This window comes from Streptomyces sp. MJM8645 (assembly GCF_001625365.1).
Classification (GTDB): domain Bacteria; phylum Actinomycetota; class Actinomycetes; order Streptomycetales; family Streptomycetaceae; genus Kitasatospora.
The window spans coordinates 1,368,636-1,424,179 of sequence record NZ_LJJF01000001.1; the positions used below are offsets into that span (position 1 = coordinate 1,368,636).

Genomic DNA, 55,544 nt, shown 5'->3' on the forward strand with positions numbered 1-55,544 from the left:
CGCGGCGTCGCCGCACTGCGCGACCGTCACCACCTCCGCCGCCCCGCCCGCCACCTGCAACGGCGCGCAGCCGGCGTCCGCGTCGCCGCGCCAGGAAGCGCGCCCGTCGGCCAGGTGCACCGCGCGCCAGCCGGTCCGCTCCTGGAGGACGGCCTCGTCCCCGGCGACGGCGAGCAGATCGGGCGCCGCCGTGTCCCCGACGCGGCCGGGCGCGTCCGCCGCGGCGGTCCAGGCGGCCGTGCCGTTGGCGAGGTTGAGCGCAGTCACCGCCGCGCACGGCCGGTCGTGCGGGGAGTGGCCGAGCAGTCCGAGGCCGTGGCCCGTCCCGCGGCTCATGGCGCAGACGGAGTCCTCGCCCGGCGGCGTCCACCGCCACGCGACCTGCCCGGTGGCGCCGCGGTAGGCCACCACCTGGTCGGGCCGGACCCGCACCACCACGTCCCCGCTGGTCCAGCTGCCGACGGCGCGGATCGACGACGGCCGGTCCAGCGGCGCCTCCCAGGCGTCGTTGAGGCCGGTCCCGGCGAAGGAGACGAACACGGCGAGCCCGAACAGGATCCCGACGGCGACCGCGGGGAAGCCGCGCCGGGGGTGGAGCAGCGCCCACAGCAGGCCGGCCCCGCAGGGCATCAGGCCGAGGATGCTGACGATGCCCATGAAGTCGAGGCTCTCGCCGCCGTACCCCTGGGACGGCCCGATCAGCACGGCCAGGCCCATGCTCGCGAACATGGCCCCCAGCACCCCGCCGGAGACCACCATCCAGGCCTCCTTGTCCATCGCGAACCCGCCCCTGGCGAGGCGGACGGACCTGCGGGCCCACCCGGCCCCGGCGGCACTGTCCACGGGCCCCTCGGCCATGTCGGTCACTCCCCCGTCAAGCGCCGCCCACCGCATGAGCGACGATCATCGGATGATCGCAGAGCCTCGCTGGATCCTGAACAAAGACAACGGAAAACTCCCGGCCCCACCGACGGACGGTAGGTTGGCCCGGGGGCCGGGGCGCGGCACCGGGGCACGAAAGGGGCGGGGATGCAGCCGGGCGACGTACTCGACGGGCGGTACGAGCTGGTCGAGCAGATCGGCGAGGGCGCCTTCGGCGCGGTCTGGAAGGCCCGCGACGCGCGGATCCAACGGCTCGTCGCCGTCAAGGTGATGCTCCCGGGCAGCAACAACACCCCCAAGGACGCGGCCCGGTTCGTCCGCGAGGTGGCCACCGCCGGCGCGCTCAACCACCCGTCCATCGTCACCGTGCACGACTTCGGCCAACACGACGAGGCCGGCCGGCCGTTCTACTTCCTGGTCATGGAACTGCTCGACGGCGCCCCGCTCAGCCGCCACCTCGGCGACGGGCCGCTGCCCCTGCGCCAGGCCCTCACCTGGGCCGTCCAGATCTCCCAGGCCCTCGCCACCGCCCACCGGGCCGGCGTCGTCCACCGGGACGTCAAACCCGCCAACGTGATGATCCAGTCCTCCGGCGAGGTCAAGGTCGTCGACTTCGGCATCGCCCGGGTCGGCACCGCCGACGACGGCATCACCAGCACCAACGTCATCGTCGGCACCCCCGCCTACATGGCCCCCGAACGCTTCGACAGCCGCGGCCTCGACGCCCGCTCCGACCTCTACGCCTTCGGCTGCCTCCTGTACGAACTCCTCACCGGCCGCACGCCGTTCCGCGGCACCCTCTACGAACTCATCCGCCAGCACGGCGAGGTCCACCCCGCCGCCCCCGGCACCCTGCGACCCGGCCTGCCCGCCGACGTCGACACCCTCGTCCTCGAACTGCTCGCCAAGGACCCCGACCGGCGGCCGCCACACGCCGACCAGGTCGCCCAACGCCTGCTCCACCTCGCCGAGCAGGCCGAACAGCCCCCGGCCGGCTACCACGCCACCGTCCGGGACGTCCCCGCCGCCGAGGAGGACCCGTACGTCCTCGCCCGCCGACGGGAGGCGGACGCGCTGTTCCAGCACACCCGCGACCAGGCCGCCCAGGTCGCGCTGCAGTTCGAGACCAGCATCGCCCAGCGGCGCCGCCAGCTCGACCAGGACCTCGCCGACCAGCGGGCCCACGCCGAGGCCCGGGCGCAACAGATCGTCACCGACGCCCAGCAACGCGGCGAGGAGCTCGAACGGGAGGCCGCCGCCCGGGCGGCCGCCAGCCTCAAGCAGCTCACCGAGGCCGAACAGCGCACCGACCTGCTGCGCCGGCAGACCGACAAGCTGCGCAACGACGCCGAGAGCCTGCGCCGCACGGTCGACAACGCCCGCCGCCAGGCCTCCGACTTCCTCGCCGACGCGGCCGCCAAGGCCGGCCTCGGCCCGGCCACCGAACCCCGCCGCTCGATCGCCCCACCGGCCGGCACGCAAACCGGCTCCCAGAGCGGCGCGCAAACCGGCTCGCAGCGCCGGAAGCTCCCGAGCATGCAGGACCTGCTCTCCGGCCGGAGCCGCTCCACCGGCGGCGGAGACCAGCCGGGCCGCCCCTCCTGACCTCGCCCCGACGCCCCGCCCCAACGCCCCGCCCCAACGCCTCGTACCCGGAGGCGAGTCGGCCCGCCAGGCCCAGTCCACGCGGGCCCCGCCCCCGCGCCACCGGCTGGGCCCTGCGGCCCCTGCTCACGCACCGCGACCCGCCCACGGAACCGTAGAATCCGCAGGTAGACACCAGGGAAGGATTTCGCGTGTTCCAGGCGCAGCGGCCGCGCACCGCACAACTGACCCCACGACTCGGCGACGACGGGACGGGGCGGGTCGAAGCCGTCGCCCTGCTGCTGCCCGGCGGGTTCCTGCGCAGCCGGCGCGGACCGCTGAAGGTCGCCGAACTGGGCCTGCGCCGCCTCACCGCCGAACTCGCCGACCGCGGCCGCCCGCACGGCCTCGCCGTCCACCTGCTGCGCTACCGCTACAGCGGCTGGAACGGCACCGACGCCGACACCGCCGTCGACACCCGCTGGGCCCTCGACGAACTCGCCCGCCGCTACGGCGACGTACCCGTCGTCCTCATCGGCAACTCCCTCGGCGGGCGCGCCGCCTTCTGGTGCGCCGGGCACGCGAACGTCGTCGGCGTCGCCGGCATCGCGCCCTGGCTGCCCAGCGGCGACCCCGTCGACCACCTCGCCGGCCGGCGCGTCCTGATCGTCCACGGCACCGGCGACCACAGCGCCGCCAACGCCAACCAGTCCCTCGAATACGCCCTGCGGGCCCGCCCGGTCGTCCCCGACCTCGCCCGCTACGAAGCCCCCGGCGCCAACCACTACCTCATCCGGCAGACCGCCGACATCAGCGCCCTCACCACGGACTTCACCCTCGACACCCTCAAGGCCGAACCGGCCCCGCTCGCCTCCGGCACCGTCTGCACCCGCCTGCCCACCCGGCGCGCCTAGGCGAAACCCCGGAACCCGCGGTCGACCAGCGGGACCCGGCCACCGGGATCCGACCAGCGGCACGAAATCGGGTTGGCGGTCGACCGCCCGCCTTGCCTATGGTCGGGGGATGACCACTCGAACCTTCCGCATCATGGTGCGCGGCGTCTTCGACGGCCTGAGCGCCGAGCAGCACGCCGAACTCCTCGCCCGCGCGCCCGAACACGACGTGCTGCGCGCGGCCTTCACCCGCGAGGGACACCTCAGCTACGACCTCGGCGCGCGGGCCGCCTTCACCTTCCGCTTCCTCGACTCGGGCGAGGCGGAGGAGGACATCCTGGCGGCGGCCGAGCGGGCCGAGCAGGCGGCGCGGGCCTGGCTGGCCGAGCGCGGCTACGGCTACAAGAACCTGCGCTCCCAGGCCGAGGACCTCTCGCAGGCACCGCTCGGCAAGCGGCAGCGCCGCGCCGCCAACGCCGGCTAGCCCCCTCCCCCTCCCGCTACCTCCTTGACGGCTCGCCGCACCGGTATGCTTGAGTAGTCAAGGAGGTAGCAATGACAGACTCGCACGCCAACCCGCACACGAACCCACCGGCCGACCCGCAGGCCAACCCTCAGACCGACCCGCACCCGGGCACCCGGCCCGACCCGCTGGACACCGCCCTGCGGCTGGTCCGCGCCCAGGCCGCCGTGGCCAAGCGCTTCGACGCGGGCCTCAGCCGCCTGCACGGCGTGAGCCTGTCCGACTTCACCCTGCTGCTCCACCTCGGCCACGCCCCCGGCGGCCGGATGCGCCGGGTCGACCTCGCCGAGGCCCTCGGCGTCACCGCCTCGGGCGTCACCCGCGGACTGGCGCCACTGGAGCGGATCGGTCTGGTGAGCCGGGAGGCGGCGGCCCGCGACGCCCGGGTCGCCTACGCGGCCCTGACGCCGACCGGCCGCGAACGACTCGCCGAGATGCTGTACACGGCCCGGAAGGTCGCGGCCGAGCTCTTCGCCGCCGACCAGTGGAGCCCCGACGACCTCGACCGCCTCGCCGTCCTGCTCACCCGCCTCGGCGGTACCGCCCCCGACCAGCAGCCGGGGGCGGCCACAGCCCGCGACTAGCGGACTGTTGAACCGTCGGACTGTCGAACCGTCCGACTACGAAACTGCTAGATCCCGAACGGCGCCGCGTACCGCACCGTCCCGGACGGCAACGGGTGCCGCTCCGGGTCCAGGGCGAGAGCCATCAACGCCTCGTCCGGCACCTCGATGGTCAGCCCGATCCCGTACCCGGAGGCCCGGCCGAAGCCGAACCGCGGGTAGTAGTCCGGGTGTCCGAGGACGACGACGAAGCGCTCGCCCAGCCGCCGCGCCGCCTCCAGGGCGGCGCGGGTGGCGGCGGAGCCGGCACCGGTCCGCTGGTACTCGGGCAGGACGGCGACGGGTGCCAGGCAGAGTGCCGGGGTGCCACCGATGTGGCAGCGCGTCAGCAGGGCATGGCCGACCGGGCGGCCGTCCTCGGCGAGGGCGAGCTGCGACAGTTCGTCGATCCAGGCCTCGTCCGCGCGCAGGGCGTCGACGAGGTCGGCCTCCCCCGGGGTGTCGAAGGCGGCCAGCACGATCTCCCGGACGGCTGCGACGTCCGCGGCGGTCTCGACGCGGGTGGTCCACGGGGAGTGCGAGGGGGTGTGCGAGGTCACGTTGAACGTGGTCATGATGAACGAGGATCCGTTCCGGAGTGGTGTGTTCGTCCGAGGGCGTCAATGCGTCCTCGGCCCCGCGAGCTCACGCTCCCAGCGGGGACAGGGGATTGGGGGGAAGGTCAGGCCGACGCCCGGGACGTGAGGGTGGTCCGGGCGCTGCACACGGCGACGGCCTTGGGCGCGGTCATCAACCCCACCTCCTCGTTTCCCTTGATCCTGGTCGAACACGAACTCCCCCACCGTAACACCGCCCCCTCACGGCCGTCACCCGGATTTCCGAACCCTCCCAACGCCCCGCCCGGGCCCACCTCCTAGGCTGAACCCGGCACCCCTGCACCCCGACACCCCCACACCCCGGCACCGCCGCACCACCGCGAAGGGCAGCAACCCCATGACCCACACCCCCGGGCAGCAGCCCGGCCAGGAGCCCGCCCCCGACCTGACCGTCGACGGCACCGGCCTGCTCTGCGTCCAGCTGCTGCTGCGCCTGCGCGCCCGGATCGCCGACCTGCCGGCCGGCGCGGTGGTGCACATCCACACCACCGACCCCGCCGCCCCCCTCGACCTGCCCGCCTGGTGCCACCTGACCGGCCACGACTACCTCGGCCCCGTCCCGCACCCGGCCACCGACCGCGAGGTGTACGCCCTGCGCCTCACCGCCGCAGCCCGCCCGACCCGCGCCGACCGCCCCTGGCACCCCGCGCCGGACCCGGCCACCGACTGACCACCCCGGCCTGAAATCCCCACGCGCCCCCGCCGGCCGCCCCGCCCGGCTCCCTTCGGCGGTCCGGTGTGCCACGATGGGGAGAGCCGAACGGCCAAGCCTCACAAGGAGGTTGACCACCATGGATCCGATCCTCAGCTGCCACTGGCACGACCAGGACGGCGAGTGGGCACTGTCCGTCAGCCGCAACGGCGGCGGCTGGGAGCTGCTCGCCGCCGCGCCCCGCTGGTCCGAGTCGCTCCCGTTCGCCGGGCCGGAGGACGTCCGCCGGCTCGCCCAGGCGCTGCTGGACCTGCCGTCCGATCCGGAGCCGTACGAGTTCGAATGGCAGCTCTCCCGGACGGAGTTCGAGCGCACCGAGAACGAGCGCACCCACTTCGCGACGCTCGCCGTCGGGCTGGACCCCACCGACGGCCACCGCCCCTACCTCGCCTACCAGTCGTACTACCACCGGGGGCAGGCGAGCGGGCTCGGCCTGGAGGTGATCTGCGAGGACCCCCCGGTCGACCGCCTCCGCGCCCAGGCCCACGCCCTCCTCACCGACCTCCCCGGCCCCCCGCCCGCCCGGCCGCAGCCCCCCTCACCCGGCTGAGCGCACCGCCCTCCCCAGTCCCCCCACCGGGTCACGGGATCACGGGATCACGGGATCAGCGGATCACGCCGTCCGCCGCAGCAGCGCCAGGTACATCGCGTCCGTCCCGTGCAGGTGCGGCCAGAGCTGCACGTCCGGCCCGTCCCCGAGCGCGGGGACGCCGGGCAGCAGCGGGCGCGCGTCGATCCACTCGACCCGGCCGCCCTCGGCCCGCAGCACGTCGTCCACGACGGCCCGGGTCTCCGCGAGGTGCGGCGAGCAGGTCGCGTACCCGACGACCCCGCCGACCCGGGTGGCGTCGATCGCCGAGCGCAGCAGGTCCCGCTGGAGCGGGCCGAAGGCCGCGACGTCGGCGGGGCGGCGGCGCCAGCGCGCCTCGGGGCGGCGGCGCAGGGCGCCCAGGCCGGAGCACGGCACGTCGACCAGCACCCGGTCGAAGCCGCCGGAGCGCCAGGCCGGGCGGGTGCCGTCCGCGGTGATCACCGTGTACGGGCCGGGGTTGCCCTCCAGCGCCCGGGCGACCAGCCGCGCGCGGTGCGGCTGCTTCTCGCTCGCGACCAGCCCGGCGCCGCGTTCGGCGGCCAGCGCCGCGAGCAGCGCGGCCTTGCCGCCGGGGCCGGCGCAGCCGTCCAGCCAGAGCCGGTCCGGGCCGTCCAGCGGGGCGTTGGCCAGGGCGAGGGCGACCAGCTGGCTGCCTTCGTCCTGGACGCCCGCCCGGTTGTCCCGGACGGCCTCCAGCGAGCCCGGGTCGCCGCCTTCGGCGAGCCGCAGCGCGAACGGGGACCAGCGGCCGGGCTCGGCCTCGGGCAGCACGTCGGCGAGTTCGCCGATGTCGACCCGGCCGGGGCGGGCGACGAGGGTCACCTCGGGCCGGGCGTTGTCGGCGCGCAGCAGGTCCTCCAGGGCGCTGCGCCCGGAGGCGTCGGGCTGCCAGCGGCCGAGCGAGTCCCAGAGCGCGGAGACGACCCAGCGCGGGTGCGAGTGGACGACGGCGAGGTGGTCCTCGGCGTCCTTCTCGTACGGCGGGGCGACCTTCTCGATCCAGGCGTCCAGGTCGTGGGCGCTGATCCGGCGCAGGACGGCGTTGACGAACTTGGCCTTGCCGTCGCCGAGCACCACCCGGGCCAGCTCGACGGTGGCCGAGACCGCCGCGTGGCTGGGGATGCGGGTGGTGAGCAGCTGGTGGGCGCCGAGCGAGAGCACGTCCAGGACCGGCGGGTCGACCTTGCTGAGCGGCCGGTCGATGCAGGCGGCGATGATCGCGTCGTAGGTGCCCTGCAGGCGCAGGGTGCCGTAGACGAGTTCGGTGGCGAGGGCGGCGTCGCGCCGGTCCATGCCCTTCTGCTCGGCTTCGCGGAGCAGCGACGGCAGGATCAGGTTGGCGTACGCGTCGCGCTCGTCGACGGCGCGCAGCGCGCGGAACGCGACGATCCGGGCCGGGTCCTTCTTCGGGCGGCGGTGCGGGCGGGGGGCGCGCTGGGCGCTGGGGGTGGTCACAGGGTGCCTCAAGGTGCTGCGGTGGTTATCGGTGGCTATCAGACGATTATCAGTGGTTATCAGACGAACAGTAACGCTAAACCTGAGCCTCAGCCCTCGGAGCCGAAGCGCTCCCCGGACTCCAGCCGCGCCCCGCGCGCCCAGTCCGCCGCCCGCATCTCCTTCTTCCCCTGCGGGCGGACCTCGCCGAGTTCGACCTCGTGGCTGCCCGTCCCGACCCGCACGCTGTTCTTGCCGACCACGGCCAGCTCCCCGGGCGCCAGGGCGGACGAGTCGGTCAGCAGCTTCACCGGCCCGGTGATCTTCAGCCGCTCGCCGCGGAACTCCGTCCAGGCGCCGGGCGCCGGGGCGCAGCCGCGCACCACACGGTCGATCCGCAGGGCGGGGTGGCTCCACTCGATGCGCGCGTCCTCGACGGTGATCTTCGGGGCGAGCGTGACGCCCTCGGCCGGCTGCGGGAGGGCGTGCAGGGAGCCGTCCTCGATGCCGTCCATGGTGGCGGTGAGCAGTCGCGCGCCGGACACCGAGAGGCGGGTGAGCAGTTCGCCGCTGGTGTCGGTCGGGCGGATCTCCTCGGTGATCACGCCGTAGACCGGACCGGAGTCCAGGCCCTGCTCGATCAGGAAGGTGGCCGCGCCGGTGACCTCGTCGCCGGCCAGCACCGCGTGCTGGACGGGGGCCGCGCCGCGCCAGGCGGGCAGCAGCGAGAAGTGCAGGTTGACCCAGCCGTGCTTGGGGATCTCCAGCGTGCCGGGGCGCAGCAGCGCGCCGTAGGCGACCACCGGGCAGCAGTCGGGGGCGAGTTCGGTGAGCCGGGCGACGAACTCCGGGTCGCTGGGCTTCGCCGGCTTGAGGACCTCGATCCCGGCCTCCTCGGCGCGCTGGGCGACGGGGCTGGCGACCAGCTTGCGCCCTCGCCCGGCGGGGGCGTCGGGGCGGGTGACCACCGCGACGACCTCGTGCCGGTCGGAGGCGAGCAGGGCGTCCAGGGCGGGAACGGCGACCTCGGGGGTGCCGGCGAAGACGAGACGCATCAAGTGCCTTTCTGCAAGAAGACGTTGGAGATCAGAGGGTTCAGCGCCAGAGGGTTCGGCGCCAGAGGGTTCAGCGCGCGGCGCCGAACGTGCTGTGCGGGGAGACCTTGACGACCGGCGCGGGCGCGCCGCCCCAGTCGGTGTCGCGGATCGCCTTCAGCGCGGCCTTGCGCTGCTCGCGGTCGAGCCGGTCGATGAAGATGATGCCGTCGAGGTGGTCGGTCTCGTGCTGGATGCAACGGGCGAGCAGCTGGGTGCCCTCCAGGGTGACCGGATCGCCGTACATGGTGAAGCCCTTGGCGACCACGCCGTAGGCGCGCTTGGTGTCGTAGCGCAGGCCGGGCAGCGAGAGGCAGCCCTCGGGGCCGTCCTGCTCCTCCTCGGTCAGCGACAGGTCCGGGTTGATCAGGTGCCCGGTGACACCGTCCACGTGATAGGTGAACACCCGTAGGGAGACGCCGAGTTGGGGCGCGGCGAGGCCTGCACCAGGGGCGTTGAGCATGGTTTCGGTGAGGTCGCCGACCAGGGTGCGCAGTTCCTTGTCGAACGTGGTCACCGGCTGGGCGGTGGCCCGCAGGACGGGGTCTCCGAAGAGCCGGATCGGCTGGATCGCCATGGGGTACGGGCTCCTGTCCGTCGAGGGTGCGGGGTTGCGGGCAACTACGGGTTCCCGGCAAGTCTATGCAACGCACCCGGCCCGCCGCCCATGCCCTCACACCGCCCCTCACACCGCCCCTCGCACCACCCTTCGCGCGGCCCCGAACGCCCCTCCCCCACCCCGGCACCGGCTTCTGGCATATCCCGAGTCTGCCCGGCGGCGTTACCCCGGCCCCCGCTTCGGCGTTGGTCAAGTGAGATTGACCGGGGCCGGGCGCACGGGACACCGCGCCCCGGCCGAGCTGAACCGTACGGAAGGTGGCACGTAGGCCATGGCCGAGCAGATCAACCACGACGCCCGGGCGCGGGCAAGCCTGCACCTGCTGGTGCGGGACATCGAGCGGGTGAGGCGGCAGGTCGACGCGCTGCGGACGCTCACCGCCCAGTTGGGCAACGTCTACCGTCCGCGCCGGCCCAGCACGTCGGCCGGCTTCGTGGTGTACGGACGGGCGCCCGCGCCGACCGTGCGCCTGGCGCAGGAGCTGAGGGAGAGCGTGGAGACCCTGGTCGCGGCGGCGGTCGAGTTCGACCGGGCGCTGGGCTTCTCCTGGGACTCGGTGGGCTCGGCCCTCGGGGTCACCAAGCAGGCCGTGCACCGCCGGTACGGGATGCGCCGCCCGACCAGCGAACTCCTCGCCGCCAGCGGTGCCGTCCCGGGCCAGGGCCGCCCGGACCGCTCGGAGGAGCTGCCCGCCGTGCCGTCCGGCGGCCTGGCGGCGACCGTCCCGGCGGCCCGCCAGGGCGGCCTGGACCGCAGCAGCCTCGACCGCAACGCCCTGGAGCGCAACACCCTCGACCGCAGCAACCTCGACCGCACCGCACCGGAGCGCGGCAACCTCGACCGCCCCCCGGTCGACCGCACCACCCCCGAGCGCACCCCGATCGACCGCACCCCGATCGACCGCACCGGCATCCCGCTGCGCGGCTGACGCCGCCGTCCGACCAGCGCCATCCGGGGCGGGGTGGCCACTCACCCCGCCCCCGCCGGCCTCACCCGATGTCGGTCGGATCCACCCGCACCCGTACCGCCTCCGGCGTCCGCAGCGCGATCCGCGCGATCTGCGCCGCCTTGAGGGCCGCCGCCAGCGCCGCCCCCTGCCCGGGCGGCACCCGCAGCAGCGCGCGCTCCTGTTCCTCCCCGCGCAGGGCCGGGGCCGGTACCGGCCCGAGCACGTCCGCCTCCGAGGGCAGCCGGATCAGCCCCAGCAGGTCGGCCACGGCCGCCGGGCTGCCGCTGACCGACGCCATCCGCGACACCGGCGGGAAGTGCAGCTGCGCCCGCTCGTCGCGTTCCAGCCCGGCGTGGCCCAGCGGGTCCCAGCGGACCAGGGCCTGCACCGGCCGCGCCGACGGCTCGGCGACCACGACCACCGAGCCGCCCTCCTCGGCGGACCGGACCAGCGCGGCGGCCGCCAGCCAGAGCCGCAGCGTCTCCTCCCCGGCCCGCAGGTCGGGCCGGCCGAGCAGCGCCCAGCCGTCCAGCAGCAGCGCGGCCCCGTACCCGGTGCCGCCGTCCACCACCGGCTCCGCACCGGGCGTGGAGATCACCAGCGACGGCTCGTCCGGGACGGTGGCCAGCACCGCGTCCCGTCCGGAGGTGCGCACCGGGATCCGCGGGAACGCCTTGCCCAGTTCCTCCGCCGTGCGCCGGGCGCCGACCACCTGGGCGCGCAGCCGGAACGAGCCGCACTCGGGGCAGTGCCAGTCCGTCTCCGCCTCCCCGCACCAGCCGCAGTTCAGCGCGGCGTCGGCCGCGGGCGCCTCCAGCGGGCCCTCGCACCGCCGGCACCGGGCGGGGGTGCGGCAGCGCGCGCAGGACAGCCGGGGCACGTAGCCGCGCCGGGGCACCTGGATGAGCACCGGGTGCCCGGCGGCCAGCGACTCCCGGGCGGCCTCCCAGGCCACCGAGGGCAGCCGGGCGGACTGGGCGGCGCTGTCGCGGTGCTGGTCCTGGTCGGTGACGGTCCGCACCCGCGGCGCGATCCGGCGCACGGTCTCCCGGTCGGCGGTCAGCGGTCGGGCCCACCCGGTGCTGACCAGCTGCGCGCCCTCCACCGTGACGGCGTGGCCGCCGAGCAGCACGGCCGCGCCCTCTTCGGCGGCGCGCAGCAGCGCGACCTCGCGCACGTGCGGGTGCGGGGCGCGCGGGTCGCTGTGGCTGTTGTCGCCGTCGGACCAGACGACGACCAGCCCGAGGTCGCGCACCGGCGCGAACATGGTGGCGCGGGTGCCGATCACGGCGTGCACCGAGCCGCGGCTCACCGCCAGCCAGCGCCGGTAGCGCTCGCGCGGGCCGAGGTCGGCCTCCAGGGCCACGTGCCGGCCCGCGCCGAGCAATTCGGTGAGCGCCTGGTCGACCCGGGCGACCGACCGCCCCTCGGGCAGCACGACGAGCGCGCCGCGCCCGCCCGCCAGCGTGGCGGCGACGGCGCGCGCGATCTCGTACGGCCAGCCGGGGCCGGGCAGCGCCGCCCAGACGGCGCGCGGCGCGCCGCCGTCGGCCAGCGCGGCGAGGAAGTCGGGCCCGGCCGGGTAGCGCTGCCAGCCCCCGGGGGCGGGGGCCGGGGGGCGCGGGAGCGCCGGCGGCGAGGGCTCGGCCTCGGCCTTGGCGTGCCGGGGCGGGACGGCCAGTTGGAGGACGTCGGCGAGGGTGCCGGCGTAGCGGTCGGCGACGGTCCGGCAGAGCCGGAGCAGTTGGGGGGTGAGCACGGGCTCGGGTGAGAGCACCTGGGCGAGCGGGGCGAGCGGGCCGGGGAAGTCGCTCTTCTCCAGCCTGGCGACGATGAATCCGTCGTGCAGTTCCCCGCCCTCGCGCTGGCCCTTCACCACGCGCGCGCCGAAGCGCACCCGCACCCGGGCGCCCGGGCGGGCCTCCTCGGCCATCGCGGCCGGCACCTCGTAGTCGAAGAACTTGTCGATGGTGAGCACGCCCTTGTCCACCACGACCCGGGCCACCGGCAGGTGCTCGGCCCGCTTGGCGCCGCGCCACGTCCGGGGCTTGGCCCGCTTGACCGTCTCCCGGATGAACGCCAGCTGCTCCGGCTCGGCCCCGTTCTCCGTGTTCTCCGTCTCCCCTGTGCTGCTCATCGCTCCCAGTACTACCAGGTCACACCGACAGAACGCACAGAAGCGGCGCCCACCCCGCCCGGGGGTAGGCGCCGCTTCCGGACGATCAGGCCGTTCAGTCCTTCACGGCCGCCTTCAGCTGCTCCACGCGGTCGGTGCGCTCCCAGGTGAAGTCGGGCAGCTCACGGCCGAAGTGGCCGTACGCCGCGGTCTGGGAGTAGATCGGGCGCAGCAGGTCCAGGTCGCGGATGATCGCGGCCGGGCGCAGGTCGAAGACGTCGGTGACGGCCTTCTGGATGGACAGCACCGGCACGGTCTCGGTGCCGAAGGTCTCGACGAACAGGCCCACGGGCTCGGCCTTGCCGATCGCGTACGCGACCTGCACCTCGGCGCGGCGGGCGAGGCCGGCGGCGACGATGTTCTTCGCCACCCAGCGCATCGCGTACGCGGCCGAGCGGTCGACCTTGGACGGGTCCTTGCCGGAGAAGGCGCCGCCACCGTGGCGGGCCATGCCGCCGTAGGTGTCGATGATGATCTTGCGGCCGGTGAGGCCGGCGTCGCCCATCGGGCCGCCGATCTCGAAGCGGCCGGTCGGGTTCACCAGCAGGCGGTAGCCCTCGGTGACCAGCTTGATGCCCTGGTCGGCGAGCGCCTTCAGCTCGGGCTCGACCACGAACTCGCGGATGTCGGGGGTGAGCAGCGACTCCAGGTCGATGTCACTGGCGTGCTGGGTGGAGACCACCACGGTGTCGAGGCGGACGGCCTTGTCGCCGTCGTACTCGATGGTGACCTGGGTCTTGCCGTCGGGGCGCAGGTACGGGATGGTCCCGTTCTTGCGGACCTCGGTCAGGCGGCGCGAGAGGCGGTGCGCGATGGTGATCGGCAGCGGCATCAGCTCGGGCGTCTCGTCGGACGCGTAGCCGAACATCAGGCCCTGGTCGCCGGCGCCCTGCTTGTCCAGGTCGTCCTCGTCGCCCTCGACCCGAGCCTCGTACGCGGTGTCGACGCCCTGAGCGATGTCGGGCGACTGCGCGCCGATGGACACCGACACGCCGCAGGAGGCGCCGTCGAAGCCCTTCTTGGAGCTGTCGTAGCCGATCTCCAGGATCTTGTCCCGGACGAGCTGGGCGATCGGCGCGTACGCCTTGGTGGTCACCTCGCCGGCCACGTGCACCTGGCCGGTGGTGATGAGCGTCTCCACGGCGACCCGGGAGGTCGGGTCCTCTCGCAGGAGAGCGTCAAGGATGGTGTCGCTGATCTGGTCAGCGATCTTGTCGGGGTGTCCCTCGGTGACGGACTCCGAGGTGAACAGGCGGCGAGACACAGCGCTCCCTGGGGTTGCAGCGGCTGCTGACTGAAGGCCCCCGGCGAACCGAGGACATCCGGAAAGACTTGATTCCTGGAGTCTAACGGGATGCCTCCGCCGAACGTCACCCGCTTCCGGAAATCTCGACCGATCTCCAGCAGGGCTTGATCAGTCGCCGACCGTTTCCAGCCGCTTGACGACCAGGTCCCAGACCACGTCCGCCAACGCCTCCTTCGGACCCACCGGAACGGCCGTCTCACTGCCGTCCGAGCCCAGCACCACGGCCTCGTTGACGTCCGTCCCGAAGGCCTTGCCGTTGCCCACCTCGTTGACGACCAGCAGGTCGCAGCCCTTGCGGGCGAGCTTGGCGCGGCCGTTGGCGAGCACGTCGTCGGTCTCCGCCGCGAAACCCACCACGAGTTGGCCCGAACGGGCGCGGTGCGCCGCCAGCTCGGCCAGGACGTCGGGGTTGCGGACGAGGGCGACCGGCGCCGGCTCGACGCCCTCGACCTTCTTGATCTTGCCGCTGGCGTACTCGGCGGGCCGGAAGTCCGCCACGGCCGCGGCCATGACCACGGCGTCGGCCGACGCGGCCGCCTTCAGGGCCGCCTCGCGCAGCTCCAGCGCGGTAGAGACGTGCACCACGTCGACCCCGGCCGGGTCGGCGAGCTCCGCGTTGGCCGAGACCAACGTCACGCGCGCCCCACGGGCCGCGGCCGTCACGGCCAGCGCGTAGCCCTGCTTGCCGGAGGAGCGGTTGCCCAGGAACCGCACCGGGTCCAGCGGCTCGCGGGTGCCGCCGGCCGAGACCACCACGTGCCGGCCCGCCAGGTCGGTCGGGGCGGCCCCGCCCCGGCGCAGCACGGCCCGGCAGGCGTCGAAGATCGCGGACGGCTCGGGCAGCCGCCCCTTGCCGGTGTCCTTGCCGGTGAGCCGCCCGACGGCCGGCTCCAGCACGATCACGCCGCGGCGGCGCAGCGTGGCGACGTTGTCCCGGGTGGCGGGGTGCTCCCACATCTCGGTGTGCATGGCGGGCGCCAGGACGACCGGACAGCGGGCGGTGAGCAGGGTGTTGGTGAGCAGGTCGTCGGCGAGGCCGTGGGCGGCCTTGGCGATCAGGTCGGCGGTGGCGGGGGCGACCACGACCAGGTCGGCCTGCTGGCCGATCCGCACGTGCGGCACCTCGTGCACGCGCTCCCAGGTCTCGGTGGCGGCCGGGCGGCCGGAGAGCGCGGCCCAGGTGGCCTCGCCGACGAAGTGCAGCGCGGCCTCGGTGGGCACCACGGTGACCTGGTGGCCGGACTCGGTGAACCGGCGGAGCAGCTCGCACGCCTTGTAGGCGGCGATGCCGCCGCTGACGCCGAGGGCGACGCGCGGCGCGTCCGCCGACCCGCTCCGGTCCGAAGTCGCGCTCATACTCCCGCTCTCCTCCACTCCTGGGACGTGCACACCCTACGGCCCCTCAGCCGCCGCGCGCACCGTGGTCGATCCCACAGCCCCCGGGAATGCCGAAGGGCCCGGCGGAAACGATTCCGCCGGGCCCTTCCACAAGAAACTTCGGAGCACCGCCTCAGGCGGCTTCGATCGCCTCGGCGGTCAGCATGCCCGCGTTGATCTCGCGCAGCGCGATCGACAGCGGCTTCTCGTGCACGTGGGTGTCGACCAGCGGGCCGACGTACTCGAGCAGGCCCTCACCGAGCTGGGAGTAGTACGCGTTGATCTGACGCGCGCGCTTGGCGGCGTAGATCACGAGGCTGTACTTGGAGTCGGTGGCCTCAAGCAGCTCGTCGATCGGCGGGTTGATGATGCCCTCGGGCGCGGTCATGGAAGAGGACACGCGAAAACCTTCCGAAAGGGTGGAAAAGACAGACAGGTCAGGCTACACCGAGCAAGGCTAGCAGTTCGCCCGCTACCTGCTCGACGGAGGTGTTGACAAGGGTCGTGTCGAACTCGGTCTCGGCCGCGAGCTCGACCTTGGCCGCCTCCAGCCGCTTCGCGATCACGTCCTGCGACTCCGTGCCCCGACCGGTCAGCCGACGGACCAGCTCGTCCCAGCTCGGCGGGGCCAGGAAGACCAGCTGCGCCTCGGGCATCGACTCGCGCACCTGGCGGGCGCCCTGGAGGTCGATCTCCAGCAGGACGGGCTCGCCGCGCTCCAGCTTCTCCAGCACCGCCGAGCGCGGGGTGCCGTAGCGGTTGCCGGCGAAGACGGCCCACTCCAGCAGCTCGCCGTTGGCGATCAGCTTGTCGAACTCGTCGTTGTCGACGAAGTGGTACTGGACCCCGTTCTGCTCGCCCGGCCTCGGGTGCCGGGTCGTCGCCGACACCGAGAGCCAGACCTCGGGGTGCTGCTTCCTCATATGAGCGACGACCGTGCTCTTGCCGACCCCCGAAGGGCCGGAGAGCACGGTCAGCCGCGGACGCTCACTCATGCACCGATTATCCCGGATCGCGGACGGTCCCGGGACCACGGGGCACGGTCAGGCGGCACCGCCGCCGAACTCCCGCTCCAGGGAGGCGATCTGGTTCGTACCGAGGCCGCGGACGCGCCGGCTCTCGCTGATGCCGAGGCGTTCCATGATCTGCTTGGCACGGACCTTGCCGACGCCGGGAAGGGACTCCAGCAGTGCGGAGACCTTCATCTTGCCGATGACGTCGTTCTCGGCCTTTCCGGCCTTGATCACCTCGTGCAGGGAGGCGCCGGAGTGCTTGAGCCGGTTCTTGACCTCGGCGCGCTCCCGGCGAGCCTCGGCGGCCTTGGCGAGCGCGGCGGTGCGCTGTTCAGGGGTAAGGGGCGGAAGAGCCACGCCGTTCACCTCAGGGTGTGGAAGGAAGGGATTGAGCTATGACTGGTTTGGATCCCAGGACACCGTCCGCAAGGGGAACCACAGGGCCCTTGACCTGCGGGAGCTACGGGTTTCGCGGCTCGCCGATGACCTATCGCCGGACACTACCCGGATTGCGGCGCCACGTCAGGAAAAGAACACGAAAAGTCCTGGTCAGCCAAGGCCGACCAGGACTTTCCAGGGCAAAATGACCGCGATTGCGAAACTTTGACACCGCCAATGTGACGGCGCTCACGTCAACTTCGGTGGGGTCCGGGGACCCTCGCCGGGCTGCGCACACTGCGCAGGGTCATCGCCCCGCTACGCCGCTCGCGCCCGCGATCGCCGCTACTTCACCGCGTCCGCTACTTCACCGCGTCCGCGTACTCGCCGACGAACCGCTCGGCCGCCGAGCGCAGGGCCGCCACCGACGGACCGTGCTTGAGCACGTCCCGGCTGACGCTCGGCACCACGTTGATCACCGCGGCGCCGAACACCCGCGGCAGGTCGGCCATCGTCGCGCCCTGGGCCCCGATCCCGGGGGCCAGCAGCGGGCCGTTGATGGCCAGTTCCACGCCCGCGTCGGCGAGCGTCGCGCCGACGACCGCGCCGAAGGAGCCCAGCGGGGCGGCGTCGGCGTTCTCCGCCGCCAGCTGCCGCAGCACCGAGGCCGCGACCGACTCGCCGTCCGCGCCGACCGCCCGCTGCACCTCGTGGCCCTCCGGGTTGGAGGTGAGCGCCAGCGCGAACACGCCGCAGCCCTGCGCGCGGGCCAGGTCGAGGGCCGGGCGCAGCGAGCCGAAGCCCAGGTACGGGCTGACCGTGACGGCGTCCGAGAACAGCGGGCTGCCGGGCGACAGGAAGGCCTCCGCGTAGGCGGCCATGGTGGAGCCGATGTCGCCGCGCTTGGCGTCCATCAGGACCAGCGCGCCGGCCGCCCTGGCTTCCTCGACGGACTTCTCCAGCACCGCGACGCCCTTGCTGCCGAAGCGCTCGAAGAAGGCGGCCTGCGGCTTGAGCACGGCCACCCGGTCGGCCAGCGCCTCGACGACGGTGCGGCTGAAGGTCTCCAGGCCGGCGAGGTCGTCGCCGAGCCCCCAGGCGGCGAGCAGGGAGGCGTGCGGGTCGATGCCGACGCAGAGCTGGCCGCGGGTGTCGAGGGCCTGGCGCAGCCGGGCGCCGAACGGGGCGAGGGTCATGTCGTCCTTCCGGAAGGTCGTGGGGAGGCCGCACGGAGGCCGTGCGCGGGTCCTACACGGCTCGCACGGGGCGTCGTACGGAGCCGTGGCGTACGGAGGTTCAGGAGGCGGCCTTGGCGCCGTCGACGGCGCTGCCGACGGCGGCGGCCAGGTCGCGGAAGCCCGCGGCCCGGATCCGGGCGGAGAGGCCCCGGTGGATCCGGCGGCACCAGAACGGGCCCTCGTAGATGAAGGCGCTGTAGCCCTGGACGAGGTCCGCGCCGTGGACGATCCGCTGCCAGACGTCCTCGGCGGTCTCGACGCCGCCGACCGAGACCAGCGTCAGCCGGCCCCCGGTCCGGGCGCGCAGGCGCTGGAGCACCTCCAGGGCGCGGGCCTTGAGCGGGGCGCCGGACAGGCCGCCCATGCCGATCTGCTCGACCCGGGCGGCGTCGGTGCGCAGGCCTTCGCGGCCGATCGTGGTGTTGGTGGCGATGATGCCGTCCAGGCCCAGTTCCAGGGCGAGGTCGGCGACCGCGTCGACGTCCTCGTCGGCCAGGTCGGGGGCGATCTTGACCAGCAGCGGGACGTGGTGCGCGGTGGTGCGGTCGGCGGCCTCGCGGACGGCGGCGAGCAGCGGGCGCAGGTGGTCCACGGCCTGGAGGTTGCGCAGCCCGGGGGTGTTCGGCGAACTGACGTTGACGACCAGGTAGTCGGCGTACTTGGCCAGCCGCTCGGTGGACTTGACGTAGTCGGCGACGGCGTCGGCCTCCTCGACCACCTTGGTCTTGCCGATGTTGACGCCGATCACCGGGGTGGAGCTGGTGTGCGGGCGGGCGGCGAGGCGCGCGGCGACCCGGGCCGAGCCCTGGTTGTTGAAGCCCATCCGGTTGATCAGCGCGCGGTCCTCGACCAGGCGGAACAGCCGGGGCGTCGGGTTGCCCGGCTGGGGCTCGCCGGTGATGGTGCCGATCTCGACGTAGTCGAAGCCGAGCATCGCCAGGCCGTCGATGCCGACGCCGTTCTTGTCGAAGCCGGCCGCCAGGCCGAACGGGCCCGGCAGGTCGAGGCCGAGGGCGGTGGTGTGCAGCGCCCGGTCGCGCGGGGCGAGCACCAGCCGCGCCAGCGTGCGCAGGCCGGGCACCGAGGAGGCGAGCCGGATCCAGAAGAAGGCGAGGTGGTGGGCCTTCTCGGGGTCCATCTTCTTGAAGACGAGGTCGAACAGCAGCTTGTACAAAAACCCAACTCCCGGATCAGGGCCCGGATCTGAGCGTGAGCACCCGGATCAGGGCATGGAAGTGGGGGGCACCCGGCTGGCCTCGGTGCCCCCCACTGCGGTGGTGCTACTTGCGGCCGGCGTTGATCAGCGCGGCGTGCTCCTGGAGCGACATCACCCCGACCTCGTCGCGCAGCAGCGCGTCCATGCCCTGGACGGCCGCGCCCATCGCCTGGACCGTGGTCAGGCAGGGCACGCCGCGGGACACGGCGGCGGTGCGGATCTCGTAGCCGTCGAGGCGCCCGCCGGTGCCGTACGGCGTGTTGATGATGAGGTCGACCTCACCGTCGTGGATCAGCTGGACGATGGTCCGCTCGCCGTTGGGGCCCTCGCCCTCGCTGTGCTTGCGCACCAGCGTGGACGGGATGCCGCCGCGGTGCAGCACCTCGGCGGTGCCGGCGGTGGCGAGCACCTCGAAGCCGAGGCCGACCAGCGCGCGGGCCGGGAAGACCAGGTTGCGCTTGTCGCGGTTGGCGACCGAGACGAAGACCTTGCCCTTGGTCGGCAGCGCGCCGTAGGCGCCGGCCTGGGCCTTGGCGTAGGCCGTGCCGAAGACCTTGTCGATGCCCATGACCTCGCCGGTCGAGCGCATCTCCGGGCCGAGCACGGTGTCCACGCCGCGGCCGTGGATGTCGCGGAAGCGGCTCCACGGCATCACGGCCTCCTTGACCGCGATCGGCGCGTCGGCCGGCAGCGTGCCGCCGTCGCCCTCGGCCGGGAGCAGGCCCTCGGCGCGCAGTTCGGCGATGGTGGCGCCGAGCGAGATCCGGGCGGCGGCCTTGGCCAGCGGCACGGCGGTCGCCTTGGAGGTGAACGGCACGGTGCGGGAGGCGCGCGGGTTGGCCTCCAGCACGTACAGGATGTCCCCGGCCAGCGCGAACTGGATGTTGATCAGGCCGCGGACGCCGACGCCGCGCGCGATGGCCTCGGTGGAGGTGCGCAGGCGCTTGATGTCGTAGCCGCCGAGGGTGATCGGGGGCAGCGCGCAGGCGGAGTCGCCGGAGTGGATGCCGGCCTCCTCGATGTGCTCCATGACGCCGCCGAGGTAGAGCTCGGTGCCGTCGTACAGCGCGTCGACGTCGATCTCCACCGCGTCGTCGAGGAAGCGGTCGATGAGCACCGGGTGCTCGGAGATCAGGCCGGCGTGGCGCTCCAGGTAGGAGGCGAGCGAGGCCTCGTCGTAGACGATCTCCATGCCGCGGCCGCCGAGCACGTACGACGGGCGGGCGAGCACCGGGTAGCCGATCTCGTCGGCGATGGCCTTGGCCTCGGCGAAGGAGAAGGCGGTGCCGTGCTTGGGGGCGGGCAGGCCGGCGTCGCGCAGCACGCGGCCGAAGGCGCCGCGCTCCTCGGCGAGGTCGATCGCCTCGGGCTGGGTGCCGACGATCGGCACGCCGTTGTCCTTGAGCGCCTGGGCCAGGCCGAGCGGGGTCTGGCCGCCGAGCTGGACGATCACGCCGGCCAGCGGGCCGGCCTGCTGCTCGGCGTGGACGATCTCCAGCACGTCCTCCAGGGTGAGCGGCTCGAAGTAGAGCCGGTCGGAGGTGTCGTAGTCGGTGGAGACGGTCTCCGGGTTGCAGTTGACCATCACGGTCTCGTACCCGGCGTCGGCCAGCGCGAAGGAGGCGTGCACGCAGGAGTAGTCGAACTCGATGCCCTGGCCGATGCGGTTCGGGCCGGAGCCGAGGATGATCACGGCCGGCTTGGTGCGCGGGGCGACCTCGTTCTCCTCGTCGTAGGACGAGTAGAAGTACGGGGTCTTGGCGGCGAACTCGGCGGCGCAGGTGTCGACGGTCTTGAACACCGGGCGGATGCCGAGCGCGTGCCGGACCTCGCGGACGACGTCCGGCTTCAGGCCGCGGATCTCGCCGATCTGCTGGTCGGAGAAGCCGTGCCGCTTGGCGTGGCGCAGCAGCTCGGGGGTGAGCTTCGCGGCCTCGGTCAGCTCGGCGGCGATCTCGTCGAGCAGGAAGAGCTGGTCGACGAACCACGGGTCGATCTTGGTGGCCTCGAACACCTCCTCCGGGGTGGCACCGGCCCGGATGGCCTGCATCACGGTGTTGATCCGGCCGTCGGTCGGCACGACCGCCTTGGCCAGCAGCTCGGCCTTGTCGCCGACCGGGCCGGTCCAGGAGAACTGGGAGCCCTTCTTCTCCAGCGAGCGCAGCGCCTTCTGCAGCGCCTCGGGGAAGTTGCGGCCCATGGCCATGGCCTCGCCGACCGACTTCATGGTGGTGGTCAGCGTGGCGTCGGCGCTCGGGAACTTCTCGAACGCGAACCGGGGGACCTTCACCACGACGTAGTCGAGGGCCGGCTCGAAGGAGGCCGGGGTCTGCTCGGTGATGTCGTTGGGGATCTCGTCGAGCGTGTAGCCGACGGCCAGCTTGGCGGCGATCTTGGCGATCGGGAAGCCGGTCGCCTTCGAGGCCAGCGCGGAGGAGCGCGACACCCGCGGGTTCATCTCGATGACGATGACCCGGCCGCTGTCGGGGTTGACGGCGAACTGGATGTTGCAGCCGCCGGTGTCGACGCCGACCTCGCGGATCACGGCGATGCCGATGTCGCGCAGGATCTGGTACTCACGGTCGGTGAGGGTCATCGCCGGGGCGACGGTGATCGAGTCACCGGTGTGCACGCCCATCGGGTCGAAGTTCTCGATGGAGCAGACGACCACGACGTTGTCGTTCTTGTCGCGCATCAGCTCCAGCTCGTACTCCTTCCAGCCGAGGATGGACTCCTCCAGGAGCACCTCGGTGGTCGGCGAGAGGGCCAGGCCCTGGCCGGCGATGCGGCGCAGGTCCTCCTCGTCGTGGGCGAAGCCGGAGCCGGCGCCGCCCATGGTGAAGGAGGGGCGCACGACGACGGGGTAGCCGCCGAGCGTGTCGACGCCGGCCAGCACGTCGTCCATCGAGTGGCAGATGACCGAGCGGGCCGACTCGCCGTGGCCGATCTTGGCGTTGACCGCCTCGACGACGCCCTTGAACAGCTGGCGGTCCTCGCCCTTGTTGATCGCCACCACGTCGGCGCCGATCAGCTCGACGCCGTACTTCTCCAGCGTGCCGGCCGAGTGCAGGGAGATCGCGGTGTTGAGCGCGGTCTGCCCGCCGAGGGTCGGCAGCAGCGCGTCGGGGCGCTCCTTGGCGATGATCCGCTCGACGAACTCCGGGGTGATCGGCTCGACGTAGGTGGCGTCGGCGATCTCCGGGTCGGTCATGATCGTGGCCGGGTTGGAGTTGACCAGCACGACCCGCAGGCCCTCGGCCTTGAGGACGCGGCAGGCCTGCGTGCCCGAGTAGTCGAACTCGGCGGCCTGGCCGATCACGATCGGGCCGGACCCGATCACCAGGACGGACTTGATGTCAGTGCGCTTAGGCACGCTGGCCCTCCATGAGCTTCGCGCTGTGCTTGTCGTCGCCGCGCATGAGCTCGACGAACCGGTCGAAGAGGTAGGCCGCGTCGTGCGGGCCGGCCGCCGCTTCGGGGTGGTACTGCACGCTGAAGGCGGGGACGTCGAGCGCCTGGAGGCCCTCGACCACGTCGTCGTTGAGGCAGACGTGGGAGACCTCGACCCGCCCGAAGGGGGTGTCGCTCACCCGGTCCAGCGGTGCGTTCACGGCGAAGCCGTGGTTGTGCGCGGTCACCTCGACCTTGCCGGTGGTGCGGTCCTGCACCGGCTGGTTGATGCCGCGGTGGCCGTACTTGAGCTTGTAGGTGCCGAAGCCCAGTGCGCGGCCGAGGATCTGGTTGCCGAAGCAGATCCCGAAGAACGGGGTCCCGCGCTCCAGCACGCCCTGCGCGACGGCGACCTGGTGGTCGGCGGTGGCCGGGTCGCCCGGGCCGTTGGAGAAGAACACGCCGTCCGGCTGGACCGCGTAGAGGTCCTCCAGGGTGGAGTTGGCCGGCAGCACGTGCACCTCGATGCCGCGCTCGGCCATCCGCTGCGGGGTCATCCCCTTGATGCCGAGGTCCAGCGCGGCGACGGTGAACTTCTTCTCACCGATCGCGGGCACGACGTACGCCTCGGTGGTGGCCACCTCGGCGCACAGGTCGGCGCCCTTCATCTCGGGCGACTGCTGCACCCGGGCGAGCAGTTCGGCCTGGTCGGTCAGCGCCTCGCCGGAGAAGATGCCGCAGCGCATCGCGCCGCGCTCGCGCAGGTGGCGGGTGAGCGCCCGGGTGTCGATGCCGCTGATGCCGACGACGCCCTGGCGGACGAGCTCCTCGTCCAGCGAGCGGGTGGAGCGCCAGTTGGACGCCACCCGGGCGGGGTCGCGCACGACGTATCCGGCGACCCAGATCCGCTTGGACTCGTCGTCCTCGTCGTTCCAGCCGGTGTTGCCGATCTGCGGGGCGGTCATCACGACCACCTGGCGGTGGTACGACGGGTCGGTGAGGGTCTCCTGGTAGCCGGACATGCCGGTGTTGAAGACTGCCTCGCCGAAGGTCTCGCCGGTCGCGCCGTAGGCCTCGCCGCGGAAGGTCCGGCCGTCCTCCAGGACGAGCACGGCGGGGGTGCGCTCCCGCCGTCGGCGCTGCGTGGTGGGGGCAGGTGCGGTCATTGAGCGGCCTCTTCCGTCTTCGTCTTCGTACGTGTTGCGAGTTGGGCGATCGCCTCGACCCAGGCGGCGTGCTCGTCGGGGTGGTCGGCCCGGAAGCCCGAGTCCAGCTCGGTGCCCTCGTGCGTCCAGCTGACGACGAGCAGCCCGGCCGGGACGACCTTGCCGGCGATCCCGGAGTCCGTGCGGGCACCGGTCAGGTGCCCGGCCGGGATCCAGAGGTCGACGTCACCGGGGCGCCGCACCAGCAGGCCGTTCTCGCCGAGGGTGAGGTCGGCGCGGCTGCGGGTGCCCAGGCCGTGCGCGACGACCCGGTCGAGCCAGTTCCCGGCGGTGGTGGAGCCGTGGTACCGCCCGCTGGTCTCCAGGATGGTCCGCCCGGCGCCGGCCGGCACGGCGGGCAGCGGCGGGATGCCGGACTGGAGGGTGCGCCGCCAGTTCCAGCCCTGCCGCATCAGCCAGTAGACGAGCCCGATGACGATCAGCAGGCCGACGGCCCAGCCGATGTACCCGGGCCAGTTGGTGACCTTGGCCTGCTCCTGGGCGAGCGCGGCCGGGCCGGTCACGCCGCCCCGCCCTGCTCGGCCAGCTCGCCGGCCAGCACGGTGGCGCGCCCGCGCAGGAAGGTGGCGTGCACCCGTCCGGGCAGGTCAAGGCCCTTGTAGGGGGTGTTGCGGCTGCGGGTGGCGAAGCTGTCCGGGTTCACGGCACCACGGTACGCGGGATCGAACAGCACCAGGTTGGCCGGCTCACCGACCGAGACGGGACGGCCCTGTCCGGCGAGACGGCCGATCCGGGCCGGGCGGTGCGACATCCGGTCGGCGACGCCCTCCCAGTTCAGCAGGCCGGTGTCCACCATGGTCTGCTGCACGACCGACAGCGCGGTCTCCAGGCCGACCATGCCCATCGCGGCGACGGCCCACTCGCAGTCCTTGTCCTCGTCCGGGTGCGGCGCGTGGTCGGTGGCGACGGCGTCGATGGTGCCGTCCGCGAGCGCCTTGCGCAGTGCCTGGACGTCCTCGGCGGTGCGCAGCGGCGGGTTGACCTTGTAGACCGGGTCGTAGGAGCGGACCAGCTCGTCGGTGAGCAGCAGGTGGTGCGGGGTGACCTCGGCGGTGACGTCCCAGCCCTTGGCCTTGGCCCAGCGGATGATCTCGACCGAGCCGGCGGTGGAGACGTGGCAGACGTGCAGCCGGGAGCCGACGTGCGCGGCGAGCAGCACGTCCCGCGCGATGATCGACTCCTCGGCGACGGCCGGCCAGCCGCCGAGCCCGAGCTCGCCGGAGACCTGGCCCTCGTTCATCTGGGCGCCCTCGGTGAGCCGCGGCTCCTGGGCGTGCTGGGCGACGACGCCGTCGAAGGCCTTGACGTACTCCAGGGCGCGGCGCATCAGCACCGCGTCGTCCACGCACTTGCCGTCGTCGGAGAAGACCCGCACGTTCGCGGCGGACTCGTGCATCGCGCCCAGCTCGGCGAGCTTGTTGCCCTCCAGGCCGACGGTGACGGCGCCGACCGGCTGCACGTCGCAGTAGCCGGCCTCCTGGCCGAGTCGCCAGACCTGCTCGACCACGCCGGCGGTGTCGGCCACCGGGGTGGTGTTGGCCATCGCGTGCACGGCGGTGAAGCCGCCCATCGCGGCGGCCCGGGTGCCGGTGAGCACGGTCTCGGCGTCCTCGCGGCCGGGCTCGCGCAGGTGGGTGTGCAGGTCGACGAGACCGGGCAGCACGATCAGGCCGCCGGCGTCGATCTCGATGTCCGCCTCGACCGCCAGGTCGGTGCCGATCTCCTTGATCACACCGTCGGCGAGGTGGAGGTCCTGCGGGGCACCGCCGAGGATCTGGGCGTTGCGGATCAGGTAGGTGGTCACTGAGCGGTCTCCACGGAGTCGGTGCGGGCGTCGTTGAGGGTGGCTCCCCCGAGCAGCAGGTACAGGACGGCCATCCGGACCGACACGCCGTTGGCGACCTGCTCGACCACGGTGCAGCGCGGCGAGTCGGCGACCTCGGCGGTGATCTCCATGCCGCGCACCATCGGGCCGGGGTGCATCACGATGGCGTGCTCGGGCAGCTGGGACATCCGGGTGCCGTTCAGGCCGTAGCGGCGGCTGTACTCGCGCTCGGTCGGGAAGAACGCGGCGTTCATCCGCTCGCGCTGCACCCGCAGCATCATCACCGCGTCCGTCTTGGGGAGCACGCGGTCCAGGTCGTAGCTGACCTCGCAGGGCCAGTTCTGAATGCCGATCGGCAGCAGCGTCGGCGGGGCGACGAAGGTGACCTGGGCACCGAGGGTGGTCAGCAGGTGCACGTTGGACCGGGCGACCCGGCTGTGCAGGATGTCGCCGACGATGGTCACCCGGCGCCCGGCGAGGTCGTTGCCCAGCCCGGCGTTGAGGTGGCGGCGCATGGTGAAGGCGTCGAGCAGCGCCTGGGTGGGGTGCTCGTGGGTGCCGTCACCGGCGTTGATCACGCTGCCGTGCAGCCAGTCGGACTGGGCGAGGCGGGCCGGCGCGCCCGAGGCGTGGTGCCGGACGACGACCGCGTCGGCGCCCATCGCCTGGAGGGTGAGCGCGGTGTCCTTGAGGCTCTCGCCCTTGGAGACCGAGGAGCCCTTGGCGGAGAAGTTGATGACGTCGGCGGAGAGCCGCTTCTCGGCGACCTCGAAGGAGGTCTTGGTGCGGGTCGAGTCCTCGAAGAAGAGGTTGACGACGGTCCGGCCGCGCAGCGTGGGCAGCTTCTTGACGGCCCGTCCGGAGAGCTGGGCCAGCTCCTCGGCGGTGTCCAGGATCAGCAGCGCGTCGTCGCGGGTGAGGTCGGCGGCGGAGACGAGGTGGCGCTTCACGCGGGCTACTCCGGGAGGTGCGGTTCGGACGGCTGGGAGGCCAGGGCCTGCGAACCCTGTTCATCGCGCGCGGAGCGCGACGCATCGGTGTAGGCGCGGTCGCCGACCAGCACGGCGTCCACGCCGTCGCTGTCGGACAGGCGCACCTGCACGGCCTCGCGCAGCGAGGTGGGGAGGTTCTTGCCCACGTAGTCGGCCCGGATCGGCAGCTCGCGGTGGCCGCGGTCGACCAGGACGGCGAGCTGGACGGCGCGCGGGCGGCCGATGTCGTTCAGCGCGTCGAGCGCGGCCCGGATGGTGCGGCCGGAGAAGAGCACGTCGTCGACGAGGATGACGAGCTTGCCGTCGATGCCGCCGGACGGGATCTCGGTGTGCTCCAGGGCGCGGGCGGGCTTGAGCCGCAGGTCGTCCCGGTACATGGTGATGTCCAGGGCACCCAGCGGGATCTCGCGCCCGGTGATCTGGGCCAGCCGGCCGTGCAGGCGGCGGGCGAGGTGGACGCCCCTGGTGTGGATGCCGAGCAGCACGACGTCCTCGGCGCCCTTGGCGCGCTCGACGATCTCGTGCGCTATCCGGGTGACGACCCGGGCGATGTCCGTGCCGTCCAGCACCTGGTGCGGCGGTCGCGGCGTCGAATCTTGGTGTGTGGTCATGCCGAAGCGGACCTCCTTCCCCGCCTCACTGGACGGGCCTTAAAGGATGTCTGGGACTGCCCCCGCCGACCTGGCGCGGGCTTCGAGCCATCCTAGCAGCGGGCCGGGAGGCAACCGGACACGCACCATTCCGCTTCGCCGGGTTCACGCCCCGGACGCGCCGCGGATGCGGGCCATTCGCACGACTGCCCCATTCGGCTTGACGCAGCTACCTTACTCTACGTAACCTCACAGTGAGTTACGAGACGGACGTCGAACCCACCGGTAACGGCGTCGACCATCGTCCGTGACCCACCACTGAACGCGAAGCAATCTCGTCCGGGGAGATCAATGTCCAGCGACTACGCGAAGCAACTCGGGGGCAAGCTCCGAGCGATCCGCACTCAGCAGGGTCTCTCCCTGCACGGTGTCGAGGAGAAGTCCCAGGGGCGCTGGAAGGCAGTCGTCGTCGGCTCGTACGAGCGCGGCGACCGTGCGGTCACCGTGCAGCGGCTGGCCGAGCTGGCGGAGTTCTACGGCGTCCCGGTGCAGGAGCTGCTGCCCGGCGGCACCCCCGGCGGCGCGGCCGAGCCGCCGCCGCGCCTGGTGCTCGACCTGGAGAGACTGACCCAGGTCCCGTCCGAGAAGGCCGGCCCGCTGCAGCGCTACGCGGCGACGATCCAGAGCCAGCGCGGCGACTACAACGGCAAGGTGCTGTCGATCCGCCAGGACGACCTGCGCACCCTGGCGGTCATCTACGACCAGTCGCCGTCGATCCTCACCGAGCAGTTGATCTCCTGGGGCGTGCTGAACCCCGACGCGCGCCGTGCGGTGCGCGAGGAGGAGGCGAGCTGACGCTCGCCGCACCGGCTCCCGTCGGCTCGGTCCGCGGTCCGGGCCACGCCCCGGGCCTTGCAGAAACGTCACGGCGCGGCACCCCGCATCCCGGGGGCCGCGCCGTCGCGCGTCCACGGCCGGCTCAGCAGACCGTCCCCAGGCTGTAGCCGGGCTGCGCCGCCACGCCGTCCAGCCGCACCGGCCCGGCAGCCGGCGCCCAGTCCTGCCCGCCGCTCGACCAGGCCCAGGAGGCCGGCAGGAAGTGCTCGTCAGCGGCTGCGCCACGGGCGCCGCCCGCCGCCACCGAGCCCTGCGAGCCGTGCAGCACCGCCACCCCCGGCAGCTCCAGCGCCAATCCGGCGCACAGCACCGCGCAGACCAGCTCCAGGTCCTCGTCGTTGATCCGGACCACGCCGTCCTCCCACTGCAGCACCCGGGCCGCCGCGGTCAGCCGCCCGCCCGGCGCGTCCACCCGCAACCGCAGCTCGTACACCCCGGCGCCCGCGCCGACCAGCATCCGGCGGAACACCTCGGCGCCGCGCTGACGGGCGGCGCGCACCCAGCGGGCGTGCTCCTCGTCGACCTCGCCCGCGGCCCCGGACAGGCCGCCGTCCAGCAGCAGGTCGGCGTGGCAGAGCGTCAGCCCGTTCTCCCGGGCCCGGACCAGGCGCGGCACGAAGTCCCCGGCCAGTTCCTCGCCCTGATAGGCCAGCAGCTGGGTCTGCAACGGCGGATTGACCAGGTAGCGGTCGCGGGCGAGCGGCTCGGCCGGGTCCAGCCCGTGCAGCACGCAGAACTCCGCGAAGTCCTGCGGGTGGAACATCCGGGCCCGCACGGTGTCGAAGCGCTCCAGGGCGTCGGCCAGCAGCTCGGCGGTCTCGGCCAGGTAGTGCTCGTGGTCGGCGGCGTTCGACAGCCCCCAGGCGCGGGCCCGGGCGAAGTCGGCCGCGCTGGTCAGGACCCCGATGACGAACGCCTGCTCGGCCCCCTCGACCCGCCGCCGCTGGTGCGGCGCCCGCACCGTGGGTCGCGGGCCGCCGGCGGTGCAGTCGGAGTTGCGGCGGGCGCGGCCACTGTGGCTCATCGATGGCTCCTGGCGTCGGCGGGTGACGGTCAGCGGCCGGCTCGCCGCTGACCGTCTATCTCCCCATCCGCGCGCGCCGCACACGTACGGCGTGTCACAGGAATGTAACCGACGGTAAGACGATGTGATTCACGCCTTCCGCGGCACCCGGGCCAGCTGGCGGGACTGCGCGACCAGGCGGCCGGACTCGTCCCAGACCTCGGCGTCCTCCTCGAAGTACCCGCCGGCCACGTTGCGGGTGGCGTGGGTGACCCGCAGCCAGCCCGGGACCGGCCTGGCCCGCAGGTGGACGGTCAGTTCGACGGTCGGGGCCCAGCCGGGCATGCCCAGGTCGAAGGTCACCGGCGGCAGCGCGTCGGCGACCAGCAGGAGCAGCAGCGGGTCGGGGTCGCGGCCGTCGGCGAGCCGGAACCAGCCCTGGATCCGCCCGTTGCCAGACGGCTGCCCGAGCGCCCAGCCGATGGTGGCCGGGTCCAGCCGCAGGTCGAAGCGCTCCAGCAGTTCGGCCTGGGCGATTAGCTCCCGGGGCGCGTGCTCGACGCCGATGCACTGGTCCGGCGGCGGCAGCTGCGGCGGCTGGGCGCTGGTACGCACCTCGCCGTCGGCGGTGGAGAGGTCGCCGTGGCTGGCGACCACCCGCAGCCGCTCCACGCCGTCCTGACTGAGCGAGGCGGTGCCGGTGGAGAGCCCGCGGCCGGTGCGCAGCACCTCCGTGCGGACGGTGGCCGGGCCGGGTGTGGAGGCGGACAGGTAGTAACCACTGATCGACACCGGATCGGGGTGGTCGCCGTGCTCCAGCGACAGCGCGTGTCCGGCGACGGCGAGCAGCAGCCCGCCGTTGACCCCGCCGCCGATCTGCCAGCCGGCACCGAGTTCGGCCTCGTAGCGGCCGGGCTCGTCAGGGTGCCGGGTCAGGGCGATGCCCTGGTCGAACTCGCTGCGGGTCGCGGTGGTCATGGGGGGTGGCCTGCCCTTCACTGCGGTTTCCGAACGCCAAGTTACTGGCGAGTAGGGCACCACCTTACGCCGCCCGGGTGAAACGCGCGACGGCCGCCGGACCCGGAATCCGGGTCCAGCGGCCGTTCTGCGGGTTTCACCGCCACCGGTGGTCGGGGCCTAGGGCGCACGACCTACCGGCGGATGCTCGGCTTCAGCTCCAGGAAGCGGGCGAGCAGACCGTTGACGAAGGCCGGGGAGTCGTCCGTGGAGAACTCCTTGGCGATCTCCACGGCCTCGTCCAGGACGACCGCGTCCGGGACGCCGTCCTCCCAGATCAGCTCGTAGGCGCCGAGCCGCAGGACGTTGCGGTCCACGATCGGCATCCGGTCGAGGGTCCAGCCCACCGCGTACTGCGAGATCAGGTCGTCGATCCGGCGAGCGTGCTGGACGTACCCCTCGATCAACTCCATGGTGTACTCGCCGACCTGCGGGGTGCCCTCGTCGGGCTTCGGCTCGCGGGCGCGGGCCACCCAGTCCGCGAGGACCCGCTGCGGGTCGACCCCGCGGTGGTCGGCCTCGAAGAGGATCTGGAAGGCCCGGGTACGGGCCTTGCTACGTGCGGCCGACACGGACTTACTTCACCCGGCCGAGGTAGCCGCCGTCGCGGGTGTCGACCTTGATCTTCTCGCCGGTGACGATGAAGAGCGGCACGGCGATCTCGGCGCCGGTCTCCAGCGTGGCCGGCTTGGAGCCGCCGGTGGAGCGGTCGCCCTGGACGCCCGGCTCGGTGTGGGAGATCAGCAGCTCGACGGAGGCCGGGAGCTCGATGTACAGGGGGGCACCCTCGTACATGGCGACCAGGGCCTCGAAGCCCTCCAGCAGGTACTTGGAGGCGTCGCCGACGACGGCCGGCTCGACCACGATCTGGTCGTAGGTGTCCGTGTCCATGAACACGAAGTTCTCGCCGTCCTTGTACGAGAACTGCATGCCGCGCTTGTCGACGTTGGCGGTCTCGACCTTGGTGCCGGCGTTGAAGGTCTTGTCGACGACCTTGCCGGTCAGGACCTCCTTGAGCTTCGTGCGCACGAAGGCCGGGCCCTTGCCGGGCTTGACGTGCTGGAACTCGACGACGGACCAGAGCTTGCCGCCCTCCAGCTTGAGGACCATGCCGTTCTTGAGATCGTTCGTGGAAGCCACGGGCGCACTTACTCCTGGATATAGCTGTCAAGGAACCAAGGCTTGCGTCCTGCCGCCGACGGCCGACGGGCGGCCGCGGTCACAGGGCGAGGAGCTCCTTGGTGGTGATGGTGAGCAGCTCGGGCCCGCCCTCCTCTGGGGGGCGCACCACGAGCGTGTCCTCGATCCGGACACCGCCCTTGCCCGGGAGGTGGACCCCTGGGCCGACGGTGACCGGCACGCGGCTGTCCAGTTTACCCATGTCCGACGGACCGAGGCGCGGCGCCTCCCGGATCTCCAGCCCGATGCCGTGCCCCACCGGGTGCGGGGAGGTCTCGGTGTGGCCGGCCGCCTCCAGGATCTGCCGCGCGGCCCGGTCGGGCACGTACTGCTCCACGCCCGGTCCGAGCGCCTCCCGGCCGGCCCGCTGGGCCCGGAACACCAGCCGGTGCAGCTCCACCTGCCAGGGCGCGGGGGCGGCGCCGATCACGAAGGTCCGGGCGGTGGAGACGCCGTAGCCCCGGTACTGGGCGCCCATCACCACGGTGAGGAAGTCGCCCTCCTCCACCCGGCGGTCGGTCGGCTGGTGGGCGGGCCGGCCGGAGTGGCTGCCGGTGCCGACGGACACCGGGTAGGCCGCCCGGTCCGCGCCGTGGTCGATCATCCGGCGTTCCAGCTCCATCGCCAGGTGCCGTTCGGTGCGGCCGACCAGGATCGACTCCAGCAGTTCGCCGAGCGCCTGGTCGGCGATCTCGGCGGCGATCCGCAGGTCGGCGATCTCGTGCTCGTCCTTGACCACCCGCAGCCGCTCGACCACCTGCGCCAGGTCGGCCAGCCGGGCCCCCTCCGCCAGGCTCGCCACCGCGCGGTGGCGGCTGACGGTCAGGTCGTGCTCCTCCACCGCGAGGTCCGCCACGCCCAGTCGCGCGGCGGCGGCGGCCGCCGCCAGGGCGGTGTCCGCCGCGGCCGCCACCGGCACCTGGGTGACGTCCGGCGCGATCAGGTGCTCCCCGGTGTCGTCCGGCGGCAGATCGTCCGGCACTGCCAGCAGCACCCGCTCCCGGGTCAGCAGCAGCGTCGCCCCGCAGGGCGCGCAGCCCGTCAGATACCGCACGTTCGCCGCCCGGGTGATCAGCGCCGCATCGGCCCCGGCCGCACTGCAGTGCTCCCTCACCCGCTCCCGCCGACCCGCGTACGCATCAGACATGCGTCGAGCCTACGAACCCCCACCCCGATCCGCCCGCCGAGCACCCCCGACAGGGCGCGCTCCCGCCCCCGCACGCCCCCTTCGTGGTCGCTACGCCCCCTCCGGATCGATCAGGCCGCGGCGGTAGGCGGGGACCAGGTTCTGGGGGACGAGCAGTTCGCGGCCGTTGAGGGTGATCGGGACGAGCTTCGGGGCCTTGCCCTTCCACTGGGCCCGGCGGTGCCGGGTGTTGCTGCGGGACGTCTTGCGCTTGGGGACGGCCATCGGGGGCTCCTTGTCGGGTGATAGTGACGGTGGTGACGGCAGCGACGGCTACCGGGTGGTGCCGGCGGCGTACGGGAGGAGGGCCATCTCGCGGGCGTTCTTGACGGCCCTGGCCACGGCGCGCTGCTGCTGGACGGTGAGCCGGGTGACGCGGCGGCTCCGGATCTTGCCGCGGTCGGAGACGAAGCGCCGCAGCAGGTCGGTGTCCTTGTAGTCGATGTACTCGATGCCGGCCGCGAACAGCGGGTTCGGCCGGTCCTTGGGCGGGTTCGGTCGCTTACGCACAGTGACGGCTCCTCAGTGAACGGGGTCGAGCAGGTCCCGGAAGGCGTCCGGCAGGGCCTTCCAGCCGGGTTCGCCGGCGGCGAGTTCGGCGTCGGTGAGCAGACAGGAGTCGAGCAGCCCGGTGACACCGTCGACGTCCAGGCCCTCGGCGGTGAAGCTGAGCTGCTGCACCCGGTCGCCGTGCAGCGGGTGCCAGTCGAGGGCGGCGGCGGCCCGGCGGGCTGGCGGGTACAGCTCCCAGGCGGCGTCGGGCAGGGAGGTGAGCCAGGGCCCGCACTCCTCGACCGCGAGGTTGGCCCCGGCGGCGTCCCAGGCGAGCATCAGGTCGGGCCGGTTGGCCAGCCAGAAGCGGCCGCGGCTGCGCTGGGCGGCGGGGACAAGCAGCTCCAGCGCCCGGTGCAGCCGCTCGGGGTGCAGCGGGCGGCGGCGCTCCCAGACCAGCGTGGTGACGCCGGCCTCGTCGCTCTCCTGCGGGAGCAGCGCGATCGCCGGGTTGACCCGGTCGCGGGCGGCGGCGACGTCGAAGCCGCCGAGGGCGGCCCGGGTGAGCGCGCCGGTGCCGAGCCGGACGACCCGGGCGGTGGGGTGGAGCTGGCGGAGCAGCGCGAGCCCGGGCGTGTGCGCCGTCGCGCGCGGGACGGCGAGGGTGGTGGCGTACTCGACCTGGTGGGCGAGCGCCTCCGCGCGGGTCCGCTGGTCCTGGCGGGCGGTGTGCTCGCCGTGGTCCACCAGGTCGTCGGAGACGGAGAGTTCGCCGATCAGCCGGTCCGGGTCGACGGCCGTGACCACGCCCGCGAGTTCGACGGCGTCCTCCAGATGGCGGCCGTCCGCCTCTCCCCCGGCGATCACCTCGACGGCCGGGTGCGGGTCGCTGCCGCCCCACAGTTCGACGATCGCGAGTCCGTACCGGCCTTCGTCGGCGATCCGCAGCAGTCGCGGCAGCAGGTCCTCGCGCAGGGCGCAGCAGGGGCAGTCGTTCACCAGCGGGACGTCGGCGGCGTCGAACCCGCCTCCCGCGTCGCGCAGTTCGCGGTGGACGACGCCCTGCGAGGCCTCCCGCAGGTCATGGTGGAGGACCACCGCGTCCACCGCGGCCGCGGCCAACTCCCGGACGGCGGCGCGGCGTTCGGCGGCATGCAGTCCTGCGACGACCACCACGGGCAGCTTGATCCCGTCCACGCCGCTCACCAGCTGGCCTTGCGGACGCCGGGCAGGTGGCCGGCGTGGGCGTGGACGCGGAGGTTGACCCGGGAGAGGCCGAAGGCCCGCAGGTAGCCGCGGGGGCGGCCGTCGACGGCGTCGCGGTTGCGGATCCGGGTGGCGCTGGCGTCGCGGGGCTGGCGGGCGAGTTCGGCCTGGGCGGCGGCGCGTTCGGCGGGGGCGGTGCCGGGGTGGGCGATGATCCGCTTGAGCTCGGCGCGGCGCTCGGCGTACCGGGCCACGACGGCGCGGCGCTGCTCGTTCTTGGCGATCTTGCTCTGCTTGGCCATCAGACCTTCCCCCCTCGGGCGCGGATGCGGGCGACGGCGGCCTCGATTCCGATCGTGTCGATGGTGCGGATGCCCTTGGCGCTGAGGGTGAGCCGAACGTACCGGCCCTCGCCGGGCAGCCAGTAGCGCTTGTGCTGGATGTTGGGGTCGAAGCGGCGGCGGGTGCGGCGGTGCGAGTGCGAGATCGCGTTGCCGAATCCGGGCTTGCGGCCGGTGAGTTGGCAGTGGGCGGACATGGGTGCTCCCTGACGTCCGGGAATGGGCAGGACGGAGCTCACGTTACACCAGATGAAAATGACTTCCATTTCGATGTACGGTTTCGCTCCGGCCCCGAACACCCCGCCAACCCGCCAACCCGCCAACCCGGGAGGACACCCATGGCCCGTAGTGAACTGCGCCCCGTCATCAAGCTCCGCTCCACCGCCGGCACCGGCTACACGTACGTGACCCGCAAGAACCGCCGCAACGACCCGGACCGGATGGTCCTGCGCAAGTACGACCCGGTCACGCGCCGGCACGTCGACTTCCGCGAAGAGCGCTGAACCCCGCCCGCCCGAACTGAACCCCGCACCGACGGAACGCCGACCCGCAGCGACCCGTACCGCCCCGCAGCGACGAAACGGCGCCTCCCCCGAGGGATCCCGGGGGAGGCGCCGTCGCTGCTCGCAGCCGTCGCCGCTCGCAACCGTCACTACTCGGCGGCCACCCAGCGCTTCTCCACCCGGGCCAGCTTCCAGTAGGCGATCGCCGCGGCCCAGACCACCACGAACAGCCCGGCGATCGCGTAGCCGACGTTGTCCAGCGAGATGCCCGCGATCCAGCCGGTGACCGGGTCGGTCAGATCGAGCTTCTCGTGCAGCACGCCGACCAGCTCGATGGTGCCGATGACGAAGGCCACCGCGATCGACAGCCCGGTGATCGTCAGGTTGTAGTAGACCTTCCGGACCGGGTTGGCGAAGGCCCACTGGTACGCGAAGTTCATGAACGTCCCGTCCAGGGTGTCGAACAGGCTCATCCCGGCCGCGAACAGCAGCGGCAGGCAGACGATCGCGTACCAGGGCAGCCCGGCCGCCGCGCCCGACCCGGCCATCACCATCAGGGTGACCTCGGTCGCGGTGTCGAAGCCCAGCCCCAGCACCATGCCCACCGGGAACATCTGCCCGGGCCGGGTGATCGAGCGGGTCGCCCGGTTCAGCACCCGGGCCATGAAGCCGCGCGAGTTGAGGTGCTCCTCCAGCTGCGCCTCGTCGTACGACCCGGCCCGCATCGCCCGGAACACCTTGAGGATGCCGAGCAGCGCGGCCAGGTTGAGCGCGCCGATCAGGTAGAGGAACGCGCCGGAGGCCGTCGTGCCGACCATCCCGAGCCACTTGTGGGTGGTCGAGTCGTCGTCCATCAGCGTGCTGGCCAGCTGCGCGCCGCCCGCCACCAGGGCGGCCATCAGCACCACCATCGAGGAGTGCCCGAGGGCGAACCAGAAGCCGACCGAGACCGGCCGCTTGCCGTCCGCCATCAGCTTGCGGGTGGTGTTGTCGATCACCGCGATGTGGTCGGCGTCGAAGGCGTGCCGCATGCCGAGGGTGTACGCGGTGATCCCCAGGCCCACCCCGAAGACCTGGGTGCCGACCGCGTAGTTGTGGGGCGCGACCAGGAAGATGAGCGTCCCGAACGCCACCACGTGCATGGCCAGGATCACCCCCATCAGCCCGGCCGTGCGAACGGTGTCCTCGCGCTTCCAGCGGAACGTGGGCAGCACGGACGGTGTCGCCGGCGCCTCGGCGGCGGCGGTTTCGGGCAGGGTCATTCGGGTCACGCTCCAGCACCTCGTGGAAACACTTCGTGAGATGCCGTGGCCGGTCTCCTGGCTTACGGGGGTCCCGTACCCGCCTTCCCAGGTGCGCGAGGCTCCCAGTGGCGTCGTGGGTACGGACGTCTCTCCATCGTCGACGATCACGATGGCCCGATCACAGTGGCGAGGGCCGCTCCGGACTGGGACCCCTGAGGATCCGTCACCGGTCTTCCCGAGCACCACGGCGGGGAACACCGTAGGGGCCAGGACCCACCCTTGCAAGGCTGCGCACCTGCGCAGGTGTCCAGGATCACAGGCCCCCTCCTGCAACAATGTGCGCATGCATCTCGTACCGGCCGACCGCGCGGGCCACCGCACCATCGACGGACACCGGGTCTGCGAGGCCATCGCCGCGATCGGCGACCCCGCGCACGTCCGCACCTGGGCCGAGCGGTTCTCCCTGCTCGCCGACCCCGGGCGGCTCGCCCTCCTGCTCGCCCTCCACCGGGCCGGCCCGCTCGCCGTCTCCGACCTCGCCGTCGCCACCGGCATGCGCGACCCCGCCGTGTCCCAGGCCCTGCGACTGCTCCGCACCGCGGGCGTGGTCACCGGGGACAAGGACGGGCGGGTCGTGCGCTACCGGCTCGTGGACGAGGCCATGCGCCCCCTCCTCGACGCGTGCGCCGCCGCCGAACACCACGAGCCCACCGCGGCCGTCGGCTGACCGGCCCCCCGGAGGACACGCCGGGGGGCCGGCCGGAGCAACCGCGGACCCGGTCAGGCCGCCTGGCAGGTGGGGCACCAGAAGAGGTTGCGCGCGGCGTGCTGCTCCGCCCGGACGTCGGTGCCGCAGACCAGGCAGGGCATCGCGGCCCGCCGGTAGACGTACACCTCGCCGCCGTGGTCGTCGACGCGCGGCGGGCGGCCCATCGCCTCGGGGGTGTGCTCGGGCCGGACGGTGTCGATCCGGCCCGCGCCGACGCCCTCGTGCATCAGGGCGACCAGGTCGGCCCAGATCGCGTCCCACTCGCCCCGGGTGAGGTCGCGGCCGGCGCGGTGCGGGTTGATCCCGTGGCGGAACAGCACCTCGGCCCGGTAGACGTTGCCCACCCCGGCCAGCACCTTCTGGTCCATCAGCAGCGCGGCGACGGTCGTCCGGCTCGCCGATATCCGGCGCCAGGCGGCCTGCGGATCGGCGTCGGCGCGCAGCGGGTCGGGGCCCAGCCGGGCGGCGACGGCGGCCTTCTCCGCGCCGGTGACCAGCGCGCAGGTGTTGGGGCCGCGCAGGTCGGCGTAGCCGTCGTCGTTGGCCAGCCGCAGCCGGACCAGGCCGACCGGCTCGGGCGCGGGCCCGGTGCCGAAGGCGAAGCCGCCGTAGAGGCCGAGGTGGACGTGCACCCAGCCGCCCTCCTCGAAGCCGAGGAACAGGTGCTTGCCGACGGCTTCGGCCGCGGTGAGCAGCTGCCCGTCGATGGCCTTGGCCTCGTCGGCGAACCGGCCCTGCGGGCTGGACACCTCGACCGGGCGGCCGCCGAAGGCCTTCCGGTTCTCGGCGGCGAGGCGGTGGATGATGTGGCCTTCCGGCACGGGCGTCAGCTCCCCCGGGGTGGTTCGACAGGACCCGCACATCATCGCAGTCGGCACCGACAGCGCCGGATCGTCGCAGGTCAGCGGACCGGCATGCCCATCAGCCGGGCCAGGATGACGCGGTCCAGCTCGGCGGCGGTGCCGGCCACGTCCAGGTACGAGTTGTCGATGATCGGCAGCCCGGAGTTGTACCAGCCGGCCATCCGGCCGTGGATCCGCGCCACCTCCTCGTCACCGAGCCGCCGGGTGCCGCCGCGCCGGGCGTTGCGGTGCAGCACGGAGTCCAGGCTGGGCAGCAGCACGACCGGGATCATGCCGGGGCCGATGTGCCGCTTCCAGCCGCCGAGGCCGATGGCCGGGCGGTCCGGGAAGACGGCGTCGTCGATGATGCAGGAGATGCCGTTGGCGAGGTAGTTGCGGCAGGCGAAGCCGCAGGTGCGGCGGGCCAGCCGGTACTGCGCCTCGGAGGCGTTGTTCCAGCCGGACTGCGGGTTGGCGAAGCCGGACTGCACCCACTCGCGGACGTCGTCCAGGCTGATGTGCGCGGTCGGGCTGGGCCGGCGCTCGGCCCAGTACCGGGCGACGGTGGTCTTGCCCGCCCCGGCCGGGCCGATCAGCAGGACGGCGATCGGACTGGCGGGCGCGTGCCGCTGCGGCGGGTGGGCGGGGAGTTGCACGGGCGCGCCGGAAGGCAGCACGAAGTGCCCGGTGGCCCCGACGGGGACCGGCGCACTGGGCGCGGGCGCGGGTGCGGCCGGAGCGGGCGCGGAGACAGGAGCCGGAGCGGGCGGCACGGGAGCAGGCGGCACCGGAACGAGCGGCACCGGAGCGGCCGGAGCCGGCGGCGCAGCGGCGGGAACAGGGGCCGGAACGGGCGGCACCGGCGGCGGCGCGGCGGCCCCCGACGGCTGCGGCCCCGGCGGAGCGGCGGGACGCGGCGGGACGTGCCCACCCCCGGCGTACTGCGTCACGGTCACCTCCCGACACCTCTCAGCGGGGAGACTACACGGCGGCCCGGCGGCGGGCACAGTCCGCCGCCGGGCCGCTGACCAGGCGTCAGCGCGTGGTGAGTTGCTCGGCCAGGGCGCGCAGGGCCAGCTCGTAGGAGCCGAGCCCGAATCCCGCGATGGTGCCGGAGGCCACCGCGGCGATCACCGAGGTGTGCCGGAAGGTCTCCCGGGCGTACGGGTTGGAGATGTGCACCTCGATCAGCGGCGCGGTGCGCTGCGAGGCGGCGTCCCGCATCGCGTACGAGTAGTGCGTGAACGCGCCCGGGTTGATCACCACGGGCACCTTGCCGTCGGCTGCCTCGTGCAGCCACTCCACCATCTGCTGCTCGGAGTTGGTCTCGTGCACCTCGACCTCGAAGCCGAACTCCTTGCCGAGCGCGGTGCAGCGCTCGACCAGCCCGGCGTAGGAGGTGGCGCCGTAGACGTCCGGCTCGCGGCTGCCGAGCCGTCCGAGGTTGGGGCCGTTGAGCACCATGACCCTGGTCACGCCGAGACCTCCGCGTAGGCGGCGACCAGCAGGGACGGGTCGGGGCCCTCCAGGACGGAGGTCTTGCCGAGGCCGTCCAGGACGATGAAGCGGATCAGGTCGCCGCGCGACTTCTTGTCGATCTTCATGGCGTCCAGCAGCTTCGGCCAGGCGTCCGCCTGGTAGCGCAGCGGCAGCCCGACGGAGGCCAGCACGGTGCGGTGCCGGTCGGCCGTCTCGTCGTCCAACCGGCCTGCCAGGCGGCCGAGTTCGGCGGCGAAGACCATGCCGATGGAGATCGCGGCGCCGTGCCGCCACTTGTAGCGCTCGTTGCGCTCGATGGCGTGGCCGAGGGTGTGGCCGTAGTTGAGGATCTCGCGCCGGCCGGACTCCTTGAGGTCCCCGGAGACCACGTCGGCCTTGACCTGGATGGCGCGGCGGATCAGCTCGACGGTGTGCCGGCCGTCCGGGGTCTTGGCGCCCTCCGGGTCGGCCTCGATCAGGTCGAGGATGGCCGGGTCGGCGATGAAGCCGCACTTGATGACCTCGGCGAGGCCGGAGACGTAGTCGTGCTTGGGCACGGTCGCCAGGGTGTCGAGGTCGGCCAGCACGCCCACCGGCGGGTGGAAGGCGCCGACCATGTTCTTGCCCTCGGCGATGTTGATGCCGGTCTTGCCGCCGACGGCCGCGTCGACCATGCCGAGCAGCGTGGTGGGCATGGAGATCCAGCGGACGCCACGCAGCCAGGTGGCGGCGACGAAGCCGGCCAGGTCGGTGGTGGCGCCGCCGCCGAGGCCGACGACGACGTCGCTGCGGGTGAAGCCGGTCTGCCCGAGCACCGACCAGCAGTACGCGGCGACCTCGGCGCTCTTGGCGTCCTCGGCGTTGGGCACCTGGAGCGCGATCGCCTCGTAGCCCTCGCCGAGCAGGTCCTCGCGGATGGCGTCGGCGGTGGCGGCCAGCGCCTCGGGGTGGATGATCGCGACCCGCTTGGCGCGGGTGCCGATCAGCGGCGCCAGCTCGCCGAGCAGCTGGTGCCCGATCAGCACGTCGTACGGGTCGTGGCCGGCGCTGCCGCCGACGTGAATCCTGACGATGGGGTCAGTCATGGGGGGTCTTCAGCTCCAGTGCTTCCAGTACGGCGTCCGCGACCTGCTCGGGGGTGCGGCCGGCGGTGTCGACGACGGCGGTGGCCACCTCCAGGTAGAGGGGCCGGCGGGCCTCCATCAGCTCGCGCCAGCGGGCCCGCGGGTTGATGGCCAGCAGCGGGCGCGGGGCGTCCAGGCCGACCCGCTTGACCGCGTCCGCCAGCGGGACCTCCAGGAAGACGACCGGCAGCTCGCGCAGCAGGGCGCGGGTGGCCTCGGCCATCACCGCGCCGCCGCCGAGCGCCAGGACGCCGTCGTGCTCCGTGGCGCCCGTGCGCACGGCCCGGACCTCCAGCTCGCGGAAGTGCGGCTCGCCCTCGTCGATGAAGATCTCCGGGATGGGCTTGCCGGCCAACGCCTCGATGTCGGCGTCGGTGTCCCGGAAGCCGACGCCCAGGCGCTCGGCCAGGGCCCGCCCGACGGTGGACTTGCCACTGCCGGGCGGGCCGACCAGCACAACGACCGGAACGGTCATCGGATGATCAGGTTGTCGAGGTAGCCCTGCACGTTGCGGCGGGTCTCGGAGACGTGGTCACCGCCGAACTTCTCGCTCACCGCGTCGGCCAGCACCAACGCGACCATCGCCTCGGCGACGATCCCGGCGGCCGGCACGGCACAGACGTCCGAGCGCTGGTGGTGCGCCTTGGCCGGCTCGCCGGTGCGCACGTCCAGGGTCTGCAGCGCCCGCGGCACGGTGGCGATCGGCTTCATGGCGGCACGCACCCGCAGCACCTCGCCGGTGGTCAGGCCGCCCTCGGTGCCGCCGGAGCGGCCGGAGGTGCGCTTGACGCCCTCGGGGGTCGGGACGATCTCGTCGTGCGCCTGCGAGCCGGGCACCCGGGCCAGCTCGAAGCCGTCGCCGACCTCGACGCCCTTGATCGCCTGGATGCCCATCAGCGCGGCGGCCAGCCGGGCGTCCAGCCGGCGGTCCCAGTGCACGTGCGAGCCCAGACCCACCGGCACGCCGTACGCGAGCACCTCGACCACGCCGCCGAGGGTGTCGCCGTCCTTGTGGGCCTGGTCGATCTCGGCGACCATCGCCTTCGACGCGTCGGCGTCCAGGCAGCGGACCGGGTCGGCGTCCAGCCGCGCCTCGTCCGAGGGCAGCGGCAGCACACCGGCCGGGGCCTTGGCGGCGGCCAGCTCGACCACGTGGCTGACGATCTCGATCCCGCAGGTCGCCTTCAGGTACGCGCGGGCGACGGCACCGAGCGCGACCCGGGCGGCCGTCTCACGGGCGCTGGCGCGCTCCAGGATCGGACGGGCCTCGTCGATCGAGTACTTCTGCATGCCGGCCAGGTCGGCGTGGCCGGGGCGGGGGCGGGTGAGCGCCTCGTTGCGGGCCAGACCGGCCAGCACCTCGGGGTCGACCGGGTCGGCCGACATGACCTGCTCCCACTTCGGCCACTCGGTGTTGCCGACCATGACCGCCACCGGGCTGCCCATGGTCTCGCCGTGCCGGACGCCGCCGAGGAACGTCACCTCGTCCTGCTCGAACTTCATCCGTGCGCCGCGACCGTAACCGAGCCGGCGGCGCGCCAGCGCGTCGGCCACCACCGCGGTGGTGACCGGTACACCGGCGGGCAGGCCCTCCAGCGTCGCGACGAGTGCGGGGCCGTGCGACTCCCCCGCCGTCAGCCAGCGCAACGTACCCAACGGAGCTCCTTCATCAGCGGACCGGCCACGGCACCTGCCGGGGCCCGCCCGGGCGTGCCTTTTCCCCTGAATCCTTTCACGTCCCGGCGGCACCCGGAGGCCCAGTCCGCGTGACGGACGGTGGTCGGTCAGTCGGCGGGACGGTGGTCGGCACGATTCCGGCCAGCCGGCCGGGCGGTGGCCGGCGCGATCCGGCCACCGGCGCGGGCTCAGCCCCCGGCGAGGGCCTTCTCGCCCGCCTCGCGCATCGCCGCCAGCGGCCCCGGCGCCCGCCCGGTGAAGGCCTCGCTCTGCAGCACCGCCTGGTGCACCAGCAGGTCCAGCCCGCCCAGGACGGTCGCCCCGCGCGCGGCGCAGGCGGCGGCCAGCGCCGTCGGCCACGGGTGGTACAGCACGTCGAACAGCGCCCCCGGCGCGGCGGGCAGCGCCCCGGCGAAGGCGTCGGTCGCACCGACCGGCGTGGTCGAGACGGTCAGCGGCCGAGCCAGCGCCTGCGCGCCGAGCTCCCAGTCGGCGGTGCGCACGGCGACGCCCAGCCGCTCGCCCAGCTCGGCCATCTCCCGGGCCCGCTCCGCGCTGCGCACGTAGACGGTCACCTCGCCGGTGCAGACCTGGGCCAGCGCCGCCAGCGCCGAGGAGGCGGTGGCCCCGGCACCCAGCACGGCCGCGGCCGGCACCTCGGTGATGCCGCGCTCGCGCAGCGCGTTCACCAGCCCGGGGACGTCGGTGTTGTCCCCGGTACGCCGCCCGTCGGCGGTGAACACCACGGTGTTCACCGCGTCCACCGCGCGCGCCGTCGCGCTGACCTCGTCCAGCAGCGGGATGATCGCCCGCTTCAGCGGCATGGTCAGCGACAGCCCGGCCCACTCGGCCTCGTCCAGCCCGGCGAGGAAGCCGGGCAGGCCGTCCTCGTCGACCTCGAAGCGGTCGTAGCGCCAGCCGTCCAGCCCGAGCGCCGCGAAGGCGGCCCGGTGCAGGTCCGGCGAGAGCGAGTGGGCGATCGGCGAGCCGAGGACGGCGGCCCGGTGCTTGCTGGTCAACGCTGCTCCTCCGTGAACGGCGGTGCGGTGGCGGCTACTTGGTGGTGCAGTGGAGACCGACCTTGTCGAAGCCCTGGCCCGCCGCCCGGCAGTACGCCTCGACGTTGGCGGCGTGCTCCTTGTCCGTGTCGGCGAAGAGGGTGTTGGACGGGGACATCGCGATGAAGTACAGCCACTTGCCGTCCGCCGGGTTGAGCACCGCCTTGAGCGCGTCGTCGCCGGGGTTGGAGATCGGCGTCGGCGGCAGGCCCGGGTTGATGTAGGTGTTGTACTTGTTGGACCCGTCGTTGATGTCCTTCTTGTCCAGGTCCTTGCGGCCCAGCGAGTACTGCAGCGTGGTGTCCATGCCGAGCGTGTGGCGCACGGCATCGCTCGCCAGCCGGTTCTGGATGGTCCTGGCCATCTTGGCGAAGTCGTCGACCTTGTTGCCCTCGCGCTGCAGGATGCTCGCCTCGATGACCACCTCGTACGCGTTCTTGAGGCCGACCTTGGACGCGTCGGCGTCCAGGGTCGCGTACTTGTCGGTGGCGTTCTTCACCATCTGCTTGAGCAGGTCCTCGGGCTTCATGCCGTCGGCGATGTTGTACCGGGTCGGCCAGAGGAAGCCCTCGACGTTGCCGTTCGCGTACGCCGGCAGGCCGAGACTGCCGACCTGGGCCTTGGCGACACCCGCCGTGGTGCCCTGCGGCAGCTTCAGCTTCCCGTCGATCAGGGTGTAGATGTCGGCGGCGGTCTTGCCCTCGGGGATGACCAGCGCCGCACCGCCGGCCCCGTTGAGCAGTTCGCTCAGCGCGGTGGCGGCCGGCAGCTCCTTCTTCAGCGAGTAGAAGCCCGGCTGGATGCTCTTGCACTTCGGCTCGGCGTCGCAGGCCTTGCTGAAGGCGTCGACGCTCTTGACCACGCCGGCACTCTTCAGCGCCAGGCCGATCTGACCGCCGACCGCACCCGACTTGACCTCGACCTGGACGGGGCTGCCGCCCTCGCCCGTGAAGTCCGGCGGCGGGCCGAAGTGGTCCTGGTAGAAGCCGTAGCCCCACCAGCCGGCCCCGCCCAGGGCGCCGACCAGCACCAGCGCGACCAGCAGGCAGGCCCCGCCGTTGCGGCGGCCGGACTTCTTGCCCTTCTCCTTGCGCTTCTTCTGCGCGTCGCGGGAGGAGTCCTCCTCGCCGAGGAAGCCCTCCTGTTCGGCGTGGCCGTCCTCGTCGCGGTACTCGGCGTCTTCGTGGTGGCCGTCCTCGTGACGGCCGTCCTCCTGGAAGCCGTCCGGGTGGCCGTCCCACTCGTCGGTCTCGGGCGCGTGCCCGCCGACCGGATCGGCGCCGGCCTCCAGCGCGGCGGCCTCGGCCTCCCAGTCGATGCCGTCCGGGCCGGGGCCACTGACGGGCGCGGCCGGCTCGGGTTCCGGCGCCGCGCGACGCCGCCGCCCGGGCTGCGCGCCCTGCTGCGGGATGCCCGGCTGCTGCTGCGCACCGGGCTGCTGAGGCTGCTGGGGTTGGTGGGGCTGCTGGGCCTGCTGCGGGGACATCCCCTGCTGCTGCGCCATGCCCGGTTGCTGCTGACCGTCCGGGAACCCCTGCTGCTGGTACCCCTGCTGGGGCAGCTGCTGCTGGTACCCCTGCGGCGCCATCTGCTGCTGCTGTTGCTGTTGCTGCTGCGGGTACCCCTGCTGCGGCATCTGCTGCTGCGGGTAGCCCTGCTGCTGCATCTGCTGCTGGGGCACCTGCTGCTGCGGGTACTGCTGCTGCCCGCCCGGGAACCCCTGCTGCTGATACCCCTGCGGGTACCCCTGCTGCGGCATCTGCTGCATCTGCTGCTGCGGATACCCCTGCTGCTGCACGTCTCCGTACGGCTGCTGGACCGGCTCGCCCTGCTGCTGGGGATACTGCTGGACCGGCTCGCCCTGCTGGGGATACTGCTGCCACTGGCCGTCCTGCTGGCCGGGGACCGGCTGCTGGCCGCCGTACCCGGGGTCACCGGGGTGCCACGGCTCAGAGCCCTGGGGGCCGTAGCCCCGACCCAGATCGGTCATTGATCCCCTTAACCGACGAAGACGGCCGGAGGATCGGACCGGCCGTCCGGGACGCGGTCCCGGCTGATTCTCGAACCGGCGTGCTAGCGCAGCGCCTGGGAGGAGACGTTACCGTACCGCACACGTGCCCCCGGCAGGGCGGACGTGCCGTCAGTGTCCGACCTCACCAGCCCGCGCTCGGCTCGGGCTCCGGCGCCGCCGGCCCGGAGTCGGGGGCCGACCCACCGGCCGAAGCCGACGACGAGGCCGAGGCGCCGGGCTTCGCCGACGCCCGGTTCGCGTTGAACTCGGCGACGTTGCGCTGCTGCACGTCGAAGCTGTCGGTGAAGCGGGTGTCCCCCGGTTTCACGGTGACGAAGTAGAGCCAGTCCCCCTGCGCCGGGTCCAGCGCCGCCGTGATCGCCTGCCGCCCCGGGTTGGAGATCGGCGTGGGCGGCAGCCCCGGGTGCAGGTAGGTGTTGTACGGGGAGTCGAGCCGGGTGTCGGTGACGGTGGTGTTCAGGGTCGACCGGCCGAGCGCGTAGTTGATCGTGGAGTCGAGCTGCAGCGGCATGCCCTTGGCCAGCCGGTTGTAGATGACCCGCGCCACCTTGCCCATGTCCTCGTTGTTGTCGGCCTCGCCCTGGACCATGCTGGCCACGGTGACCAGCCCGTACAGGCTCTGGCCGAGGTTCTGCGCGACGACGTTCGCGTCGTCCCGGCTGAACTCCTTGCCGGCCCGCTCCACCATCTGTTTCAGCAGGTCGATCGCGGTGGTCCCGTCGGTGACGCTGTACGTCGCGGGGAAGAGGTAGCCCTCGGGGCTGCCCTTGGCGAAGTCCGGCAGGCCCAGTTCGGCGCCCTGTTCCTGGGCGGTGCGCTGGGTGGTGCCCTCCGGCAGACGCAGCTTGCGGTCGATGGCCACGTAGATCTGGTAGCCGCGCCAGCCCTCGGGGATGGTCAGGCCGTTGGCGTTGGCCGGGTCGATCAGCACGGTCAGCGCGGCCACGGCCGACATCCGCTGCTTCAGGGTGTAGGTGCCGGGCTGGATCCGCCCGGCGGCCGCGGCGCTGCCCTTGGCCGCCCGGGTGAAGGCGAGCGAGCTGGCCACCACCCCGTTGCGGACCAGGGCGGACGCGATCTGGGACAGGCCCGCGCCCTCCGGCACCGAGACCTGGACGCTGCCGGTGCCCTGCCCGTCGTAGTCGGCGGCGGCCGGGGGTTTGCGCTGTCCCTGGAGCCAGGTGTACCCGGCAAGGCCCGCCCCGCCGAACACCGCGACCAGGGCGAGCGCGGTGAGCGCGCAGGCCAGTCCGTTACGCCGTCGGTGCGGATCGGGCGCATCGGAGCGCATGCGGGGCGCGCCCGGGGGCCGGCCCTCCGGTTCCAGCACCGGCGCACCCAGGTGCCCGGGCGTGAGCCCCGGGTGGAAGTCCTGGTCGGTCATGGCTCGCGTCCCCTCGGCAGTGCCGAAACGTTCGAAAGGGGTCCGTGCGGACGCGTCCGCACGGACCCCTCGACGGGACGTTAGATCAGGCCGGTCAGCCGACCGCCTCGACGCTCTCACCGGGCGGGTTCCCGCTCACCCGTTCGGACTCAAGGGCGGTCTGCAGGATCACCACCGCGGCGGCCTGGTCGACCACCGAGCGGCCCTTCTTCGCCTTGACACCCGAGGCGCGCAGCCCATGGGTGGCGGTGACGGTCGACATCCGCTCGTCGACCAGCCGGACCGGCACCGGGTACAGCCGGTTGGCCAGCCGCGTCGCGTACGCGCGGACCTTCTCCGCCGCCGGGCCCTCCTTGCCGCTCAGCGAGCGGGGCAGCCCGACGATCACCTCCACCGCGTCGTACTCCTCGACGATGGCGGCGATCCTGGCCTGCGACTTCACCCCGGCCGGAACGGTCTCCACGGGCGTGGCGAGCACCCCGTCGGGGTCGCAGGACGCGACCCCGATCCGGGCGTCACCGACGTCGACGGCGATCCGCCGCCCCCGCCGGAAGGGCCGCTCCACCTGAGGCTCCTCGACCATCAGCTGGCGCGCTCCGCGACCAGGCCGCGCACCGCGGCGACGGCCTCGCCGACCGCGGCCGGGTTGGAGCCGCCGCCCTGGGCGACGTCGTCCTTGCCGCCACCGCCGCCGCCGAGGGTCTTGGCGGCGACCCGGACCAGCTCGCCGGCCTTGATGCCGCGGCCGCGGGCGTCCTCGTTGGTGGCGATCACGGTCAGCGGACGGCCGCCCGCCACGGTGAAGGCGGCGACCACGGCCGGGCGCGAGCCGAGGCGGCCGCGCACGTCCAGCACCAGCTTGCGCAGCTCGTCCGCGCCCACGCCGTCGGCGACCTGCGCGGCGACCACCGAGATGCCCTGCACGTCCTCGGCCGAGTCGGCCAGACCCGCCGCGGCGGCCAGCACCTTCTCGGCGCGGAAGCGCTCGATCTCCTTCTCGGCGTCCTTGAGCTTGGCGAGCATGCCCGAGATCTTCTCCGGCAGCTCCTCCGGGCGCCCCTTGACCAGCTCGGTCAGCTGGGACACCACGGTGTGCTCGCGGGCCAGGAACTTGTACGCGTCGACGCCGACCAGCGCCTCGACGCGGCGCACGCCGGAGCCGATCGAGGACTCGCCGAGCAGCTTCACCAGGCCCAGCTGGGCGGTGTTGCCGATGTGCGTGCCACCGCACAGCTCCTTGGAGAAGTCACCGATGGTGACGACCCGGACCTCGTCGCCGTACTTCTCGCCGAACATCGCGATGGCACCGGCCTTGCGGGCCTGATCCATCGTCATGACCTCGGCGGTGACGTCGAGTTCGCGACCCAGCACGTCGTTGATCTTCTGCTCGACGTCGACCAGCACGGTGCCCGGGACGGCGGCGGGCGAGCCGAAGTCGAAGCGGAAGCGGCCGGGGGCGTTCTCGGAGCCGGCCTGGGCGGCCGTCGGGCCGAGCGCGTCGCGCAGCGCCTGGTGGGTCAGGTGGGTGGCCGAGTGGGCGCGGGCGATCGCCCGGCGGCGCTCGGTGTCGATCGTGGCGTACGCCGAGGCGCCGAGCACGACCTCGCCGAACAGCACCCCACCGGAGTGCACGATGACACCCGGGACGGGCTGCTGCACGTCGCGGATCTCCACCACCGCGCCGGACTCCAGCCGGATCCTGCCGTGGTCGGCGAGCTGGCCGCCGCCCTCGGCGTAGAACGGGGTGCGGTCGAGGATGATCTCGACCTCGTCGCCCTCGGAGGCGGCCGGCGACGGAACGCCGTCCACCAGCAGGCCGACGACGCTGGCCTCGCCCTCGGTGAGGTTGTAGCCGGTGAAGACGCTCGCGCCGGACTTGTCGGCGACCTCGCGGTACGCGGCGACGTCGGCGTGGCCCATCTTCTTGGCCTTGGCGTCCGCCTTGGCGCGGTTGCGCTGCTCCTGCATCAGGCGGCGGAAGCCGGCCTCGTCCACCTGGAGGCCCTGCTCCTCGGCCATCTCCAGGGTGAGGTCGATCGGGAAGCCGTAGGTGTCGTGCAGCTTGAAGGCCTGGTCCCCGGAGAGGACCGCGCCGCCGGCCTGCTTGGTCTCGGTGACCGCGGCGTCCAGCAGGCTGGTGCCGGCCTTGAGGGTCTGCAGGAAGGCCGCCTCCTCGCCGACGACGACCGTCTCGATGCGCTTGCGGTCGCTCTCCAGCTCCGGGTACTGCGGAGCCATCGCCTTGATGGCGATGTCGGTGAGGTCCTTGGCCACCACGCCGGTGGCGCCCAGCAGGCGCATGTTGCGGATGGCGCGGCGCAGGATGCGGCGCAGCACGTAGCCGCGGCCCTCGTTGCCGGGGGTGACGCCGTCGCCGATCAGCATCAGCGCGGTGCGGATGTGGTCGGTGACCACGCGCAGCGAGACGTCCGACTTGTGGTCGGCGCCGTAGGTGTGGCCGGTGAGCTCGGCGGCGCGGTCGAGGATCATCCGGCTGGTGTCGATCTCGAAGAGGTTGTCGACGCCCTGGAGGATGGCGGCGAGGCGCTCCAGGCCGAGGCCGGTGTCGATGTTCTTGCTCGGCAGGTCGCCGAGGATCTCGAAGCCGTCCTTGCCGTCGCCGTGGCCGCGCTCGTACTGCATGAAGACCAGGTTCCAGATCTCCAGGTAGCGCTCGCCGTTGACGGCCGGGCCGCCCTCCTCGCCGTACGCGGGGCCGCGGTCGTAGTTGATCTCCGAACACGGGCCGCAGGGGCCGGGGACGCCCATCGACCAGAAGTTGTCCTTCATGCCGAGGCGCTGGATGCGCTCGGACGGGACGCCGATGACGTCACGCCAGATCAGCTCGGCCTCGTCGTCGTCCTGGTAGACGGTGATCCAGAGCTTCTCCTTCTCCAGGCCGTAGCCACCGTCCGCGACGGAGCTGGTGAGCAGCTCCCACGCGAACTTGATGGCGCCTTCCTTGAAGTAGTCGCCGAAGGAGAAGTTGCCGCACATCTGGAAGAAGGAGCCGTGCCGGGTGGTCTTCCCGACCTCCTCGATGTCCAGGGTGCGCACGCACTTCTGGACGCTGGTGGCGCGCGAGAACTGCGGCTTGACCTCGCCCAGGAAGTAGGGCTTGAACGGCACCATGCCGGCGTTGACCAGCAGCAGGGTGGGGTCGTCGGCGACCAGGGACGCCGACGGAACGACGGTGTGGCCGCGCTCCTCGAAGAAGCGCAGCCAGCGGCGGCGGATCTCAGCCGACTCCATTATTGGTCCTTCCGGTTCGGGGTGCCGCCCCGCTGCGGCAGGGCGCGGCGGGGCGTTTCTTCAATGGCTCGGGTGGTGGTGCGGGCCCCACGGGACACGGGGCGGGGGCCTGACGGGGGCAGGGCGGCGGCCGGGCTGCCGGGCGCCGCCGAGATAGCTCGGTACTGCGGCTCGCCGCGCAGGACCCGTCCGGTGCTCCGGGGTTCGACGACGGCGGTGCCGTGCAGTCCGAGGTCGTCCTTCAGCTGCTCCTCGCGCTCGGCCATGCCGGCCCGCACGTCCTGGGCGAACTGCTTGGCCAGGTCGCCCAGGTGCAGCGCACCGCGCGTGGCGGTGCCGGAGAGGCTGTCCGGGGTGAGCCGGTGCACGGCCTCGTTGGCCTTGTTCATGGCCCACACGGTCGCACCGGCGCCGACCGCCATCCAGAAGACGCGTCGCACCATGCCGTCAGCCCCTCACCGCGCGCCGGACCCGGGAGAGCAGGCCGTTCCTGGGCGCGGTCGCGGCGCGCACCTCGGCCCGGATCAGCCGGGCCAGCTCCTCGCGCTCGCCGCTCTGCGACGGCACGGACGGCTGGCCGCCCTGCTGCTTGGCGACGGCCTTGCGGACGCCGTAGCTGAAGGCCGCGACCTTCACCAGCGGCCCGCCCAGGGTGGCGGCGACGGTGGAGGAGAGCGCGTTGGCGTTGGCGGCGGCGTCCTGCACGTTGGCGGTGATCTCGTCCACCCGCTCCAGCTGCTGGTTGGCACTGCGCACGGCGGCGCCCGCGTCGCTCAGCAGCGGGACGGCCTGCTCGGTGACGGCGGAGACGAGGACGGTGGCCTCCTTCAGCACGCGCGAGAGGCGGACCAGCACCACGGCGAGCAGGGTGACCAGGACCGCCCAGAACACGGCGACGAGCAACCCGGCCAGCTCTCCCACGGACACCTTTGCGCGCTCCCTCGCCTTGCTGTTCTCCAAACGGAACCCTATCGCGCCCACGCCCGGTTTCCGGACCGGGTTATCGCCGGGCCCCGGGGTCCACCGCCGCGTCGGCCCCCGGCCGAACCGGTCGGATGTGCGAACCGCGCGCGTAACCTACCGGCCGGTCACCTCGTTCTGCCAGGCGGGCCGTCGCCCGTACGGCCCGACGAACGTCCGGGCCCCGACGGTCCGGGCCAGGAACACGGGGAGCAACGCTTGGCCGGCGACTGGAGAGCACAGCCCGGGGAAACCGCGGCGTGGCCGCGCGAGCCGCAGCCCGGCCGGCTGCCGGCCGAGGTGACGGGCTTCGTCGGGCGGCAGCGGGAGCTGGCCGAGCTGGCGGGCCTGCTGGCCGGCGCCCGGCTGGTGACGGTGACCGGGCCGGGCGGGGTGGGCAAGAGCCGGCTGGCCCTGCGCGCCGCCGCCCGGGCGGCCGGCGCCTTCCCGGACGGCACCTGGCTGGTCGAGGTGGCCCCGGTGCAGGACCCACTGCGGCTCGGCCGCGCGGCGCTGGAGGCGCTGCGGCTGACCGACGACACCGCCCGCCCGCCGCTGGACGTGCTCACCGAGCGGCTGTCCGGCCGGCGCACGCTGCTGGTGCTGGACGGCTGCGAGCACCTGGTGCAGGCCTGCGCCGACCTGGCGGACGCGCTGCTGCGGGCGCTGCCCGGCCTCCGGGTGCTGACCACCAGCCGCGCCGCGCTGCGGGCCTCGGGCGAGCACCTGCTCACCCTGGCCCCGCTGCCGGTCGACCCGCGGCCGAGCGGTCCGAGCGGTCCGGGCGGGCTGCCGGACGCGGTGCGGCTGTTCGCCGAGCGGGCCCGGGCGGTGCTGCCCTCCTTCGCGCTGACCGAGGCCAACGCCGAGGCGGTGGGCCTGCTCTGCCGCCGTCTGGACGGCATCCCGCTGGCGGTGGAGCTGGCGGCCGGGCGGCTGCGCGCGCTGTCGGTGGAGCAGATCACCGCCCGGCTGGACGACCGGTTCCGGCTGCTCACCGGCGGCTCCCGGACGGCCCTGCCGCGGCACCGGGCGCTGCGCACCACGATCGGTTGGAGCCATGAGCTCTGCACCGTGCAGGAACGTTTACTCTGGGCCCGCCTCTCGGTCTTCGCCGGCAGTTTCGACCTGGAGGCCGCCGAGTACGTCTGCGCCGGTGACGGCCTGGAGGCCGAGGACGTGCTCGACCTGCTCGACGAACTGGTCGGCAAGTCCGTGGTGCTGCGCGAGGACAGCGCCTTCGGCGTCCGCTTCCGGCTGCTGGACACCCTGCGCGACTACGGCGGCCAGTGGCTGCGGGCCGCCGGCGAGGAGCCGCGGCTGCTGCGCCGCCACCGCGACTGGTACCTGGGCGTGGCCACCTGGGGCGAGGTCGAGTGGTTCGGCCCCCGGCAGGCCGAGACCGCCGAACGCACCGAACTCGCCCACCCCAACCTCCGCGCGGCGCTGGAGTTCTGCCTCGCCGAGCCCGGAGAGGAGCAGATCGCCCTGCTGCTGGCGGGCACCCTGTGGTTCTACTGGGTCGGCTGCGGCCACCTCGGCGAGGGGCGGCACTGGCTGGACCGCGCGCTCGCCCTGGACCGCGAGCCGACCGAGGCCCGCGCCAAGGCCCTCTGGGCGACCGGCCACCTGGCCACCCTGCAAGGCGACCTGGAAGCGGCCCGCCCGGCCCTGGAGGAGTGCCGCCGCCAGGCCCTGGACACCGGCGACGACCGGGCGCTCGCCTACGCCGTCCACCGGCAGGCCAGCGCGGCCCTGGTCGGCGACGAGCCGGAGCGCGCCGCCGAGCTGTTCGAGGAGGCGCTCTGGCACTACCGGACCATCGGCGAGCTCAACAGCAACGTCGTGCTGGCCATGGTCGAGCTGGGCCTCGCGTACCTGTTCCAGGGGGATCCGGAGAGCGGCGAGCTCTGGTTCGGCCAGGCCCGCGAGCTGTGCGAGGAGCACGGCGAGCAGTGGGCGTACGCGTACGTGCTGTACGCGATGGCGTACGCGCACTGGCTGGACGGCGCCGTCCGGGCGGCCCGCGCCCTGGCCCGGGAGGGCCTGCGGCTGAACCACCTGTTCCACGACCTGCTCGGCATCGCGCTGGCGATCGACCTGCTGGCGCTGCTGGAGACCGAGCCGGGCGGCCCGGGCGCGCCGGGCGACCTGGGCGAGGCCCGGGTGCTGCAGGGCGCCGCGCACCGGATCTGGCACACGGTCGGCCTGCCCTTCCTGGGCTCGCGGTCCTTCTTCGGCCCGCACCAGGAGTGCGCGGAGCGGGCCCGGGCGGGGCTGACCGCGCAGGAGTACGAGCGGTGCTACCAGGCCGGGGCCCGGCTCGACCTGGACGCAGCGGTCTCCCGGGCGCTGGGCGCCAGCGGGTCGACGGGCGGCCCGGAGCCCGGGTCCGGGCCCTGCTCGGTGCCGTCCGCACCGGCGCCCGCACCGGCCAGGAATAGCTGAAACTTGCCGATTGCTTGAGGAGGCAAGGAACCACCCGGAAGGAGCCCCCCGTGGCCGTGACCACCGCCGCCGACGAGTACCGCCTCGCGACGTTCCACTTCGAGTCCAAGGCCTACGCCGACGCCGCCCGCATGCTGGAGGGCGTGCTCGCCGAGGAGCCGGCCAACCTCTCGGTCCGGCTGCTGCTGGCCCGCAGCTACTACCACTCCGCCCAACTCGGGCGCGCCGAGGCCGAGTTGCTCCGGATCCTGGACACCGACCCGGCCGAGGACTACGCCCGACTGATGCTCGGCCGCACCCTGGAGCGCCAGGGCCGCGCCGAGGAGGCCCGCCCGCACCTGCGGCTGGCCGCGGCGATGACCGGCGAGAACCGCTAGGGGCTCTCTTTCGGATCACTCGGGCGCGCGACGCCGGCAGGCACCACCGGAAAAGGGGCGAGCCCCCGCCGCCTCGAAAGGCGACGGGGGCTCGCTGAGGTACCGCAGATGCGGAACCGCCGCGGGTCAGCGCGAGTAGTACTCGACCACCAGCTGCTCGTCACAGATCACCGGGACCTCCTTGCGCTGCGGCGCACGGTCCAGGCGGAAGGCCAGGGCCTTCAGGTTGACCTCGAGGTACTTCGGGGTCTGGCCCTCACCCGCGTAGCCACCCTCACGGGCGACCTGGAACGGGACCTTCTCCTTGCTGCGCTCGCGGACGGTCACCACGAAGCCCGGCTTCATCTGGTACGACGGCTTGTTGACCTTGCCACCGTTGACCTCGATGTGGCCGTGGACGACCATCTGGCGGGCCTGGTAGATGGTGCGGGCAATGCCCGAACGCAGCACCAGCGAGTCCAGACGGGTCTCCAGCTCGGCGACGAGCGCCTCACCGGTCTTGCCCTCGGCCTTCTTCGCGCGGTCGAACGCGCGCGCCATCTGCTTCTCGCTCAGGTCGTACTGGGCGCGCAGACGCTGCTTCTCGAGCAGACGGACCTTGTAGTCCGAGTTCTGCTTGCGACCACGGCCGTGCTGGCCGGGCGGGTACGGGCGGGCCTCGAAGTACTTGACGGACTTCGGGGTCAGCGGCACGCCGAGCGCACGCGCGATCTTGACCTTGGGACGCTTCTGGTTCGCCATGAACCAAACCTTCCTTGCTTACGAATACGGCTTCACCAGGTGTTGACGGAGGTCGCATCTCGCGACCCGGAGACAACCCATCGCCGAGGCGATGCGGTCAGCCGCTCTCCGGAGCCGGGCACAAAAGTGCTGGTCACACGGAACAGCCCGGAAATCCGGGCCGTCCGCGACACCGAAACGGTGCGCGACGCTCCTGGTGCGGGCCTCCCGGAGGAGACCTACGGCCGATGCCCCGCTGGTGCGGCCGGTCGGTGGAGTCTCCTCCGCCGCCGTCCCGGGGCATGGCACTTCGACCGATTGTACCGGGTGGTCGAGCGCCCCTTCTCACTCACCCCTGAGCCGGCCCCGCGTCCACTCCACGACGTCCGCGTACCGGGCCTCGCCGCCGCGCCGGGTCGGCTGGTAGTAGTCCTTGCCGTGCACCGCGTCCGGCGCGTACTGCTGGGCCGCGATGCCCTCCGGCAGGTCGTGCGGGTACTGGTAGCCCTGGCCGTGGCCGAGCTTGCCCGCGCCGCCGTAGTGCGCGTCCCGCAGGTGCGGCGGCACCGCGCCCGCGAGCCCCTGCCGGACGTCCGCCAGCGCCGCGTCGATCGCCAGGTAGGCCGCGTTGGACTTGGGCGCCAGGGCCAGCGCGATCGCCGCCTGGGAGAGGATGATCCGCGCCTCCGGGAAGCCGATCAGGGCCACCGCCTGGGCCGCCGCGACCGCCGTCTGGAGCGCCGTCGGGTCGGCCAGGCCGACGTCCTCGCTGGCCGAGATCATCAGCCGGCGGGCGATGAACCGCGGGTCCTCCCCCGCCTCGATCATCCGGGCCAGGTAGTGCAGGGTGGCGTCCACGTCGCTGCCCCGGATCGACTTGATCAGCGCGCTCGCCACGTCGTAGTGCTGGTCGCCGTCCTTGTCGTAGCGCACCGCCGCCTGGTTGACGGCCGTCTCCGTGGTGGCCAGCGTGATGCTCGCCTCGGCCTTCTCCAGCGCCGCCCCGGCCGCCGCCTCCAGCGTGGTGAGCGCCCGCCGGGCGTCACCGCCGGCGAGGCGCACCAGGTGGTCCTCGGACTCCGCCGTCAGCTCCAGCGCGCCCCCCAGGCCGCGCTCGTCGGCCACC

The 55,544-nt window shown here is 73.2% G+C and carries 58 protein-coding genes and 1 riboswitch (2 of these 59 cut by a window edge); of the genes, 13 read left to right on the plus strand and 45 right to left on the minus strand.

What is annotated here, in order from left to right:
- Positions 1 to 858 carry the 5' portion of a PQQ-binding-like beta-propeller repeat protein gene (locus A6F73_RS05555; protein WP_063346741.1) on the minus strand. Its footprint begins 657 nt before the window's first position, so the window shows 858 of its 1,515 coding nt (coding positions 1-858); it begins with the start codon at positions 856 to 858; the stop codon falls past the left edge of the window.
- Between the two features lie 171 nt (positions 859 to 1,029).
- Between A6F73_RS05555 and A6F73_RS05560 the strand changes: the two genes are divergently transcribed.
- The 4 genes from A6F73_RS05560 (at position 1,030) to A6F73_RS05575 (ending at position 4,466) form a co-directional block, all read left to right on the plus strand.
- A complete protein-coding gene (locus A6F73_RS05560; protein ID WP_063346742.1) occupies positions 1,030 to 2,487 on the plus strand; it encodes a serine/threonine-protein kinase in 1,458 nt (485 codons plus the stop codon).
- Between the two features lie 191 nt (positions 2,488 to 2,678).
- Positions 2,679 to 3,380, plus strand: a complete 702-nt coding sequence (locus tag A6F73_RS05565; protein WP_063346743.1) for an alpha/beta hydrolase — start codon at positions 2,679 to 2,681, stop codon at positions 3,378 to 3,380.
- A 109-nt stretch (positions 3,381 to 3,489) separates the two neighbouring features.
- On the plus strand, positions 3,490 to 3,843 hold the full coding sequence (locus A6F73_RS05570; RefSeq protein WP_063346744.1) for a DUF6204 family protein: 354 nt from the start codon (positions 3,490 to 3,492) through the stop codon (positions 3,841 to 3,843).
- 71 nt (positions 3,844 to 3,914) lie between these two features.
- On the plus strand, positions 3,915 to 4,466 hold the full coding sequence (locus A6F73_RS05575; RefSeq protein ID WP_079135464.1) for a MarR family winged helix-turn-helix transcriptional regulator: 552 nt from the start codon (positions 3,915 to 3,917) through the stop codon (positions 4,464 to 4,466).
- A gap of 47 nt (positions 4,467 to 4,513) precedes the next feature.
- Here the strand turns inward: A6F73_RS05575 and A6F73_RS05580 are convergent, their stop codons facing one another.
- Complete coding sequence (locus tag A6F73_RS05580; protein WP_063346745.1) at positions 4,514 to 5,059, minus strand: N-acetyltransferase; 546 nt, start codon at positions 5,057 to 5,059, stop codon at positions 4,514 to 4,516.
- A 379-nt stretch (positions 5,060 to 5,438) separates the two neighbouring features.
- Here A6F73_RS05580 and A6F73_RS05585 point away from each other — a divergent pair, with 379 nt between their 5' ends.
- Positions 5,439 to 5,771: a sulfurtransferase TusA family protein gene (locus A6F73_RS05585; protein ID WP_063346746.1), complete on the plus strand. Its 333-nt coding sequence runs from the start codon at positions 5,439 to 5,441 to the stop codon at positions 5,769 to 5,771.
- A 121-nt stretch (positions 5,772 to 5,892) separates the two neighbouring features.
- Positions 5,893 to 6,363: a hypothetical protein gene (locus tag A6F73_RS05590; RefSeq protein WP_063346747.1), complete on the plus strand. Its 471-nt coding sequence runs from the start codon at positions 5,893 to 5,895 to the stop codon at positions 6,361 to 6,363.
- A 63-nt stretch (positions 6,364 to 6,426) separates the two neighbouring features.
- Here A6F73_RS05590 and A6F73_RS05595 read toward each other — a convergent pair whose 3' ends face one another.
- From A6F73_RS05595 to def, 3 genes are all read right to left on the minus strand, one after another.
- Positions 6,427 to 7,860, minus strand: a complete 1,434-nt coding sequence (locus tag A6F73_RS05595; RefSeq protein ID WP_063346748.1) for a transcription antitermination factor NusB — start codon at positions 7,858 to 7,860, stop codon at positions 6,427 to 6,429.
- 89 nt (positions 7,861 to 7,949) lie between these two features.
- Positions 7,950 to 8,894, minus strand: a complete 945-nt coding sequence (gene fmt, locus A6F73_RS05600) for a methionyl-tRNA formyltransferase (protein WP_063346749.1) — start codon at positions 8,892 to 8,894, stop codon at positions 7,950 to 7,952.
- A gap of 70 nt (positions 8,895 to 8,964) precedes the next feature.
- Positions 8,965 to 9,510, minus strand: coding sequence for a peptide deformylase (gene def / locus A6F73_RS05605; protein WP_063346750.1), 546 nt, complete (start codon positions 9,508 to 9,510; stop codon positions 8,965 to 8,967).
- 313 nt (positions 9,511 to 9,823) lie between these two features.
- Between def and A6F73_RS44350 the strand changes: the two genes are divergently transcribed.
- On the plus strand, positions 9,824 to 10,480 hold the full coding sequence (locus tag A6F73_RS44350) for a hypothetical protein (protein ID WP_347878515.1): 657 nt from the start codon (positions 9,824 to 9,826) through the stop codon (positions 10,478 to 10,480).
- Between the two features lie 61 nt (positions 10,481 to 10,541).
- Here the strand turns inward: A6F73_RS44350 and A6F73_RS05615 are convergent, their stop codons facing one another.
- The 14 genes from A6F73_RS05615 to pyrR form a co-directional block, all read right to left on the minus strand.
- Complete coding sequence (locus A6F73_RS05615) at positions 10,542 to 12,638, minus strand: primosomal protein N' (RefSeq protein WP_063346751.1); 2,097 nt, start codon at positions 12,636 to 12,638, stop codon at positions 10,542 to 10,544.
- A gap of 94 nt (positions 12,639 to 12,732) precedes the next feature.
- Entirely contained in the window at positions 12,733 to 13,941 is a 1,209-nt protein-coding gene (metK, locus tag A6F73_RS05620) for a methionine adenosyltransferase (protein WP_063346752.1), read from the minus strand.
- A gap of 150 nt (positions 13,942 to 14,091) precedes the next feature.
- Positions 14,092 to 15,339: a bifunctional phosphopantothenoylcysteine decarboxylase/phosphopantothenate--cysteine ligase CoaBC gene (coaBC, locus tag A6F73_RS05625; protein ID WP_063346753.1), complete on the minus strand. Its 1,248-nt coding sequence runs from the start codon at positions 15,337 to 15,339 to the stop codon at positions 14,092 to 14,094.
- A 154-nt stretch (positions 15,340 to 15,493) separates the two neighbouring features.
- A complete protein-coding gene (gene rpoZ / locus A6F73_RS05630) occupies positions 15,494 to 15,760 on the minus strand; it encodes a DNA-directed RNA polymerase subunit omega (protein ID WP_030240625.1) in 267 nt (88 codons plus the stop codon).
- Positions 15,761 to 15,797: 37 nt separating this feature from the next.
- Positions 15,798 to 16,355: a guanylate kinase gene (gene gmk, locus A6F73_RS05635; protein WP_063346754.1), complete on the minus strand. Its 558-nt coding sequence runs from the start codon at positions 16,353 to 16,355 to the stop codon at positions 15,798 to 15,800.
- Between the two features lie 48 nt (positions 16,356 to 16,403).
- Positions 16,404 to 16,730 (minus strand): integration host factor, actinobacterial type, encoded by a 327-nt coding sequence (mihF, locus tag A6F73_RS05640; protein ID WP_063346755.1) that lies wholly within the window; start codon positions 16,728 to 16,730, stop codon positions 16,404 to 16,406.
- A 383-nt stretch (positions 16,731 to 17,113) separates the two neighbouring features.
- Positions 17,114 to 17,947 carry an orotidine-5'-phosphate decarboxylase gene (pyrF, locus tag A6F73_RS05645; protein WP_063346756.1) on the minus strand — a complete coding sequence of 278 codons (834 nt, stop codon included), beginning with the start codon at positions 17,945 to 17,947 and terminating at the stop codon, positions 17,114 to 17,116.
- 100 nt (positions 17,948 to 18,047) lie between these two features.
- Positions 18,048 to 19,163 carry a quinone-dependent dihydroorotate dehydrogenase gene (locus tag A6F73_RS05650; RefSeq protein ID WP_063346757.1) on the minus strand — a complete coding sequence of 372 codons (1,116 nt, stop codon included), beginning with the start codon at positions 19,161 to 19,163 and terminating at the stop codon, positions 18,048 to 18,050.
- Positions 19,164 to 19,269: 106 nt separating this feature from the next.
- On the minus strand, positions 19,270 to 22,578 hold the full coding sequence (gene carB, locus A6F73_RS05655) for a carbamoyl-phosphate synthase large subunit (protein WP_063346758.1): 3,309 nt from the start codon (positions 22,576 to 22,578) through the stop codon (positions 19,270 to 19,272).
- Positions 22,571 to 23,761 (minus strand): glutamine-hydrolyzing carbamoyl-phosphate synthase small subunit, encoded by a 1,191-nt coding sequence (gene carA / locus A6F73_RS05660; protein ID WP_063346759.1) that lies wholly within the window; start codon positions 23,759 to 23,761, stop codon positions 22,571 to 22,573. Before carA ends, carB begins: the two co-directional genes overlap by 8 nt.
- Positions 23,758 to 24,324 carry a hypothetical protein gene (locus A6F73_RS05665; RefSeq protein ID WP_063346760.1) on the minus strand — a complete coding sequence of 189 codons (567 nt, stop codon included), beginning with the start codon at positions 24,322 to 24,324 and terminating at the stop codon, positions 23,758 to 23,760. Before A6F73_RS05665 ends, carA begins: the two co-directional genes overlap by 4 nt.
- On the minus strand, positions 24,321 to 25,625 hold the full coding sequence (locus A6F73_RS05670) for a dihydroorotase (RefSeq protein ID WP_063346761.1): 1,305 nt from the start codon (positions 25,623 to 25,625) through the stop codon (positions 24,321 to 24,323). The genes A6F73_RS05665 and A6F73_RS05670 overlap by 4 nt, the downstream gene beginning before the upstream one ends.
- The gene (locus A6F73_RS05675) at positions 25,622 to 26,596 is read right to left on the minus strand and encodes an aspartate carbamoyltransferase catalytic subunit (RefSeq protein WP_063346762.1); all 975 of its coding nucleotides are present in this window, start codon (positions 26,594 to 26,596) and stop codon (positions 25,622 to 25,624) included. Before A6F73_RS05675 ends, A6F73_RS05670 begins: the two co-directional genes overlap by 4 nt.
- Before the next feature lie 5 nt (positions 26,597 to 26,601).
- Entirely contained in the window at positions 26,602 to 27,249 is a 648-nt protein-coding gene (gene pyrR, locus A6F73_RS05680; protein WP_063346763.1) for a bifunctional pyr operon transcriptional regulator/uracil phosphoribosyltransferase PyrR, read from the minus strand.
- A gap of 330 nt (positions 27,250 to 27,579) precedes the next feature.
- Between pyrR and A6F73_RS05685 the strand changes: the two genes are divergently transcribed.
- A complete protein-coding gene (locus A6F73_RS05685) occupies positions 27,580 to 28,083 on the plus strand; it encodes a transcriptional regulator (RefSeq protein WP_031072501.1) in 504 nt (167 codons plus the stop codon).
- 124 nt (positions 28,084 to 28,207) lie between these two features.
- On the opposite strand, the gene A6F73_RS05690 is transcribed toward A6F73_RS05685, so the two are convergent.
- From A6F73_RS05690 to rpmB, 10 genes are all read right to left on the minus strand, one after another.
- On the minus strand, positions 28,208 to 29,149 hold the full coding sequence (locus A6F73_RS05690; RefSeq protein ID WP_063346764.1) for a hypothetical protein: 942 nt from the start codon (positions 29,147 to 29,149) through the stop codon (positions 28,208 to 28,210).
- Between the two features lie 129 nt (positions 29,150 to 29,278).
- A complete protein-coding gene (locus A6F73_RS05695; protein ID WP_063346765.1) occupies positions 29,279 to 30,106 on the minus strand; it encodes a thioesterase family protein in 828 nt (275 codons plus the stop codon).
- A gap of 173 nt (positions 30,107 to 30,279) precedes the next feature.
- The gene (gene nusB, locus A6F73_RS05700; RefSeq protein ID WP_063346766.1) at positions 30,280 to 30,717 is read right to left on the minus strand and encodes a transcription antitermination factor NusB; all 438 of its coding nucleotides are present in this window, start codon (positions 30,715 to 30,717) and stop codon (positions 30,280 to 30,282) included.
- A gap of 4 nt (positions 30,718 to 30,721) precedes the next feature.
- On the minus strand, positions 30,722 to 31,285 hold the full coding sequence (gene efp, locus A6F73_RS05705) for an elongation factor P (protein WP_063346767.1): 564 nt from the start codon (positions 31,283 to 31,285) through the stop codon (positions 30,722 to 30,724).
- 79 nt (positions 31,286 to 31,364) lie between these two features.
- Positions 31,365 to 32,471, minus strand: coding sequence for an aminopeptidase P family protein (locus A6F73_RS05710; protein ID WP_063346768.1), 1,107 nt, complete (start codon positions 32,469 to 32,471; stop codon positions 31,365 to 31,367).
- Positions 32,472 to 32,561: 90 nt separating this feature from the next.
- A complete protein-coding gene (rpmF, locus tag A6F73_RS05715) occupies positions 32,562 to 32,735 on the minus strand; it encodes a 50S ribosomal protein L32 (RefSeq protein ID WP_063346769.1) in 174 nt (57 codons plus the stop codon).
- Between the two features lie 48 nt (positions 32,736 to 32,783).
- Positions 32,784 to 33,020, minus strand: a complete 237-nt coding sequence (rpsR, locus tag A6F73_RS05720) for a 30S ribosomal protein S18 (protein ID WP_063346770.1) — start codon at positions 33,018 to 33,020, stop codon at positions 32,784 to 32,786.
- A 12-nt stretch (positions 33,021 to 33,032) separates the two neighbouring features.
- Positions 33,033 to 34,208, minus strand: a complete 1,176-nt coding sequence (locus A6F73_RS05725) for a GTP-binding protein (protein ID WP_063346771.1) — start codon at positions 34,206 to 34,208, stop codon at positions 33,033 to 33,035.
- On the minus strand, positions 34,205 to 34,510 hold the full coding sequence (gene rpsN / locus A6F73_RS05730) for a 30S ribosomal protein S14 (protein ID WP_063346772.1): 306 nt from the start codon (positions 34,508 to 34,510) through the stop codon (positions 34,205 to 34,207). Before rpsN ends, A6F73_RS05725 begins: the two co-directional genes overlap by 4 nt.
- Positions 34,510 to 34,746, minus strand: coding sequence for a 50S ribosomal protein L28 (rpmB, locus tag A6F73_RS05735; protein ID WP_063346773.1), 237 nt, complete (start codon positions 34,744 to 34,746; stop codon positions 34,510 to 34,512). Before rpmB ends, rpsN begins: the two co-directional genes overlap by 1 nt.
- Before the next feature lie 141 nt (positions 34,747 to 34,887).
- Here rpmB and rpmG point away from each other — a divergent pair, with 141 nt between their 5' ends.
- Positions 34,888 to 35,052: a 50S ribosomal protein L33 gene (gene rpmG / locus A6F73_RS05740; protein WP_063346774.1), complete on the plus strand. Its 165-nt coding sequence runs from the start codon at positions 34,888 to 34,890 to the stop codon at positions 35,050 to 35,052.
- 149 nt (positions 35,053 to 35,201) lie between these two features.
- On the opposite strand, the gene A6F73_RS05745 is transcribed toward rpmG, so the two are convergent.
- A complete protein-coding gene (locus tag A6F73_RS05745) occupies positions 35,202 to 36,314 on the minus strand; it encodes a HoxN/HupN/NixA family nickel/cobalt transporter (RefSeq protein WP_063346775.1) in 1,113 nt (370 codons plus the stop codon).
- Between the two features lie 29 nt (positions 36,315 to 36,343).
- A riboswitch (cobalamin riboswitch) is annotated at positions 36,344 to 36,558 on the minus strand.
- Between the two features lie 81 nt (positions 36,559 to 36,639).
- Here A6F73_RS05745 and A6F73_RS05750 point away from each other — a divergent pair.
- Positions 36,640 to 37,023, plus strand: a complete 384-nt coding sequence (locus tag A6F73_RS05750) for a metalloregulator ArsR/SmtB family transcription factor (RefSeq protein WP_063346776.1) — start codon at positions 36,640 to 36,642, stop codon at positions 37,021 to 37,023.
- Positions 37,024 to 37,076: 53 nt separating this feature from the next.
- Here the strand turns inward: A6F73_RS05750 and A6F73_RS05755 are convergent, their stop codons facing one another.
- The 8 genes from A6F73_RS05755 to mltG (A6F73_RS05790) form a co-directional block, all read right to left on the minus strand.
- Positions 37,077 to 37,886: a DNA-formamidopyrimidine glycosylase family protein gene (locus tag A6F73_RS05755; protein ID WP_063346777.1), complete on the minus strand. Its 810-nt coding sequence runs from the start codon at positions 37,884 to 37,886 to the stop codon at positions 37,077 to 37,079.
- Between the two features lie 80 nt (positions 37,887 to 37,966).
- On the minus strand, positions 37,967 to 38,857 hold the full coding sequence (locus tag A6F73_RS05760; protein ID WP_107453008.1) for an AAA family ATPase: 891 nt from the start codon (positions 38,855 to 38,857) through the stop codon (positions 37,967 to 37,969).
- A gap of 85 nt (positions 38,858 to 38,942) precedes the next feature.
- The gene (gene aroQ, locus A6F73_RS05765) at positions 38,943 to 39,371 is read right to left on the minus strand and encodes a type II 3-dehydroquinate dehydratase (RefSeq protein WP_063350970.1); all 429 of its coding nucleotides are present in this window, start codon (positions 39,369 to 39,371) and stop codon (positions 38,943 to 38,945) included.
- Between the two features lie 8 nt (positions 39,372 to 39,379).
- Positions 39,380 to 40,471: a 3-dehydroquinate synthase gene (gene aroB, locus A6F73_RS05770; protein ID WP_063346779.1), complete on the minus strand. Its 1,092-nt coding sequence runs from the start codon at positions 40,469 to 40,471 to the stop codon at positions 39,380 to 39,382.
- Entirely contained in the window at positions 40,464 to 40,985 is a 522-nt protein-coding gene (locus A6F73_RS05775) for a shikimate kinase (RefSeq protein ID WP_063346780.1), read from the minus strand. The genes aroB and A6F73_RS05775 overlap by 8 nt, the downstream gene beginning before the upstream one ends.
- Entirely contained in the window at positions 40,982 to 42,166 is a 1,185-nt protein-coding gene (aroC, locus tag A6F73_RS05780) for a chorismate synthase (protein WP_107452826.1), read from the minus strand. The genes A6F73_RS05775 and aroC overlap by 4 nt, the downstream gene beginning before the upstream one ends.
- 209 nt (positions 42,167 to 42,375) lie before the next feature.
- Positions 42,376 to 43,206: a shikimate dehydrogenase gene (locus A6F73_RS05785; RefSeq protein ID WP_063346782.1), complete on the minus strand. Its 831-nt coding sequence runs from the start codon at positions 43,204 to 43,206 to the stop codon at positions 42,376 to 42,378.
- A 34-nt stretch (positions 43,207 to 43,240) separates the two neighbouring features.
- Complete coding sequence (gene mltG, locus A6F73_RS05790; protein ID WP_159398375.1) at positions 43,241 to 44,749, minus strand: endolytic transglycosylase MltG; 1,509 nt, start codon at positions 44,747 to 44,749, stop codon at positions 43,241 to 43,243.
- Between mltG (A6F73_RS05790) and A6F73_RS05795 the strand changes: the two genes are divergently transcribed.
- Positions 44,699 to 45,238 carry a hypothetical protein gene (locus tag A6F73_RS05795; RefSeq protein WP_159398376.1) on the plus strand — a complete coding sequence of 180 codons (540 nt, stop codon included), beginning with the start codon at positions 44,699 to 44,701 and terminating at the stop codon, positions 45,236 to 45,238. The genes mltG (A6F73_RS05790) and A6F73_RS05795 overlap by 51 nt on opposite strands.
- Before the next feature lie 160 nt (positions 45,239 to 45,398).
- On the opposite strand, the gene mltG (A6F73_RS05800) is transcribed toward A6F73_RS05795, so the two are convergent.
- From mltG (A6F73_RS05800) to A6F73_RS05820, 5 genes are all read right to left on the minus strand, one after another.
- Positions 45,399 to 46,661: an endolytic transglycosylase MltG gene (gene mltG / locus A6F73_RS05800; RefSeq protein ID WP_063346785.1), complete on the minus strand. Its 1,263-nt coding sequence runs from the start codon at positions 46,659 to 46,661 to the stop codon at positions 45,399 to 45,401.
- 94 nt (positions 46,662 to 46,755) lie between these two features.
- Positions 46,756 to 47,226 (minus strand): Holliday junction resolvase RuvX, encoded by a 471-nt coding sequence (ruvX, locus tag A6F73_RS05805; protein ID WP_244293307.1) that lies wholly within the window; start codon positions 47,224 to 47,226, stop codon positions 46,756 to 46,758.
- 17 nt (positions 47,227 to 47,243) lie between these two features.
- Positions 47,244 to 49,913, minus strand: coding sequence for an alanine--tRNA ligase (gene alaS / locus A6F73_RS05810; protein ID WP_063346787.1), 2,670 nt, complete (start codon positions 49,911 to 49,913; stop codon positions 47,244 to 47,246).
- Entirely contained in the window at positions 49,913 to 50,356 is a 444-nt protein-coding gene (locus tag A6F73_RS05815; protein ID WP_063346788.1) for a DUF6167 family protein, read from the minus strand. The genes alaS and A6F73_RS05815 overlap by 1 nt, the downstream gene beginning before the upstream one ends.
- A gap of 4 nt (positions 50,357 to 50,360) precedes the next feature.
- Positions 50,361 to 50,840 carry a DUF948 domain-containing protein gene (locus A6F73_RS05820; RefSeq protein WP_063346789.1) on the minus strand — a complete coding sequence of 160 codons (480 nt, stop codon included), beginning with the start codon at positions 50,838 to 50,840 and terminating at the stop codon, positions 50,361 to 50,363.
- A gap of 252 nt (positions 50,841 to 51,092) precedes the next feature.
- Here A6F73_RS05820 and A6F73_RS05825 point away from each other — a divergent pair, with 252 nt between their 5' ends.
- The gene (locus A6F73_RS05825) at positions 51,093 to 53,321 is read left to right on the plus strand and encodes an ATP-binding protein (RefSeq protein ID WP_063346790.1); all 2,229 of its coding nucleotides are present in this window, start codon (positions 51,093 to 51,095) and stop codon (positions 53,319 to 53,321) included.
- Positions 53,322 to 53,371: 50 nt separating this feature from the next.
- Positions 53,372 to 53,698, plus strand: a complete 327-nt coding sequence (locus tag A6F73_RS05830; protein WP_063346791.1) for a tetratricopeptide repeat protein — start codon at positions 53,372 to 53,374, stop codon at positions 53,696 to 53,698.
- Positions 53,699 to 53,824: 126 nt separating this feature from the next.
- Here A6F73_RS05830 and rpsD read toward each other — a convergent pair whose 3' ends face one another.
- Positions 53,825 to 54,439, minus strand: coding sequence for a 30S ribosomal protein S4 (rpsD, locus tag A6F73_RS05835; protein WP_063346792.1), 615 nt, complete (start codon positions 54,437 to 54,439; stop codon positions 53,825 to 53,827).
- Positions 54,440 to 54,763: 324 nt separating this feature from the next.
- Positions 54,764 to 55,544 carry the 3' portion of a replication-associated recombination protein A gene (locus A6F73_RS05840; protein ID WP_063346793.1) on the minus strand. 569 nt of this gene lie beyond the right edge of the window, so 781 of the gene's 1,350 nt are visible here — the last part of the coding sequence; its start codon lies off the right edge, out of view; it ends in the stop codon at positions 54,764 to 54,766.

Bases quoted from the DNA above. Each gene is read 5' to 3' on its own strand.
- A6F73_RS05560 (WP_063346742.1), top strand. From the start codon at position 1,030: ATGCAGCCGGGCGACGTACTCGACGGGCGGTACGAGCTGGTCGAGCAG.
- A6F73_RS05570 (WP_063346744.1), top strand. From the start codon at position 3,490: ATGACCACTCGAACCTTCCGCATCATGGTGCGCGGCGTCTTCGACGGC.
- A6F73_RS05575 (WP_079135464.1), top strand. From the start codon at position 3,915: ATGACAGACTCGCACGCCAACCCGCACACGAACCCACCGGCCGACCCG.
- A6F73_RS05580 (WP_063346745.1), bottom strand. From the start codon at position 5,059: ATGACCACGTTCAACGTGACCTCGCACACCCCCTCGCACTCCCCGTGG.
- A6F73_RS05585 (WP_063346746.1), top strand. From the start codon at position 5,439: ATGACCCACACCCCCGGGCAGCAGCCCGGCCAGGAGCCCGCCCCCGAC.
- A6F73_RS05590 (WP_063346747.1), top strand. From the start codon at position 5,893: ATGGATCCGATCCTCAGCTGCCACTGGCACGACCAGGACGGCGAGTGG.
- fmt (WP_063346749.1), bottom strand. From the start codon at position 8,894: ATGCGTCTCGTCTTCGCCGGCACCCCCGAGGTCGCCGTTCCCGCCCTG.
- def (WP_063346750.1), bottom strand. From the start codon at position 9,510: ATGGCGATCCAGCCGATCCGGCTCTTCGGAGACCCCGTCCTGCGGGCC.
- A6F73_RS44350 (WP_347878515.1), top strand. From the start codon at position 9,824: ATGGCCGAGCAGATCAACCACGACGCCCGGGCGCGGGCAAGCCTGCAC.
- A6F73_RS05615 (WP_063346751.1), bottom strand. From the start codon at position 12,638: ATGAGCAGCACAGGGGAGACGGAGAACACGGAGAACGGGGCCGAGCCG.
- coaBC (WP_063346753.1), bottom strand. From the start codon at position 15,339: ATGAGCGCGACTTCGGACCGGAGCGGGTCGGCGGACGCGCCGCGCGTC.
- gmk (WP_063346754.1), bottom strand. From the start codon at position 16,355: ATGAGTGAGCGTCCGCGGCTGACCGTGCTCTCCGGCCCTTCGGGGGTC.
- pyrF (WP_063346756.1), bottom strand. From the start codon at position 17,947: ATGACCCTCGCCCCGTTCGGCGCCCGGCTGCGCCAGGCCCTCGACACC.
- carA (WP_063346759.1), bottom strand. From the start codon at position 23,761: ATGACCGCACCTGCCCCCACCACGCAGCGCCGACGGCGGGAGCGCACC.
- pyrR (WP_063346763.1), bottom strand. From the start codon at position 27,249: ATGACCACACACCAAGATTCGACGCCGCGACCGCCGCACCAGGTGCTG.
- A6F73_RS05685 (WP_031072501.1), top strand. From the start codon at position 27,580: ATGTCCAGCGACTACGCGAAGCAACTCGGGGGCAAGCTCCGAGCGATC.
- A6F73_RS05690 (WP_063346764.1), bottom strand. From the start codon at position 29,149: ATGAGCCACAGTGGCCGCGCCCGCCGCAACTCCGACTGCACCGCCGGC.
- A6F73_RS05695 (WP_063346765.1), bottom strand. From the start codon at position 30,106: ATGACCACCGCGACCCGCAGCGAGTTCGACCAGGGCATCGCCCTGACC.
- A6F73_RS05710 (WP_063346768.1), bottom strand. From the start codon at position 32,471: ATGTCTGATGCGTACGCGGGTCGGCGGGAGCGGGTGAGGGAGCACTGC.
- rpmF (WP_063346769.1), bottom strand. From the start codon at position 32,735: ATGGCCGTCCCCAAGCGCAAGACGTCCCGCAGCAACACCCGGCACCGC.
- rpsN (WP_063346772.1), bottom strand. From the start codon at position 34,510: ATGGCCAAGCAGAGCAAGATCGCCAAGAACGAGCAGCGCCGCGCCGTC.
- rpmB (WP_063346773.1), bottom strand. From the start codon at position 34,746: ATGTCCGCCCACTGCCAACTCACCGGCCGCAAGCCCGGATTCGGCAAC.
- rpmG (WP_063346774.1), top strand. From the start codon at position 34,888: ATGGCCCGTAGTGAACTGCGCCCCGTCATCAAGCTCCGCTCCACCGCC.
- A6F73_RS05745 (WP_063346775.1), bottom strand. From the start codon at position 36,314: ATGACCCTGCCCGAAACCGCCGCCGCCGAGGCGCCGGCGACACCGTCC.
- A6F73_RS05750 (WP_063346776.1), top strand. From the start codon at position 36,640: ATGCATCTCGTACCGGCCGACCGCGCGGGCCACCGCACCATCGACGGA.
- aroQ (WP_063350970.1), bottom strand. From the start codon at position 39,371: ATGGTGCTCAACGGCCCCAACCTCGGACGGCTCGGCAGCCGCGAGCCG.
- aroB (WP_063346779.1), bottom strand. From the start codon at position 40,471: ATGACTGACCCCATCGTCAGGATTCACGTCGGCGGCAGCGCCGGCCAC.
- A6F73_RS05775 (WP_063346780.1), bottom strand. From the start codon at position 40,985: ATGACCGTTCCGGTCGTTGTGCTGGTCGGCCCGCCCGGCAGTGGCAAG.
- mltG (WP_159398375.1), bottom strand. From the start codon at position 44,749: ATGGCGCAGCAGCAGGGGATGTCCCCGCAGCAGGCCCAGCAGCCCCAC.
- mltG (WP_063346785.1), bottom strand. From the start codon at position 46,661: ATGACCGACCAGGACTTCCACCCGGGGCTCACGCCCGGGCACCTGGGT.
- alaS (WP_063346787.1), bottom strand. From the start codon at position 49,913: ATGGAGTCGGCTGAGATCCGCCGCCGCTGGCTGCGCTTCTTCGAGGAG.
- A6F73_RS05815 (WP_063346788.1), bottom strand. From the start codon at position 50,356: ATGGTGCGACGCGTCTTCTGGATGGCGGTCGGCGCCGGTGCGACCGTG.
- rpsD (WP_063346792.1), bottom strand. From the start codon at position 54,439: ATGGCGAACCAGAAGCGTCCCAAGGTCAAGATCGCGCGTGCGCTCGGC.